Annotated in this window: 53 protein-coding genes and 1 riboswitch; of the genes, 21 read left to right on the top strand and 32 right to left on the bottom strand. The window is 68.6% G+C overall.

The window, feature by feature from the left end; all coding sequences use genetic code 11:
* The 10 genes from L324_RS21720 to L324_RS21675 all read right to left on the bottom strand — a co-directional run.
* A partial coding sequence (locus L324_RS21720; RefSeq protein ID WP_037311531.1) for a lipoyl synthase occupies window positions 1–932 on the bottom strand: 932 nt, incomplete at its 3' end.
* Window positions 929–2197 (bottom strand): serine hydroxymethyltransferase, encoded by a 1269-nt coding sequence (glyA, locus tag L324_RS21715; protein WP_037311528.1) that lies wholly within the window; start codon window positions 2195–2197, stop codon window positions 929–931. The genes glyA and L324_RS21720, both read right to left, overlap by 4 nt.
* A 1-nt stretch (window position 2198) precedes the next feature.
* On the bottom strand, window positions 2199–2576 hold the full coding sequence (gene gcvH / locus L324_RS21710; RefSeq protein ID WP_037311525.1) for a glycine cleavage system protein GcvH: 378 nt from the start codon (window positions 2574–2576) through the stop codon (window positions 2199–2201).
* 17 nt (window positions 2577–2593) lie between these two features.
* A complete protein-coding gene (gcvT, locus tag L324_RS21705; RefSeq protein WP_037311522.1) occupies window positions 2594–3685 on the bottom strand; it encodes a glycine cleavage system aminomethyltransferase GcvT in 1092 nt (363 codons plus the stop codon).
* 8 nt (window positions 3686–3693) lie between these two features.
* Complete coding sequence (gcvP, locus tag L324_RS21700) at window positions 3694–6528, bottom strand: aminomethyl-transferring glycine dehydrogenase (RefSeq protein WP_037311519.1); 2835 nt, start codon at window positions 6526–6528, stop codon at window positions 3694–3696.
* 141 nt (window positions 6529–6669) lie between these two features.
* Window positions 6670–6763: riboswitch (glycine riboswitch) on the bottom strand.
* Window positions 6764–6887: 124 nt separating this feature from the next.
* On the bottom strand, window positions 6888–7250 hold the full coding sequence (locus tag L324_RS21695; RefSeq protein ID WP_235783604.1) for a four-helix bundle copper-binding protein: 363 nt from the start codon (window positions 7248–7250) through the stop codon (window positions 6888–6890).
* Between the two features lie 406 nt (window positions 7251–7656).
* The gene (locus L324_RS21690) at window positions 7657–8424 is read right to left on the bottom strand and encodes a 3-oxoacyl-ACP reductase (RefSeq protein WP_037311513.1); all 768 of its coding nucleotides are present in this window, start codon (window positions 8422–8424) and stop codon (window positions 7657–7659) included.
* Window positions 8424–9788 carry an aldehyde dehydrogenase family protein gene (locus tag L324_RS21685; protein WP_037311510.1) on the bottom strand — a complete coding sequence of 455 codons (1365 nt, stop codon included), beginning with the start codon at window positions 9786–9788 and terminating at the stop codon, window positions 8424–8426. Before L324_RS21685 ends, L324_RS21690 begins: the two co-directional genes overlap by 1 nt.
* Window positions 9785–10498 (bottom strand): gamma-glutamyl-gamma-aminobutyrate hydrolase family protein, encoded by a 714-nt coding sequence (locus L324_RS21680; protein WP_037311507.1) that lies wholly within the window; start codon window positions 10496–10498, stop codon window positions 9785–9787. Before L324_RS21680 ends, L324_RS21685 begins: the two co-directional genes overlap by 4 nt.
* A complete protein-coding gene (locus tag L324_RS21675) occupies window positions 10479–11843 on the bottom strand; it encodes a glutamine synthetase family protein (protein ID WP_081736420.1) in 1365 nt (454 codons plus the stop codon). The genes L324_RS21680 and L324_RS21675 overlap by 20 nt, the downstream gene beginning before the upstream one ends.
* 228 nt (window positions 11844–12071) lie before the next feature.
* On the opposite strand from L324_RS21675, the gene L324_RS21670 reads away from it, so the two are divergent.
* A complete protein-coding gene (locus L324_RS21670; RefSeq protein ID WP_037311504.1) occupies window positions 12072–12596 on the top strand; it encodes a YflT domain-containing protein in 525 nt (174 codons plus the stop codon).
* Window positions 12597–12777: 181 nt separating this feature from the next.
* Here L324_RS21670 and L324_RS21665 read toward each other — a convergent pair whose 3' ends face one another.
* Window positions 12778–14043, bottom strand: coding sequence for a DUF1700 domain-containing protein (locus L324_RS21665; RefSeq protein ID WP_037311500.1), 1266 nt, complete (start codon window positions 14041–14043; stop codon window positions 12778–12780).
* Window positions 14040–14363 carry a PadR family transcriptional regulator gene (locus L324_RS21660; RefSeq protein ID WP_037311497.1) on the bottom strand — a complete coding sequence of 108 codons (324 nt, stop codon included), beginning with the start codon at window positions 14361–14363 and terminating at the stop codon, window positions 14040–14042. Before L324_RS21660 ends, L324_RS21665 begins: the two co-directional genes overlap by 4 nt.
* 164 nt (window positions 14364–14527) lie before the next feature.
* Here L324_RS21660 and L324_RS21655 point away from each other — a divergent pair, with 164 nt between their 5' ends.
* Genes L324_RS21655 through L324_RS21640 form a run of 4 tightly spaced genes read left to right on the top strand, consistent with a single transcriptional unit; the run spans window position 14528 to window position 16867 of the window.
* Window positions 14528–14905 carry a GntR family transcriptional regulator gene (locus L324_RS21655; protein ID WP_037311493.1) on the top strand — a complete coding sequence of 126 codons (378 nt, stop codon included), beginning with the start codon at window positions 14528–14530 and terminating at the stop codon, window positions 14903–14905.
* Window positions 14902–15789, top strand: coding sequence for an ABC transporter ATP-binding protein (locus tag L324_RS21650; protein ID WP_037311489.1), 888 nt, complete (start codon window positions 14902–14904; stop codon window positions 15787–15789). Before L324_RS21655 ends, L324_RS21650 begins: the two co-directional genes overlap by 4 nt.
* Window positions 15786–16475, top strand: coding sequence for a hypothetical protein (locus tag L324_RS21645; protein ID WP_037311486.1), 690 nt, complete (start codon window positions 15786–15788; stop codon window positions 16473–16475). The genes L324_RS21650 and L324_RS21645 overlap by 4 nt, the downstream gene beginning before the upstream one ends.
* Before the next feature lie 38 nt (window positions 16476–16513).
* Window positions 16514–16867 carry a DoxX family protein gene (locus L324_RS21640; protein ID WP_037311483.1) on the top strand — a complete coding sequence of 118 codons (354 nt, stop codon included), beginning with the start codon at window positions 16514–16516 and terminating at the stop codon, window positions 16865–16867.
* Here L324_RS21640 and L324_RS21635 read toward each other — a convergent pair.
* The 13 genes from L324_RS21635 to rsmD all read right to left on the bottom strand — a co-directional run bounded on the left by L324_RS21635 (window position 16864) and on the right by rsmD (window position 26359).
* Complete coding sequence (locus tag L324_RS21635; protein ID WP_037311480.1) at window positions 16864–18048, bottom strand: MAB_1171c family putative transporter; 1185 nt, start codon at window positions 18046–18048, stop codon at window positions 16864–16866. The two genes, L324_RS21640 and L324_RS21635, sit on opposite strands and share 4 nt — an antisense overlap.
* The gene (locus tag L324_RS21630; RefSeq protein WP_037311476.1) at window positions 18045–18608 is read right to left on the bottom strand and encodes a hypothetical protein; all 564 of its coding nucleotides are present in this window, start codon (window positions 18606–18608) and stop codon (window positions 18045–18047) included. Before L324_RS21630 ends, L324_RS21635 begins: the two co-directional genes overlap by 4 nt.
* On the bottom strand, window positions 18609–19049 hold the full coding sequence (locus L324_RS21625; protein WP_037311474.1) for a helix-turn-helix domain-containing protein: 441 nt from the start codon (window positions 19047–19049) through the stop codon (window positions 18609–18611).
* 68 nt (window positions 19050–19117) lie between these two features.
* Complete coding sequence (gene mutM, locus L324_RS21620; RefSeq protein ID WP_037311471.1) at window positions 19118–19978, bottom strand: bifunctional DNA-formamidopyrimidine glycosylase/DNA-(apurinic or apyrimidinic site) lyase; 861 nt, start codon at window positions 19976–19978, stop codon at window positions 19118–19120.
* Between the two features lie 86 nt (window positions 19979–20064).
* Window positions 20065–20811 carry a ribonuclease III gene (gene rnc / locus L324_RS21615; protein ID WP_161780873.1) on the bottom strand — a complete coding sequence of 249 codons (747 nt, stop codon included), beginning with the start codon at window positions 20809–20811 and terminating at the stop codon, window positions 20065–20067.
* 15 nt (window positions 20812–20826) lie between these two features.
* Complete coding sequence (gene rpmF, locus L324_RS21610) at window positions 20827–21009, bottom strand: 50S ribosomal protein L32 (protein ID WP_005160412.1); 183 nt, start codon at window positions 21007–21009, stop codon at window positions 20827–20829.
* 72 nt (window positions 21010–21081) lie between these two features.
* Window positions 21082–21699, bottom strand: coding sequence for a YceD family protein (locus L324_RS21605; RefSeq protein ID WP_037311465.1), 618 nt, complete (start codon window positions 21697–21699; stop codon window positions 21082–21084).
* Window positions 21700–22232: 533 nt separating this feature from the next.
* Window positions 22233–22958 (bottom strand): DivIVA domain-containing protein, encoded by a 726-nt coding sequence (locus L324_RS21600; protein ID WP_037311462.1) that lies wholly within the window; start codon window positions 22956–22958, stop codon window positions 22233–22235.
* Between the two features lie 120 nt (window positions 22959–23078).
* Window positions 23079–23873, bottom strand: a complete 795-nt coding sequence (locus L324_RS21595) for a hypothetical protein (RefSeq protein WP_037311459.1) — start codon at window positions 23871–23873, stop codon at window positions 23079–23081.
* Window positions 23873–24397: an RNA polymerase sigma factor gene (locus L324_RS21590; RefSeq protein WP_037311454.1), complete on the bottom strand. Its 525-nt coding sequence runs from the start codon at window positions 24395–24397 to the stop codon at window positions 23873–23875. Before L324_RS21590 ends, L324_RS21595 begins: the two co-directional genes overlap by 1 nt.
* Before the next feature lie 67 nt (window positions 24398–24464).
* Window positions 24465–25169: a ribonuclease domain-containing protein gene (locus L324_RS21585; protein ID WP_037311451.1), complete on the bottom strand. Its 705-nt coding sequence runs from the start codon at window positions 25167–25169 to the stop codon at window positions 24465–24467.
* 99 nt (window positions 25170–25268) lie between these two features.
* A complete protein-coding gene (coaD, locus tag L324_RS21580) occupies window positions 25269–25751 on the bottom strand; it encodes a pantetheine-phosphate adenylyltransferase (RefSeq protein WP_037311447.1) in 483 nt (160 codons plus the stop codon).
* Between the two features lie 53 nt (window positions 25752–25804).
* Window positions 25805–26359, bottom strand: coding sequence for a 16S rRNA (guanine(966)-N(2))-methyltransferase RsmD (rsmD, locus tag L324_RS21575; protein WP_037311444.1), 555 nt, complete (start codon window positions 26357–26359; stop codon window positions 25805–25807).
* Window positions 26360–26481: 122 nt separating this feature from the next.
* On the opposite strand from rsmD, the gene L324_RS21570 reads away from it, so the two are divergent.
* Window positions 26482–28596 carry a HelD family protein gene (locus L324_RS21570; RefSeq protein WP_037311441.1) on the top strand — a complete coding sequence of 705 codons (2115 nt, stop codon included), beginning with the start codon at window positions 26482–26484 and terminating at the stop codon, window positions 28594–28596.
* Window positions 28597–28860: 264 nt separating this feature from the next.
* Here L324_RS21570 and L324_RS21565 read toward each other — a convergent pair whose 3' ends face one another.
* On the bottom strand, window positions 28861–32676 hold the full coding sequence (locus L324_RS21565; RefSeq protein ID WP_438938462.1) for an nSTAND1 domain-containing NTPase: 3816 nt from the start codon (window positions 32674–32676) through the stop codon (window positions 28861–28863).
* A 189-nt stretch (window positions 32677–32865) separates the two neighbouring features.
* Here L324_RS21565 and L324_RS21560 point away from each other — a divergent pair, with 189 nt between their 5' ends.
* The 12 genes from L324_RS21560 (at window position 32866) to L324_RS21505 (ending at window position 44428) form a co-directional block, all read left to right on the top strand.
* Complete coding sequence (locus tag L324_RS21560; RefSeq protein WP_173426386.1) at window positions 32866–33861, top strand: LLM class flavin-dependent oxidoreductase; 996 nt, start codon at window positions 32866–32868, stop codon at window positions 33859–33861.
* A gap of 611 nt (window positions 33862–34472) precedes the next feature.
* Window positions 34473–35267: an MlaE family ABC transporter permease gene (locus L324_RS21555; protein ID WP_037311541.1), complete on the top strand. Its 795-nt coding sequence runs from the start codon at window positions 34473–34475 to the stop codon at window positions 35265–35267.
* On the top strand, window positions 35267–36121 hold the full coding sequence (locus tag L324_RS21550) for an MlaE family ABC transporter permease (protein WP_037311434.1): 855 nt from the start codon (window positions 35267–35269) through the stop codon (window positions 36119–36121). The genes L324_RS21555 and L324_RS21550 overlap by 1 nt, the downstream gene beginning before the upstream one ends.
* Window positions 36118–37377, top strand: coding sequence for an MCE family protein (locus L324_RS21545; RefSeq protein ID WP_037311431.1), 1260 nt, complete (start codon window positions 36118–36120; stop codon window positions 37375–37377). The genes L324_RS21550 and L324_RS21545 overlap by 4 nt, the downstream gene beginning before the upstream one ends.
* Window positions 37374–38381, top strand: coding sequence for an MCE family protein (locus tag L324_RS21540; RefSeq protein WP_037311428.1), 1008 nt, complete (start codon window positions 37374–37376; stop codon window positions 38379–38381). Before L324_RS21545 ends, L324_RS21540 begins: the two co-directional genes overlap by 4 nt.
* Window positions 38378–39367 (top strand): MCE family protein, encoded by a 990-nt coding sequence (locus L324_RS21535; RefSeq protein ID WP_037311538.1) that lies wholly within the window; start codon window positions 38378–38380, stop codon window positions 39365–39367. Before L324_RS21540 ends, L324_RS21535 begins: the two co-directional genes overlap by 4 nt.
* On the top strand, window positions 39364–40356 hold the full coding sequence (locus L324_RS21530; RefSeq protein WP_037311425.1) for an MCE family protein: 993 nt from the start codon (window positions 39364–39366) through the stop codon (window positions 40354–40356). The genes L324_RS21535 and L324_RS21530 overlap by 4 nt, the downstream gene beginning before the upstream one ends.
* Window positions 40356–41411 carry an MCE family protein gene (locus L324_RS21525; RefSeq protein ID WP_037311422.1) on the top strand — a complete coding sequence of 352 codons (1056 nt, stop codon included), beginning with the start codon at window positions 40356–40358 and terminating at the stop codon, window positions 41409–41411. The genes L324_RS21530 and L324_RS21525 overlap by 1 nt, the downstream gene beginning before the upstream one ends.
* A complete protein-coding gene (locus L324_RS21520; protein ID WP_037311419.1) occupies window positions 41411–42604 on the top strand; it encodes an MCE family protein in 1194 nt (397 codons plus the stop codon). Before L324_RS21525 ends, L324_RS21520 begins: the two co-directional genes overlap by 1 nt.
* Complete coding sequence (locus L324_RS21515; RefSeq protein ID WP_037311416.1) at window positions 42589–43092, top strand: Rv1363c family protein; 504 nt, start codon at window positions 42589–42591, stop codon at window positions 43090–43092. Before L324_RS21520 ends, L324_RS21515 begins: the two co-directional genes overlap by 16 nt.
* Window positions 43089–43709 carry a hypothetical protein gene (locus L324_RS21510; RefSeq protein WP_037311413.1) on the top strand — a complete coding sequence of 207 codons (621 nt, stop codon included), beginning with the start codon at window positions 43089–43091 and terminating at the stop codon, window positions 43707–43709. The genes L324_RS21515 and L324_RS21510 overlap by 4 nt, the downstream gene beginning before the upstream one ends.
* Before the next feature lie 62 nt (window positions 43710–43771).
* Window positions 43772–44428 carry a hypothetical protein gene (locus tag L324_RS21505; protein WP_037311409.1) on the top strand — a complete coding sequence of 219 codons (657 nt, stop codon included), beginning with the start codon at window positions 43772–43774 and terminating at the stop codon, window positions 44426–44428.
* A 72-nt stretch (window positions 44429–44500) separates the two neighbouring features.
* Here L324_RS21505 and L324_RS21500 read toward each other — a convergent pair whose 3' ends face one another.
* A complete protein-coding gene (locus L324_RS21500; RefSeq protein WP_037311405.1) occupies window positions 44501–45421 on the bottom strand; it encodes an RCC1 domain-containing protein in 921 nt (306 codons plus the stop codon).
* Between the two features lie 368 nt (window positions 45422–45789).
* Here L324_RS21500 and L324_RS21495 point away from each other — a divergent pair, with 368 nt between their 5' ends.
* The gene (locus tag L324_RS21495) at window positions 45790–46395 is read left to right on the top strand and encodes a DUF6801 domain-containing protein (protein ID WP_235783603.1); all 606 of its coding nucleotides are present in this window, start codon (window positions 45790–45792) and stop codon (window positions 46393–46395) included.
* A 70-nt stretch (window positions 46396–46465) separates the two neighbouring features.
* Window positions 46466–47842, top strand: a complete 1377-nt coding sequence (locus L324_RS21490) for a DUF6801 domain-containing protein (RefSeq protein ID WP_037311397.1) — start codon at window positions 46466–46468, stop codon at window positions 47840–47842.
* Between the two features lie 96 nt (window positions 47843–47938).
* On the opposite strand, the gene L324_RS21485 is transcribed toward L324_RS21490, so the two are convergent.
* The 5 genes from L324_RS21485 to L324_RS21465 all read right to left on the bottom strand — a co-directional run bounded on the left by L324_RS21485 (window position 47939) and on the right by L324_RS21465 (window position 55941).
* On the bottom strand, window positions 47939–49222 hold the full coding sequence (locus tag L324_RS21485; RefSeq protein WP_037311394.1) for a PucR family transcriptional regulator: 1284 nt from the start codon (window positions 49220–49222) through the stop codon (window positions 47939–47941).
* 231 nt (window positions 49223–49453) lie between these two features.
* Window positions 49454–50248 carry an arginase family protein gene (locus L324_RS21480; protein ID WP_037311390.1) on the bottom strand — a complete coding sequence of 265 codons (795 nt, stop codon included), beginning with the start codon at window positions 50246–50248 and terminating at the stop codon, window positions 49454–49456.
* Window positions 50249–50348: 100 nt separating this feature from the next.
* Complete coding sequence (locus L324_RS21475; RefSeq protein ID WP_037311535.1) at window positions 50349–53726, bottom strand: pyruvate carboxylase; 3378 nt, start codon at window positions 53724–53726, stop codon at window positions 50349–50351.
* A gap of 88 nt (window positions 53727–53814) precedes the next feature.
* Window positions 53815–54714, bottom strand: a complete 900-nt coding sequence (locus tag L324_RS21470; RefSeq protein WP_037311386.1) for a S8 family peptidase — start codon at window positions 54712–54714, stop codon at window positions 53815–53817.
* A 69-nt stretch (window positions 54715–54783) separates the two neighbouring features.
* Entirely contained in the window at window positions 54784–55941 is a 1158-nt protein-coding gene (locus tag L324_RS21465) for an erythromycin esterase family protein (protein WP_037311382.1), read from the bottom strand.
* Between the two features lie 31 nt (window positions 55942–55972).
* Here L324_RS21465 and L324_RS21460 point away from each other — a divergent pair, with 31 nt between their 5' ends.
* Complete coding sequence (locus L324_RS21460) at window positions 55973–56578, top strand: TetR/AcrR family transcriptional regulator (protein ID WP_037311378.1); 606 nt, start codon at window positions 55973–55975, stop codon at window positions 56576–56578.
* Window positions 56579–56688 lie beyond the last annotated feature (110 nt).

The raw sequence follows: 56688 nt of genomic DNA, 5'->3' as shown, positions 1-56688 counted from the left end.
GAGCTGGCTTCCTGAGCGGCTGGTCCTTCGGCGGCGAGGTGCGCCAGGTTCTCCGACAGCGCTTCGCCGCGATGGGCCTTGGTCTGCGCGAACAACCGCCCCGCCCGGTACGACGACCGCACCAGCGGCCCCGCCATCACACCCGCGAAACCCATCGCCTCGGCCGCGTTGGAGTGCTCGACGAACTCCTCCGGCTTCACCCACCGATCCACCGGATGATGCCGCGGCGACGGACGCAAATACTGGGTGATCGTCAAGATCTCGCAGCCCGCGTCGACCAGATCCTTCATCGCCGGACCGACCTCGTCGGGAGTCTCACCCATGCCGAGGATCAGGTTCGACTTCGTCACCAGACCAGCCTCACGAGCCTTCGTGATGACCTCCAGCGACCGCGCGTACCGGAAACCCGGCCGGATCCGCTTGAAGATCCGCGGCACCGTCTCCACGTTGTGCGCCAGCACCTCCGGCCGCGACCCGAACACCTCGGCCAGCTGGTCGGGATCGGCGTTGAAGTCCGGGATCAACAACTCCACACCCGTACCGGGGTTCAACGCGTGAATCTGACGCACGGTCTCCGCATACAGCCACGCACCGCCATCTTCGAGATCATCACGGGCGACACCGGTCACCGTCGAGTACCGCANNGCGGGCTTGCCCGTGTCGATCTGACAGAAGTCACACCGCCGCGTGCACTGATCCCCACCGATCAGGAACGTCGCCTCACGGTCCTCCCAGCACTCGTAGATATTGGGACAGCCCGCTTCCTCGCAGACGGTGTGGAGGCCTTCACGCTTGACCAGGCCCTTGAGTTCGGTGAACTCCGGGCCCATCCGCGCCCGGGTCTTGATCCACGACGGCTTCTTCTCGATCGGGGTCTGCGCGTTGCGGACTTCGAGCCGGAGAAGTTTGCGCCCCTCGGGGACCGCGCTCATCGGTTGAGGTCCGCGTACAGCGGGTGCTTCTTGGCCAGGAGTTCGACACGGGCGGAGAGCGACTGGCGCAGATCCTCGTCGAAGTCGGGACGCAGCGCCTCGGCGATGATGTCGCCGACCTCGGCGAAGTCCTCGGCACCGAAGCCGCGGGTCGCGAGCGCCGGGGTGCCGATCCGCAGGCCCGAGGTGACCATCGGCGGGCGCGGGTCGAACGGGACGGCGTTGCGGTTGACCGTGATGCCGACCGAATGCAGCCGGTCCTCGGCCTGCTGACCGTCCAAAGTGGAGTTGACCAGGTCGACGAGCACCAGGTGCACGTCGGTGCCGCCGGTCAGCACGCGGACACCGGCCTCGGCGCAGTCCGTGCGCGAAAGGCGGTCGGCCAGGATCTTCGCGCCTTCGAGGACGCGCTGCTGACGCTCGCGGAACTCCTCGCTCGCGGCGACCTTCAACGCGACGGCCTTGGCGGCGATGACGTGCTCCAGCGGGCCACCCTGCTGACCGGGGAACACCGCCGAGTTGATCTTCTTGGCGAGTTCCTGACGGCACAGGATGATGCCGCCGCGCGGGCCGCCGAGGGTCTTGTGCGTGGTCGTGGTGACGATGTCCGCGTACGGCACCGGGCTCGGGTGCAGCCCGGCCGCGACGAGACCGGCGAAGTGCGCCATGTCGACCATGACCTTCGCGCCGACCTCGTCGGCGATGCGGCGGAACTCGGCGAAGTCGAGCTGACGCGGGTACGCCGACCAGCCGGCGATGATCAGCTTCGGCTTGTGCTCCTTGGCGAGGCGCTCGATCTCCTCGACGTCGACGATCCCCGTCTCCTTGTCGACGTGGTAGGCGACGACGTTGTAGAGCTTGCCGGAGAAGTTGATCTTCATCCCGTGGGTCAGGTGACCGCCGTGGGCGAGGTCGAGCCCGAGGATGGTGTCGCCGGGGTTGAGCACCGCGACCATGGCGGCGGCGTTGGCCTGCGCGCCCGAATGCGGCTGGACGTTGGCGTGCTCGGCGCCGAACAGGGCCTTCGCGCGGTCGATCGCCAGCTGCTCGATGACGTCGACGTGCTCGCAACCGCCATAGTAGCGGCGGCCGGGGTAGCCCTCGGCGTACTTGTTGGTCAGCACCGAACCCTGCGCCTCGAGCACGCCCACCGGGGCGAAGTTCTCCGACGCGATCATTTCCAGGGTCGACTGCTGACGGTCGAGTTCGGCGGCGACGGCCGCGGCGACCTCGGGGTCCACTTCGGACAGGCTTGCGTTGAACATCTCAGCTCTCCTGGGTGAGCACGGCGTAGGCCTGGGCGTCGAGCAGTGCGGGCACGTCGCCGGACAGACGCACCTTCAGGAGCCATCCTTCGGCGTACGGGTCCGAGTTGATGACCTCGGGGGTGTCCGTTGTGGCCTCGTTCACCTCGACGACCTCGCCGTCCACGGGTGCGTACAGCTCGCTGACGGATTTGGTCGACTCGACCTCGCCGAACACCTCGCCGCCGGTGACCGTGTCACCGACCGAGGGCAGCTGGACGAACACGATGTCACCGAGCGACTCGGCGGCGAAGGCGGTGATGCCCACGGTGGCGACGCCGTCCTCGACGCGCAGCCACTCGTGTTCCTTCGTGTACTTCAGGTCCTGGGGGATGCTCATGGTGGTTCAAGGGCCTTTCAGGCGCGGGAGTAGAAGGGCAGGGCGACGACCTCGACGGGTTCGATACGACCCCGGATGTCGACGGAGAGCTCGGTGCCGGGTTCGCTGTACTCCCGGTCCACATAGGCCATGGCGATCGGGTAACCCAGGGTCGGCGACAGGGCACCGCTGGTGACCTCGCCGATCTCGGTCTCGCCGGACAGGACCGTGTAGCCGTGACGCGGCGCGCGACGGCCGGCCCCCTTGAGCCCGACGCGCACGCGCGGAACGTCCTTCTTGGACAGTTCCTCGAGGGCCGCCTTACCGACGAAGTCGCCGGGCTTCTCGAACTTGACGACGCGGCCGAGACCGGCCTCGAACGGGCTCAGCTGGAGGCTGAGTTCGTTGCCGTACAACGGCATTCCGGCTTCCAGACGCAGCGTGTCGCGGCAGGCGAGCCCGGCGGGGAGCAGACCGTGCGGCTCACCCGCGTCGGTCAGGATGCGCCAGACGGCGGGGGCCTCACCGGCCGGGACGTACAGCTCGAAGCCGTCCTCGCCGGTGTAGCCGGTGCGGGCGAGCAGGACGTCGTGACCCTTCACGACAGCCGGGACACTCGCGTAGTACTTGAGCGCGCCCAGGTCGGCGTCGGTGACCGCGCCGAGGATCTCGACGGCCTTCGGGCCCTGGACGGCGATCAGCGCGACGTCCTCGGACTTGTTCTCGACGACCGCGTCGAAGCCGGAGACCCGCTCGGCCAGCGCCGCCGCGACCACGTCGGCGTTGCCCGCGTTGGCCACGACCAGGAACTTCTCGTCGGCGAGCCGGTAGACGACCAGGTCGTCCAGCACACCGCCACTGGCGTCGCAGATCATCGTGTAGCGCGCCCGGCCCGGCTTGACGCCGGACAGGTTGCCGACCAGCGCGTAGTCGAGGGTCTCGGCCGCCTGCGGTCCGGTCACCTCGATCTCGGCCATATGGGACAGGTCGAACAGGCCCGCGGCCTCGCGGACCGCCTTGTGCTCCGCCAGTTCGCTGGAATAGCGGATCGGCATCGACCAGCCCGCGAAGTCGGTGAACAGCGCACCCAGTCCTTTGTGGACTCCGTGCAGGGACGTCTCTTTCGACATCAAGTGCCTCAGTTCTCGTAGGCGTTGAGCGGCGGGCAGGAGCAGACGAGGTTACGGTCCCCGCGCGCGCCGTCGATGCGACGCACCGGGGGCCAGTACTTGGCCTTGCGGTTCACCCCGGCGGGGTACACCGCCAGTTCGCGGTCGTAGGGCAGGTCCCAGTCGCCGACCAGGGTCTCCGCGGTGTGCGGGGCGTTGCGCAGCGGGCTGTTGTCCGCGGACCAGCGGCCCTGCGCGACGGCGTCGATCTCCGCGCGGATGGCGATCATCGCGTCGCAGAAGCGGTCGATCTCGCCGAGGTCCTCGGACTCGGTCGGCTCGACCATCAGCGTGCCCGCGACCGGGAACGACATGGTCGGGGCGTGGAAGCCGTAGTCGATCAGGCGCTTCGCGACGTCGTCGACGCTGACGCCGGTCTCCTTGGTGAGCCCGCGCAGGTCGAGGATGCACTCGTGCGCGACCAGGCCGTCCTGGCCGGTGTAGAGCACCGGGTAGTGCTGGTTGAGGCGCTTGGCCACGTAGTTCGCGGCGAGGACCGCGACCTGGGTCGCGGCGGTGAGCCCGCCGGCACCCATCATGCGGACGTACGCCCAGGAGATCGGCAGGATCGACGCCGAGCCGAACGGGGCGGCGCTGATCGGGCCGACCCCGGTCTCCGGACCCGCCTTCTCCAGCAGCGGGTGGTTCGGCAGGTACGGCGCGAGATGCGCGCGCACCGCGACCGGGCCGACACCGGGGCCGCCGCCACCGTGCGGGATGCAGAAGGTCTTGTGCAGGTTCAGATGCGAGACGTCGCCGCCGAACTCACCCGGCTTCGCCAGCCCCAGCAGGGCGTTGAGGTTCGCGCCGTCGACGTAGACCTGGCCGCCCGCGTCGTGGACGATCTTGGCCAGCTCGTCGATGCCGTGCTCGTACACGCCGTGGGTGGACGGGTAGGTGACCATGATCGCGGACAGCGTGTCGCGGTGGGCGTCCACCTTGGCGCGCAGGTCGTCGAGGTCGACGTTGCCCTCGTCGGTGCACTTGACCACGACGACGCGCATTCCGGCCATGACCGCGGAGGCGGCGTTCGTGCCGTGCGCGGACGACGGGATCAGGCAGACCTCACGCTCGGCCTGGCCGTTCGCGTGGTGGTACGCGCGGATCGCGAGCAGACCGGCGAGTTCGCCCTGGCTGCCCGCGTTCGGCTGCAGCGACACCTTGTCGTAGCCGGTGACCTCGGCCAGCCAGCCCGCGAGCTGCTCGATCAGCACGTGGTAGCCCTCGGCCTGGTCCGCGGGCGCGAACGGGTGGATACCCGCGAACTCGCGCCAGCTGATCGGCTCCATCTCGGTGGTGGCGTTGAGCTTCATCGTGCAGGAGCCGAGCGGGATCATGCCGCGGTCGAGCGCGTAGTCGAGGTCGGACAGGCTGCGCAGGTAGCGCAGCATCGCGGTCTCGGAGCGGTGCGAGTGGAACACCTCGTGGGTGAGGTACTCGCTCTCGCGGTCGAGACCGGCGGGCAACGCTCCGGCGGCCGCGGTGCCGGCGGCGTCGATACCGAAGGCGTTGAGCACCTTGGCGATGATCGCGGGCGTGGTGACCTCGTCGACGGCGATGCGCACGTGGTCGGCGTCGACCGGGCCGAGGTTGATCCCGTTCTCACGCGCGACGGCGACGACCGCTTCGGCCTGGCCGGGCATGCGGGCGAGGACCGTGTCGAAGAAGCCCTCGTGGACGACCTCGACACCACCCTCGCGGAGGGCGTCCGCCAGACCGGCGGCGAGTTCGTGGACGCGCGTCGCGATGCGCTTGAGGCCGTCGGGACCGTGGTAGACCGCGTACATCGCGGCGAGCACGGCGGGCAGGACCTGCGCGGTGCAGATGTTCGAGGTCGCCTTCTCGCGGCGGATGTGCTGCTCACGGGTCTGCAGGGCGAGGCGGTACGCGGGGTTGCCGTCGGCGTCGACCGAGACCCCGACGAGACGGCCTGGCAGCGAACGCTCGAGCCCGGCGCGGACGGCCATGTACCCGGCGTGCGGGCCGCCGTAACCGAGCGGGACGCCGAAGCGCTGGGTGGACCCGGCGGCGATGTCGGCGCCGAACTCACCCGGCGCGGTGATCAGCGTGAGGGCGAGCAGGTCGGCGGCGACGGTGTACAGCGCGCCGGCGGCCTTCGCGGTCTCGGAGATGGCGGAGTAGAAGCCCGCGCCACGCAGCACACCGGAGGCACCCGGGTACTGGACGACGACACCGAAGAACTCTTCGGGAAGGCCGGTGAGCAGGTCGCGGACCTCGACCTCGACACCCATCGCCTCGGCGCGGGTGCGGACGACCGCGATGGTCTGCGGCAGGCACTCGGCGTCGAGGACGACCTTGTTCGACTTCGCCTTCGACACGCGGCGCATCAGCATGACGGCCTCGGCGACGGCGGTGGACTCGTCGAGCAGCGAGGCGTTCGCGGTGGCGAGACCGGCCAGCTCGGAGACCATGGTCTGGAAGTTGAGGAGGGCTTCGAGACGGCCCTGCGAGATCTCCGGCTGATACGGCGTGTACGCCGTGTACCAGGCCGGGTTCTCCAGCACGTTGCGGCGGATGACCGCCGGGGTGACCGTGTCGTGGAAGCCGAGGCCGATCATCTGCGTCATCGGCTTGTTGAGCGCGGCGAGCGCGCGGAGTTCGGCGATGGCGTCCTCTTCGGACGCGGCCGGGGGAAGTTCGAGGTCGCGGGTGACCCGGATCGCGGACGGCACGGCGGCCTGCACCAGGGCATCGAGACTGCCGTAGCCGACCTCGGCGAGCATCTTGGCCTGCTCGGACTCCGAGGGGCCGATGTGCCGGTCGTCGAAGGACGTACTGGTCAAGGGAGCTCCTTGGGTCAGGCGCCGGATAGACCGGTGCGCTGGGAACTCCCCCTCTGTCATGGCACCTGAGAGTTTCACCGCACGGTAATGCGGCTTTCACCTTGGGTGAGACGCACTTGCGCGCCTGCTTTCCAGAGTGGCCTCGCGGAAGCGGTAGTGGATACCTGAGAGATTCCGGGGAGTTTGCTCCTTCGGTGCCCCACCACGTTCGTGAGGGCTCTCCCGCTCCAGCTCAACGGCCCTGTCTGTAGTTGTGCGCACACCGTACCTGGCGTGTTCGGCGCACGTCTACTTCAGGCCGGGCACGTCACTTGTGCCGTTCGCCCGGACACCCGCCGTGCCCGGGCGGGTCCCGGCGATCAGGCGTTCTCCATCATCATCTCGGCGGTGATGGTGCCGCACAGCTCGGCGCAGCGCATCATCATGTCGGCGGCGTCGGCGAGTTCGGCGTCGCCGGTCTTGGCGCACTCCTGGGCGCACAGGCGCATCATCTGGGAGGCCAGGCCGCACATCTTCGCGCACATGCGCATCATCTCGAGGTCGGCGACCATGGCCGAACAGCGCATCATCATGTCGGCGCACATCCGGGACATGTCCCCGCAGGTCACCATCATCATCCCGACCTTGGCGCCGCCGACCTCCATGCAGCGCGTCATCGTCTCCTCGCACCTGACGTGACACTCGTTGCACAGGTCGATGCAGTCGCGCATGGCGGTGCTCATCTGCCGGGTCATCCTTGGCCTCCGCTGTTCCAGGGCTCGGGAGCCGGGCGGCTCCGCGATCTCAGACCTACAGCGCAGGTCAGCGGCCCGCCATCCCGGCCACCGGGACGAGTGACGCATGGACGCGGGGTTCGCGCCCGGTCGCATAGCTTGATCAACACGGGATCAGGACATGCCCCGGAACCCGGCGCACCCCCGAGTGTGGAGGATTTGGGACATTCACCGTCCCAAATCCTCCACACTCGAACCTCGCAGGCACCAGTGATGGCACATCCGGACCATCAAGAGCAGCGCCGATCAGCAACTCTGCGACTTTGCCGGGACCCTGACCTTGAGAGTAGGGAAGGAGGCCTTCACGGACCGTCGCGGTTCGGGCGGTGACGCATTCAGAGGACTAAACGCGGGATCACAGCGGGGTGACGTAGGCGCCCGAGATGCCGCCGTCCACCAGGAACTGGGACGCCGTGATGAACGAGGCGTCGTCGCTGGCCAGGAACGCGACCGCCGCCGCGATCTCCTCCGGTTCGGCGAACCGCCCGACCGGCACGTGCACCAGCCGTCGCGCGGCCCGCTCGGGGTCCTTCGCGAAGAGCTCCTTCAGCAGCGGCGTGTTCACCGGCCCCGGGCACAGCGCGTTGACCCGGATGTTCTCCCGCGCGAACTGCACGCCCAGCTCACGGCTCATCGCCAGCACCCCGCCCTTGGACGCGGTGTAGGAGATCTGCGACGTCGCCGCGCCCATCACCGCGACAAACGACGCCGTGTTGATGATCGACCCCTTGCCCTGCCGTTGCATATGCGGCAGCACGGCCTTGCAGCACAGGTACACCGAAGTCAGGTTGACCTTCTGCACCTTCTCCCACGCGTCGATGCCGGTGGTCAGGATCGAGTCGTCCTCGGGCGGGGAGATGCCGGCGTTGTTGAACGCCACGTCGACCGAACCGAAGGTGTCCACAGTGGTCTGGAACAGGGCCTCGACCTGGTCTGCGTCGGTGACGTCGGCCTGCACGAACAGGCCGCCGACCTCGTCGGCCGCCGCCTTGCCCTGCTCCGCCGAGATGTCGCCGATGACGACCTTCGCTCCCTCGCTCGCCAGCCTGCGGGCGGTGGCGAGACCGATGCCGCTGCTACCACCGGTGATGACCGCGACGCGGCCCTCGAAACGCTGAACCATCATTCCTCCGTGCTGATGAAAACATTCTTGGTCTCGGTGAAGGCGTCGAGCGCGTCCGGGCCGAGTTCCCGGCCGAGCCCGGACTGCTTGAAGCCGCCGAACGGTGTCCAGTACCGGACGGACGAATGCGAGTTGACCGAAAGGTTTCCGGCCTCGACGCCGCGCGCGACGCGGAAAGCCCGGCCGACGTCGCGGGTCCAGATCGAGCCGGACAGGCCGTACTCGGTGTGGTTGGCCATGGTGACCGCGTCCGCCTCCTCCTCGAACGGGACGACCGCCACGACGGGCCCGAAGATCTCGTCCGAGGCCAGCGGATGCCGCAGGTCCGGCGGGGTGACGACGGTCGGCGGGAACCAGTAGCCCGGCCCCAGCGGAGCGCTTCCCCGGAAGGCCACCGGTGCGGAATCGTCCACATAGGACGACACCTTCGCGTGGTGCCCGGCCGAGATCAGCGGCCCCATCTCGGTCATCTCCAGCCGCGGATCCCCGACGACCACGCCGTTCACGGCGGGCTCCAGCAGCTCCATGAACTTCTCGTACACACTGGCCTGCACGAGGATCAGCGACCGCGCGCAGCAGTCCTGCCCGGCGTTGTCGAACACCCCGTACGGCGCCGTGGCCGCGGCCTTCTCCAGGTCGGCGTCGGCGAACACGATGTTCGCGTTCTTGCCGCCCAGCTCCAGCGTCACCCGCTTCACCTGGGCGGCGCAGCCCGCCATGATCTGCTTGCCGACCTCGGTGGAGCCGGTGAAGACGACCTTGCGTACCGCGGGATGGTCCACGAAACGCTGTCCCACCACCGATCCCTTGCCGGGGAGCACCTGGAAGACGTCCTCGGGGATCCCCGCCTCGCGGGCGAGTTCACCGAGCCGGATCGCGGTCAGCGGGGTGAGCTCCGCCGGTTTGAGCACGACGGTGTTCCCGGCGGCGAGGGCCGGCGCGAAACCCCAGCCCGCGATGGGCATCGGGAAGTTCCACGGCACGATCACGCCGACCACGCCGAGCGGCTCGTGGAACGTCATGTTCACGCCACCGGGAACCGGGATCTGCTTGCCGCTCAACCGTTCCGGCGACGCCGAGTAGTAGGTCAGCACGTCGCGGACGTTCCCCGCCTCCCAGCGGGCGTTGCCGATCGTGTGACCCGCGTTGGCGACTTCCAACTTGGCGAGGTTCTCGATGTCGGCGTCGACGGCGTCGGCGAACCGGCGCAGCAGCCGTGCCCGGTCGCCGGGGGCCACCGCACGCCAGGCGGGGTACGCCGCGTGGGCGCGGGCGATCGCCGCGTCGGTCTCCTCGGCCGAGGTCAGCCCGACCGACCTCACCACCTCTTCGGTGGCGGGGTTGATGACCTCGAAGGTGGTCACTTCGTCTCCTTCGCCGCTGCTATGAGGGCCTCGAAAAGCCTGATGTCCCCGGGGTTCTGTTCCGGATGCCACTGGACGCCGAGCACGAATCCGTCGCCGGGCAGTTCCGCCGCCTCGATGGTGCCGTCGGCGGCCCAGCCGACCGGGACCAGCCCGTCGCCGAGCCTGTCGATGGCCTGGTGGTGATAACACGGCACCTTGGTCTCGGCGCCGAGGATCGACGCGGCCCGGCTGCCCTCGGCAAGGGTCACCGTAATGGTGCCGAAGGTCCCCGGCGCGGGCTGGTGATCCTTACTGTCCAAAGTGTCCGGAAGATGCTGGGTGAGCGTCCCGCCCAAGGCGACGCTGAGCACCTGGAGCCCGCGGCAGACGCCGAGCACCGGCTTGCGGGCGGCCAAGGCGGACCGCAGCAGACCGAACTCGAAGGTGTCCCGGTTCGGCCTCGTGTACGTCGTCGCGTGCTGGTCCTGGCCGTAACGCGCCGGATCGACGTCGGCGCCGCCGACCAGCACGAGACCGTCCACAGCGGACACCAGCCGCTCGTGCGCGTCGCTCACCGGCGGCAGCAGGACGGGGATCCCGCCGGCCGCGACGATCCCGTCGACGTAGACGCGGTGCAGCAGCGCGGCCTCGGTCTCCCACACCAGGAACTTCGCGGGTTCCAGATAGGAGGTGAGGCCGATGACGGGCTCAGAGCCGTTCGAAGCCACGGATCCTCTCCCAGTCGGTGACGGCGGCGTCATAGGCGGTGAGTTCGACCTTCGCCGCGTTCAGATAGTGGTCGACGACCTCGTCCCCGAACGCGGTCCTGGCGAGCGTGCTCCGGTCCAGCAGCTCCGCGGCCTCCCGCAGGGTCGTCGGCACGGTCGGCTTGTCGGAACCATAGGCGTTGCCATGGAACTCCGGCTCCAACTCCAGTTCGTTCTCGATACCGTGCAGGCCGGCCGCGATCAGGGCGGCCACCGCGAGGTACGGGTTCACGTCGCCGCCCGGTACCCGGTTCTCGGTCCGCAGCGACTCCCCGTGCCCGACGACGCGGAGCGCGCACGTGCGGTTGTCGGTACCCCAGGCGACGGCCGTCGGCGCGAAACTGCCCGGGACGAAACGCTTGTAGGAGTTGATGTTCGGTGCGAGGAAGTAGGTCAGCTCACGCAGTCCGGCGAGCTGACCGGCGAGGAAGTGCTCCATCAGCGGGGAGAACCCGCCGGGGCCGTCCCCGGCGAGCACGGCCTCGCCCTCGGCCGAGCGCAGACTGATGTGGATATGGCAGGAGTTGCCCTCGCGTTCGTTGTACTTCGCCATGAAGGTGAGGCTCTTGCCCTCCTGCGCGGCGATCTCCTTGGACCCGGTCTTGTAGATGCTGTGGTTGTCGCAGGTGGTCAGCGCGTCGGCGTAGCGGAAGGCGATCTCGTGCTGGCCGGGGTTGCACTCGCCCTTGGCCGACTCGACGTAGAGCCCCGCGCCGCCCATGTCGTTGCGGATCCGGCGCAGCAGCGGCTCGATCCGCGCGGTGCCGAGCATCGAGTAGTCGACGTTGTACTGGTTGGCCGGGCGGAGCCCCTGGTACCGCTTGTCCCACGCCGACTCGAAGGTGTCGTCGAAGACGATGAACTCCAGTTCGGTGCCGACGTAGGCGCCGAGACCGAGCGCGGCCAGCCGGTCGAGTTGGCCGCGCAGGATCTGGCGGGGCGACGGGGCGACCGCGCCACCCTGCACCCGTTCTAGGTCGGCGAGGACGAGCGCGGTGCCCTCCTGCCACGGGAGCAGGCGCAGCGTGTCGAAGTCCGGGCGCATGACGAAGTCGCCGTAACCGGTCTCCCACGACGACATCGCGTAGCCGTCGACGGTGTTCATGTCGACGTCGACCGCGAGGAGGTAATTGCACGCTTCGGTGGCGTGCGCGACGACCTCGTTGAGGAAGTATTCGGCGGCGCAGCGTTTGCCCTGCAGCCTGCCCTGCATGTCGGTGATCGCCACCAGCACCGTGTCGACGGCGCCGTCCTCGACCAGTTCCCGGAGCCGATCCAGCGTGAGCATGCCGCGCCTGTTCGCCATCAGCCTCACCTAAAGGTTCGAAGCGGTACCTTTGCGGCTTCTTCCTACCGGGTCAACCCGGTCAGGTCAACTCGGGCAATGGTCTAGTTGGTTATCCATTGCGGACTGTAGTTGATCCCTGGGCGGATTGTCTGTGATGCCCGGCTGAGAAGATGCTGTGAATCCCGCCGTATCGGGAGGAGATCCGCACATCCGGAACGTTGTACGGATCAAGAGAGGTGAGAAGGAATGACACAGGCATTCACGCAGCAGACCACGTTCACCGAGCCCCAGGGACGGGCTCAGCTCCCGACGCTGCCCAGCGGGTGGCCGATCGGCTCGTACGAGTCGTACTCCGAAGCGCAGCGTGCCGTCGACCACCTCGCGGGAACGGACTTCCCGATCACCGACGTCACCATCGTCGGTGTCGAACCGATTCTGGTCGAGCGGGTCGCCGGGCGGATGAGCTGGAGCAAGATCCTGACCAGCTCGGCGCTGTCGGGCGCGATGTTCGGTATGGTCCTCGGCCTCGTGCTGAGCCTGCTGAACCCGGCCGCCGGACTGGTGCCGATCATCGTCGGCCTGGTCGGCGGTATCGGGTTCAACCTGCTGTTCGGCGCATTGGGGTACGCGTCGTCGAAGAACAAGCGCGGATTCTTCTCGCAGAGCCAGCTGGTCGCCCGGCGCTACGACGTCCTGGCCCAGCCGCGCAACGCCGAGAAGGGCCGCGCCCTGCTGGCCGACCTGGCCGCCAGGAGCGCGTTCACCCACTGACCCTCGCGTTCCACCCCGCCGCGTCCCGAACCACCGCATTCAGTCCTCTGGATGCGGTGGTTCGCTTTCCGCACCACCGAATTTCGTCCTCTGGATGCGGTAGTGCGCGTCACCAACCACCGCATCCAGAGGAAGAAATGCGGGTGGAGGCGCCCCCGACGGTCGCCTCCACCCGGGCCACCTAGCGTGTCGGCTGGGTGGAGTTCGACGGCGCAGCGGGGGAGGACGGCGGCGCAGCCGGGGACGAGGGCGGAGCGGACGAGGGCGGAGCGGGCGGCACCGGCGCACCCTTCGGGATCGCCGCGCTGAACGGGACGTCGGTCCTCTCCTGACAGTAACCGCGGGAACCGTTGTAGCCGTTGAGGTTCCCCTGCTCGTCCTGCACTCCCCGCTCGACCCGCGGACGCGGATAGCGGTTGTCGTCGCCGACCTTCCGCTTCTCCCCCGTGCTCCTCTCGCAGGCGTACCGCGTCGTGCTGAGCGGGCGGCCGTCCTCGTCGTAGAGATAGATCTCGGTCAACGGCTTGCCCTCGCCGTCGAACGCGTAGATGTTCTCCACGTCGTGGCTGCCGTACATCAACTGCGGGTTGCCGTAGCCGTCGTTGTAGTTCGGCGTGTAGCCGCTGTTGTAGGAACCACCGCCGTAGGAGCGTTTCGCGATCAGATCGACCGCCGCGCCCGCCCCGCCGAGCATGCTGCCGATGACGAACGCCGAGACCGGCACGGCCAGCCACAGCAGCCGCCGGTCCCCCTTCACCTTCGGCCCCGCCCACACCACCGCGGCCGCCGCGACGAGCAGCAACGGCAGCAACAGCACCGCCTCGGCGTCGCGCAGCACCAGCAGCAGGCCGAAGACGACCAGCACCGCCGCGCACAGCACCCACCAGGCCGGCTTGAGCGAGCGAAGGAAGGCCAGCCCCTTACCGTCCTTAGTGGACCGGAAAGACGTCCCGATCTCGCGGAGCTTGACGACCTCGGGCAGTTCCGCGACCGGGCCGACCCCCTTCCGGACCACGTAGGCGACGCTGATCGCGAACACGGGCGCCACGAAAAGCAGGCCCAGCAACGGTTCCACCCGCACCCACACCGCGGCCGCGAAGCCGAAGAGCGCGAAACCACCCACCGAGAAGACCAGGCCCCAGAACGCGAAGCGCGCTCCGCCGATCCCGGCTTTCGCCCTCAGCACAGCGGTTTCGCCACCCGCGTCGACCGGACGCGGCGGATAGCCGCCGGACGCCCGCAGTTCGGCGGCGTAGCTCTCGGGGCTGCCGAGTCGCTCGATCAGCGCGTCGACCTTGGCCGACTCCCCCAGTTCCGCCTCCATCTCGGCGAGATGAGGACGGACGTCTTCGAGGATCTCCTCGACTTCGCTCTCGGGCAGGTCGGCGAGCGCGCTCCTGACCCTCGCCAGATACACCCGCACGGCGGTCGGATTCTGCGTGCTCATGCTGCCTCTCCCAACAGGCTGGTCATTGTCGAAGCGAAAGTCCGCCAGGTCTGCGCCGATTCCTCGAGGCGACGGCGACCCGGCTCGTTGAGGCTGTAGTACTTGCGATGCGGGCCTTCTTCACTCGGCACCACGTACGACGTCAGCAGGCCTGCCTTGTACAGCCGCCGAAGCGTCCCGTACACCGAGGCGTCGCCCACTTCCTGCAACCCCGCGACCCGGAGTCTTCGGAGCACGTCGTAGCCGTAGCCGTCCTCTCCGCGAAGCACCGCGAGAACGGCGAGGTCCAGCACGCCTTTAAGTAGCTGACTGATCTCCACAGTCGCGTCCCTCCCAGTCTTACGCAAGAGAAGGTACCACGCATTGCACAGTAGTGCGCACGGCGGAGGCGACTTGCGTCCGACGGGGGGTTCATGGGTTACTTAGTCCAGTAATGAACCATCGCACCTGACGTGGGTGCACGAAGACTGGGGACGGAGGTGTCGTGCTCGACGAAGGAACGCCCCTGTTCGTGCAGATCGCCGAACAGATCGCCGACGACATCGCCGAGGGAAGCCTGGCCGAGGGGGAACGCGTGCCGTCAACCAACGAACTCGCCGCCTTCTACCGGATCAATCCGGCGACGGCGGCCAAGGGAATCAACGTGCTCGCCGACGACGGCCTGCTCGAAAAGCGGCGCGGCATCGGGATGTTCGTCGCCGCCGGAGCGCGGGAGAAGCTGCTCACCGACCGGCGGAAACGGTTCGCCGAGCAGTACCTCGACCCGATGCTCGTCGAAGCGAGGCGCCTCGGCATCGACGACGAAGCCCTGATCTCGCTCATTCGCGGGAACGGACACCAGAACGGAGGACCGGCCGCATGACGCCGACCATTTCGACCACCGGCCTGACCCGGCGCTACGGCGACCACCTCGCGCTCGGCGACGTGACGGTCGACATCGAAGAAGGCAAGATCACCGGCCTGCTGGGCCGCAACGGCGCGGGCAAGAGCACCTTCCTGCGCATCATCACCGCGCAGGAGTTCGCCAGCGCGGGCACCGTCCGCGTGTTCGGGGAAAGCCCGGTGGAGAACGAGCGGGTGCTCCAGCGCCTGGTGCTCGTCCGCGAGGACCAGCAGTTCCCGGACTTCAAGGTGCGCCACGCCCTCGCGGCGGCGTCGTGGTTCTACCCGAACTGGGACGCCGAACTGGCCGACACCCTGCTCCGCGACTTCGACCTGCCGACGAAGCGGCCGATCAAGAAGCTCTCGCGGGGGATGCGCTCGGCGCTGTCGATCACCATCGGGCTGGCGGCACGCGCGGAACTCACGCTGCTCGACGAGCCGTACGCCGGCCTCGACGCCGTCGCGCGGCAGCTGTTCTACGACCGCTTGCTCGACGACTACTCGGCTCATCCGCGCACGGTGCTGCTCTCCACGCACCTGATCGACGAGGTGGCCGATCTGCTGGAGCACGTCGTGATGATCGACAAGGGCCGCGTGGTCCTCGACGCGCCCGCCGACGACCTGCGCGGCGCGGCCGCCACGGTCAGCGGACCGGCCACGGCGGTGGAGACCTTCGTCGCCGGACGGCGGGTACTGCACCGCCGCAAGATCGGTTCGCGGGCTTCGGTCACCATCGCCGACGCGGTCGACGCCGCGGCGAAGGCGCGGGCCCAGGCCCTGCACCTGAAGCTGGAACCGTTGTCCCTGCAGCAATTGATGGTGCACACCTCCAACGGACAGACCGCAGAGGAGGCGTCCGCATGAACACCCTGATCAAGGTCGCGCGTTACCACCTGGTGGACCGGATCCAGTTCGTGGTCCTTCCGATCGGTGTCACGTTCTTCGCGTTCTTCGTCAACCTCGCCATTTTCTCACTGCTGCCCGAAACCCCCGAAGAGAACTACTCGGGTGGCCTGGCGACGATGTACGTGTTCATGCTCGTCTGCGGCGCCTTGAGCATGACGAAATCGCTGCCGTTCGGGCTGGCGCTGGGTGTGTCGAGGCGGTCGTACTACCTGGGCACCGTCCTGCTGATCACCGGGTTGTCCGCGCTGTACTCGGTGGGGATCGCCGTGTTCCAGGCGATCGAGGAGGGCACCGGCGGCTGGGGGCTCGGCCTCCACTACTTCCGGGTCCCCTGGCTGCTCGACGGCTCCTGGTATCTGACGCTGCTCACGTCGTTCGTGTTGCTGGCGCTGATGTTCGTCTACGGCATGTGGTACGGCCTGATCTACCGCCGCGCGGCGGTCGTGGGCGTCGTCCTGTTCTCCGCCGCGCAGGTACTGGTGGCGCTGGGCGGGGTGCTGGTGCTCAGCTGGACCGATTCCTGGTCGAAGCTCGGCGCGTTCTTCAGCACGCTGACCGTGGGCGGGATGACCGGGGTGCTCGCGCTGCTGGTCTGCGTCGCGGGGGCCGGCGGTTTCGCCACCATGCGACGCGTCACCGTCTGACCCGGCCGGAAAACCCTTCCACACCAAGGAGTTCTGCTATGGCCGTGGCTCAGGTGGTGCTGTCGGCGCTGCTCGCCGCGATCTTCGCCGTACTGGGGGTGGCGAAGGTCCTGCGTCAGCCGTCGTTGGTCGCCCGGACCGGGAGACTCGGTTTCGGGGTCCGGGCGGTACAGGGGATCGGCGCGCTGGAGGTCGCCGGGGCGGCCGGACTGGTGGCCGGGCTGTTCTGGCCGCCACTCGGGATCGCCGCGGCGATCGGCCTGGTGGCCTTGCTGATCGGGGCGGCCGTCGCGCATCTACGGGCCGGTGATGGCGGCAAGGACGTCGTCCCGCCGCTCTGGCTCGCGCTGATCGCGGCGGCCACCGCCGTCATCACGATCGTTTCACCTTAAGCGGCAAGGGTTTCGCGTGCTCTGTCCCGGATGCGTCCGACCACGGTCGACCGCCGCCAGGCATGCGTGACTTCCACCAGCCATGCCGCTTCGGTGGCGATGTCGGGCTCGTCGAGGTAGGTCGCCGGAACGTCGTCGGGGGCGAACCGGCGGCCTGCCTCGGAGGCGACGAGCGCGGCGGCCAACGCGGCCGCCTCGATCGTCGCCGGGACACGGGCTTCGGGGATCTTCGCCCGGCGAGCCTCGGCTTCCGCGACCGGCGGCACGTCCGGATCGAAGTACGGGCGCAGCGCGAGATGGCCGTCCCGGATCTCGATCACCCTGCGGTACAAGGCGAATTCGACCCCGCCCGGCATACCGGGGCCCGGGTCCAGCGCGATTCCCGGGACGGCTTCCCGCATCGCCGTCCACAACGGCTCGATCCGGCGGTAGGTCCGGTATGTGCCGAGCAGGCGGAACGGGGTCGCCAGCGCCGGGCCCCACACGCTGAGCGTCGCGCCCGCCCCGGCGAGGCCGACGCTCAGCGCCGCCAAGATCGACGACAGCGTGTCCTCGCCGGCGTCGACCGCGCCGGTGGTGGCGAGGATGTAGATGTCGTCGACGTCCCAGAAGGTCCAGCCCAGCGCGGCGACCCCGCCGCCGACGAGCAGCCACAACCCGGTGCGGAGCGGGCCGGGGTCGGCGTGACGCGCGAAGCGGGCGAAGACGACCGAGAAGGTCAGCAGGCTGATCAGCCCGTAGACGAGGAAGAGGACGTTGTACGCGACGAACCAGCCGAGCCTGCCCGGGCCGGCGGCGGTGTGCTCGCCGACGCGGTAACTGCCGGACAGGAAGAAGAGCGCGATCTCGGCGGCCACCACCGTCCAGGAAAGCATCGCGTGCCAGCCGATCCGCTTGCCCTCCCCCAGTTTCAGCGAATGCGCGAACGCGACCGCGAACGCCATCGCGCCGATCTTGAGCAGATCGGCGGCCAGATTGAGGAGACTGCCGATGGGTTCCTCGATGCCGACGGCGTTCTCCATGGCCGGGGTGAGCAGCATGATGCCGCCCGCGATGCACATCCCGAAGCCGCTGAGGAACCACATCCGCCGCAACGGCTGGGTGTGGCGGGCCTGGATCAGCTTGTAACCGAAGCCCGCGAAGGCCACCACGCAGCAGAAGTACGCGATGGTCTCGGTCATGGCAGGCGTCGCTTCCGGCTGCCGAAGAGGTTGTCGACCCTGGCCATCCCACCGGCGAGGTCGCTGCCGGTCTCGTCGGTGTGGGCCGCGCCGCGCACCGCCGTCCTGGCGACGCGCTGCGCGAGGAGACTGGCGAGCAACTCGGCCTCCTGCTCCTCGACGGCGCTGTAGCCCGTGCGGCCGAGGACGCGGCGGACGAGTTCGGGCGACAGGTTCGGCATGAGGGCCTTGCTGGCCGCCGCGTCGAGCGCGATGCCGTCGGCGCCCGCGTCCGAGCCGACATGGCCGCACAGCAGGTGGCCGACCTCGTGCAGAAGGATATGCCGCCGGTGCAGGGCGGTGGTGTTGGTCGGGTACAGGATGTAGTCCGCGCGTTCGGTGCTCATCAGTAGCCCGCACGGGCCGCTGGACGGGACGTTGACCTGCATCAACTCGATCGGGCGGCCGCGTTCGGCGGCCAGTTCGGCGATGAAGGCACCGGCGTCGAAGGGTTCGGGAAGACTGACGCCGTCGGCGAGACTCCGGCAGCGGCGCCACAACTCCTTACGGTGGCGGTCCACTCACGCCTCCCTCTTCGTGCCGCCCCGTCCGGATTCCCTGCGGGCGATCGCGTCGATCATGTCGCTGATGGTGTCGAGTCCGTCGGGGGAAAGTGTTACCGCCCGCAGCGCGACGTCGCGGACACCGGCGTCGCGGAGGGCTCCGAGGAGCGCGAGTTCCTCGGCGATCTTGGCACTCTGCTCGTCGTCGAAGAAGTACGCGGGCGAGACGCCGAAGAACTGGGCGAGCGCTTCGAGATGGCGTTTCGTGGGATTGTCGCGGCGACCGGTGCGCAACTGCCACAGGTAGGTCGTCGAGAAGCTCTCGCCGGTGGCCTCTCGGCAGGCCTTGGCGACTTCTTCGTGACTGTACGGCTCTCGATCGGGTCTCAGCACGATCTGGAACAGCTTGTCGATCTTTTCGGCGAGCGTCGTCTTGCCGGGCTCGGTCGCGGCCACCATCCCACTCCCTACATGTCGTGCCCGTTCATGCTAGTTGACCCGATACCCGCATTCATACACGACAGTTTTCACCTCACGCGCGGTCGCGGCTGGCAGCGCGGGCACGAAAAGGACGAACGGTTCATGAAGGGATCGCGCCGGATCGCGGTCCCGCAGCGGCCACAGGGCAAGCCTTCTTGGCCGTAGGCGTCGAGGGAACGGTCGAAATACCCGGATTGGCCGTTGATGTTGACGTAAAGCGCGTCGAACGACGTCCCGCCGGCGACGAGTGCGGCGGCCATTACCTCGCTGGCGGCGGTGAGGACGGCGCGGCCCTGCGCCGCGGTGAGCCTGTCGGTCGGGCGGGCCCAGTGGAGTTTGGACCGCCAGAGTGCTTCGTCCGCGTAGATGTTGCCGATACCGGAGACGAGGGTCTGGTCGAGCAGGGCGCGTTTGATCTCGGTCCGCCTCGACCGCAGGGCACGGACGGCCTGGTCGAGGTCGAACCGCGGGTCCATCGGGTCGCGGGCGATATGCGCGATGGTGCTCGGCAGCGCTGTTCCGTCGACTTCGGTGAGTTCCGCGAGTGCGAGTCCGCCGAAGGTCCGCTGGTCGACGAAGCGCAACTCCGGGCCGTCGTCGGCGAAGCGGAACCGCACGCGAAGGTGCTTCTCGTCAGGCGCGTCTTGAGGTTGGACGAGCATCTGGCCGCTCATGCCCAGATGGGCGAGCATGGCCTGGCCGTCCGACAGCTCCAGCCACAGATACTTGCCGCGACGGCGTGCCGCGGTGATCTTGGTACCGGAAAGCCGTCCGGTGAAGTCCTCGGCGCCGAGTTCGTGGCGACGGATCGCGCGGGCGTGCAGGACTTCGACCTCGGTGATCGTCCGGCCGGAGACATGCGTTTCCAGCCCGGCGCGGACCACCTCGACCTCAGGGAGTTCGGGCATGGTCCCGATTCTCCCATTGACCCTCGTGAGTGGTAATCGCGGTCAGAACCGTCATTACCACTCACGAGGGGCAGTGGTGAGGAGACTCAGGTGGTCTTCGGCGGCTGCTCGACGTCGAGTTCGGCCGAAAGCTGGCGCCAGGCTGTCTCGGCGGCCTTCTGTTCGGCTTCCTTCTTGGTCGTCCCCGAGCCGTAGCCGAGTTCACGCCCGCCGACGAGCACGGTGGCGCTGAACTCCTTACGGTGGTCGGGACCGGTGTCCTCGACCTTGTACTCGGGTACACCGAGCCCTGCCGACGCGGTCAGCTCCTGGAGACTGGTCTTCCAGTCCAGACCGGCACCGCGCAGCGGCGCTTCGGCGAGCAGGCCGTCGAACAGGTGGTGCACGAGCTGACGCGCGATGTCGATGCCGTGCTGCTGGTACGCGGCGCCGATGACGGCTTCGAGACCGTCGGCGAGGATGCTCGCCTTGTCCCGGCCGCCGGTGAGCTCTTCGCCCTTGCCCAGCAACAGGTGCTTGCCCAGCCCGCCTTCACCGAGGCCGCGCGCGACCCGGGCCAGTGCGTGCATGTTGACCACGCTGGCACGGAGCTTCGCGAGCTGCCCCTCGGCCAAGTCGGGATGGGTGTTGTAGAGATGGTCGGTGACGACCATCCCCAGCACCGCGTCGCCGAGGAACTCCAGACGCTCGTTCGGCGGTAACCCACCGTTCTCATAGGCATAAGAACGGTGGGTCAGCGACAGCTTCAGCAGCTCGGGTTCGATGGTGATCCCGAGCGCTTCGAGCAATGGTGCGGGGTCGGCGGGCGGTCCACCGGCCGACTTGCCCCCCATGTCGTCAGCCGCCGATCAGGCGGGCTCGACGACCTGGCGACCGTTGTGCTGGCCGCAGGCCGGGCACGCGATGTGCTGGAGCTTCGGCTGCTTGCAGGCGCGGTTGGAGCAGGGCACCAGCTGAACCGGAGCCGCCTTCCACTGGCTGCGGCGCGCGCGGGTGTTGGATCGCGACATCTTCCGCTTCGGGACGGCCACGAGTAGATCTCCTTCAGACGGTCTGCCCGCGGTCGCGAGCGAACTTGCTTCTCCGGAACGAGCTGGTGCTCGTCAGGCTTGCTTTCCGGGGCCATCGGCCTGGTCATCGCCCGTTTCGTCCTCGAAACGATCGACCAGCGCGGCCCACCGAGGGTCTATCTTCTCATGCCCGTGACCGGGCTCGAGATCGGCCCACTTGACGCCGCATTCGATGCACAGACCCCGGCAGTCCTCGGTGCACAGCGGGGCCAGCGGCAGCGCGAGCACGACCGCGTCGCGGACCGTCGGCTCGAGATCGATCCGGTCGTCCACCAGGCGGGGGATCTCGTCCTCGTCGGTGGTCTCCTCGGTCGCGGAGCCGGGGTAGGCGAAGAGCTCGGTCAGGTCGACCTCGATGTCCTCGGTGATCGGGTCGAGGCATCGCGCGCAGTGGCCCGTCGCGACGGCGGACGCCGTACCGCTGACGAGGACGCCCTCCACGACGGACTCGAGCATCAGGTCGAGTTCCAGGCTGGAGCCGGCGTCGATGGTGATGACGTCGGGCACACCGAGCGCGGTGGCGACGGGGATGGTGCGGTGGACGGCCTTGCTCAGGCCGGCGTGACGGCCGAGTTCACGGGTGTCGAGCACCCATGGGTTCCGGTCGTCCAATTGCGCAGGCCTGGCCTGCGGCGACTTGTTCTCAGACATCGGTGACCAGGGTACGCAGGTGCCGCCACCGGTTTACGGGCACGGTCCGTGAAGCCCCGGCGCGCATGGGACGCGGTGGGGCTCGTGAGTGGTAATGACGGTTCTAACCATCATTACCACTCACGAGACCTGAACGGCTTGATGCCAGTGCCTTGGCCCCGCACGCGGGGCGTAAAGGTCCCCTTGCCTACCCTCAAGGTAGCGAAGGATGCCTTCACTACTTGGCGACCTACGTGGGACTCCCCACAAGACCGGGGCCTGTCCGCAAAGGACAGTTTCGGCGACCCGGCGTCCGGTTGATGCCTAAATGCACGTTCCTGAACGGGGTCGTGAGTGGCAAAGAGCGTTCTAACGCTCTTTGCCACTCACGACCACCTCGCGAAACCGCACAAACGACCCAAGTCGGACACTTGTCTTCAGAAGGGTGCCTTTCGGAGCCGTGGCCCGGCTTCTGCCAGCCAGTCCGGACGCTCGCCGGGGCACGGCATCTCTGCCTCACCCCTCAATAACCGACACGGCCGCGCACGACGCTGTCAGGATTGGTAGTCGTACAGGGAGGTCCGGCTGTTGCCCGGCAGGTTGACCGGGGACCGCAGGTGGTTGCGGCCGGAATCGACCGTCCGCAGCGTGGTGGCCAGCAGTTCGGAGAACTCGGCGAGCTTGCCGTCGACGTAGGCGTCGCAGTCGCTCCGCTGCTTGTCGGCCTCGACATGCGCCTCGTCGACGATGCGCGCCGCCTCGCCGTGCGCGGCCTGGACGACCTCGGTCTGCGAGACGAGCCGGGCCTGCTCGGCGCGGCCGTCCTCGATGGCGCGCTCGTAGGCGTCGCGGCCTGCCTGGATCATCCGCTCCGACTCGGCCCGCGAACGGTCGGTGAGGTTCTGGAACTCGGCCTGCCCGGCGGCGACCATGCGCTCGGCCTCGTTGTGCGCGTCGCCCATCATCTGTTCGGCGCGGGCGCGGGCGTCGGCGAGGATGCGCTCGGCTTCGGCCTGTGCTTCGGCGACCGTGCGGTCCGCCTCGGTGTTCGCCGTGGAGATCGTCTCCGCCGCCTCGGTACGGGCGGTCTGGATCAGCTGGTCACGTTTGTCGAGGACGTCCTGGGCGTCGTCCACCTCGCCCGGCAGGGCGTCGCGGATGTCGTCGAGCAGTTCGAGGGTGTCCCCCCGCGGTACGACGCAACTGGAGGTCATCGGCACGCCGCGGGCTTCCTCCACGATGGTGACGAGCTCGTCGAGCGCCTCGAAAACCCGGTACACGGCCCACTCCCTACCTACAGCGATCCCCACATTCCCTGAGATCAGTTTGCCCTCATCGCCGCCGTAAGGGGTGAAAGCGCGCGGTACCGGGCGTGTCCCGCCCGGTACCGCGCGCCATGATCACCGAAGGGTCAGCTCCGGATCCAGGACGAGCCTCAGCAACTGCTGGTCGTTCAGCGACGGCCCGCGGGGGCCGCTCAGTGCCCCGAGGTCCGTCACGGTGACCGCGGTGCCGTCGGGCAGGAACGCGATCGCGTCGCGGCCGCTGACCGATTCGACGGTCGTCCCCTTCAGATCCGCCCCGGGATTGCCCTTCTCCATGATCACGACCCGCGTCCCGCCCGACTGGGGCAGCACCTCGCACCGCAGGGGCGTCCCGTCCGGCAACGTGACCGCGGGGCCTCCGGGGCAGGCTGCCCGGTCGGAATAGCCCTTCTTGGTGGAGACCACCCCGGTGAGCGTCACGTTGAACCCCCGTTCCACGTTCGAGGCGTCCCGATAACGCACGCTCGCGGTCATCTGGTCCCACTCGGCCGGGTAGTAGTCCTGTTCGAACTTGCCGAACTTGAACTCGGTCGCGCCGGGCAGCAGAGTCATGACCGTCTTCTGCAGATGTTCGAGGTTCCGGGCCTTCTGCGCGGTGAGATCCACCAAGGGCGTGTTCTCGTCCGGCCTCACCTGAGGCGGGAGCGCCGAGGACGTGGGAGCGGCAGGCGACACCTTCACCGGCCCGTCCCCCGGTGCCACGAACACCACCGCCGCCGCGATCACCGCGAGTGTCGCGACCCCGGTCGCGACGACCCCCCGCCGGTTCCGCAGCTTCTTCGCCGCGGTCCCGGCGACCTCGTCCGGATCGAAACCGAGCGGTGGCTCGGCCAGTTTGATCCCGCGCAGCCTGTTTTCGAGTTCGTCCATCACGCGCTCCTCCCGGAGACAGCCTCGTCGTGCTGTCTCTTCAGTGCCGCGCGCAGGACGTCGAGTCCCCGCGCGGCCTGGCTCCTGACCGTCCCTTCCGAACAGCGCAGCGCGACGGCGACCTCCGCGACCGGGAGATCGGCGCAGTAGCGCAGCACGACGGCGGCGCGCTGTTTCGGTGGAACCTCAGCGAGGGCGCGAAGCAGCGAATCCGAGATCCCGGCATCGGCACTGCCGGCCGGGGCCACCGACTCTTCGGGGACGACGCCGTCGCGGTTCTCTCTGCTCCGCCATGGTCGTCGCCGCTCGTCGAGCCAGCAGCGCATCAGGATCTGCCTCGTGTAGTTGTCGACGGGCCCTTTCCGGCGGACCTTCGGCCAGACCCGGTAGAGCTTGATGAGCGCGACTTGGACCAGGTCCTCCGCGAGATGCCAGTCGCCGCAGAGCAAGTACGCCGTCCGTCTCAGCGGTAGCGCCTTTTCCCTGGCGAACTCCCTGAAGCTCGCATCGTCCCCAGACCGCATCGTGCCTCCTCGTCGGTGTTCCGGTGTATCTCACGGACGAGGAGGCACGAAATGTTGCACGGGCGGGTCAGCCGGCGAGATTCACCAGCTTGAAGGTCGCGTAGCGGTCCGGCGTGTAGATGATCTCGCCGCCCTTGCCGGAGATCACGCGGTCGCTGGTGCCGACCGGGAACAGCTGGTAGTAGCCGGCGGCGCACGACGGCAGCACGGCTTCGCGGTTCTCGTAGACCGTGCCGGTCGCGCCGCCGCGGACCTTGTCCACGACGGACTTCGCCGCGGCGGAGAGCGTCGAGTAACCGACCTTCGCCAGCTTCGAGGTGTCACCGCAGGTCGGCGTCGGCGAAGGCGTGCCGTCGACGTCGATCACGGAGAACGTCGCGTAGTGGTCGCCCGTGTAGAAGAACTCGCCGCCGCTCCCGGTGACGATGCGGCGCGCGCCGCGGTCGGGCGAGCCCGGGGTCGGGACGGTGTACTCGTGGTAGTAGCCCGAAGCGCACTTCGGGAGGATGTTCTCCCGGTTCGAGAAGACCGTTCCGTCCTTGTCCGGGTACGGGAACGGGCCGCCCTTCTTGATGAGGTTGTACGTCGTCGTGGCCTCGGCGGGCAGCGAAGAGAGTGCCGAGTGCTTGAATCCGGTGAGATCCCCACAAGGGTTCTGCTGGACGGAAACGGGCGAGTTCGCGGCCGTGGCCTGCGCGGCACCGATCCCGCCGAAGAAGGTGACTAGCAGAACGAGCAGCGCGGCGGCGATCCGCGATCGTTTGTTGGTCATTTTCGGACCGTAACCCGATCGTGTGTTCACCAGAAGGCGTGAAGGTGAACTCTCCCTCGCCGCTCACCACAAGCCGACCAACGGCTTCGGCCGTTCGGGTCAACCTCGTTCGGAGTACTTCTCCATGAGCCGTTTGAACACTATCGGCGGGACCAGATGCTCGATGTCGCCACCGAGCGCGGCGACCTCCTTGACGAGCGAACTGGAGACGAAGCCGTACGCCGGGTTGTTCGCCATCAGCAGCGTCTCGAGCCCGGTCAGCTCGCGGTTCATCTGTGCCATCTGGAGTTCGTAGTCGAAGTCGCTGACCGAGCGGAGCCCCTTCGCGACGGCGACGATGTCGTTCTCGCGGCAGTAGTCGACCAGGAGCCCCTGCCAGGAGTCGACGCGCACGTTCGGCAGCTTCGCGGTGATCTCGCGCAGCATGTCCATCCGTTCCTCGACGGTGAACAGGCCCTTCTTGCTCTTGTTCACCCCCACCGCGACGACGACCTCGTCGAACAGCTTGGCCGCCCGTTCGATGATGTCGAGATGTCCATTGGTGGCCGGGTCGTAGGACCCGGAACAGACCGCACGCCGCATGCGCGGACGCTACCAAGGAGAGGGGACCCCCGCGCGTTCATCCGTGCGCCGTCTCACACCTGATATTCCGCCCAGTACAGCGCGGTGTCGCCGTAGCGCTTGGTCCGCATCGGCTCGAAACCCGCCGCCCAGTCCGGTTCGCCGTCCCGCGCGGCCCGTTCGATCACCACCAGGGCCCCGTCCGCGACCCAGCGGTTCGCCGCGAGCGCGGCCATGACCTCCCCCAGCCGGGTGGAATCCACAGCGTACGGCGGGTCCGCGAGGACGATGTCGAACGTTTCCGGCGCCGGAGCGGCGACGACGGCCTCGACGGCGCCCGCCCGGACCGTGCCGCCCAGCCCCAGCGCGGCGACGTTCCCCTTGAGCACTTCGGCCGCGCGCCTGTCCGACTCGACGAACAGCGCGCCCGCCGCCCCGCGCGACAGCGCCTCCAGGCCGAGCGCGCCCGAACCGGCGTAAAGGTCGAGGACCTGGGCGCCCTGCAGTTCGCCGGCGACCTCCAACGCGTTGAACAGCGCTTCGCGCACGCGTTCCGAGGTGGGCCTCGTGCCCTTCGGAGGGACCTTCAACCGCCTGCCGCCCGCGGTCCCCGCCACGATCCTGGTCATTGGAGCATCGTGCCTCAACGACATCCACCGTGACGTAGGACGGGACTTGGTGATGCCGCCGCTCACCTCGCGTAGAGTCGTCCTTCGCCCTCGGAGGCGATAGAAGCGTTTAGGAGCGTTGCGTGTCCGAACCTCGGGTCAGACGGGCCGAGATCGCCATCGAGCAAGCCCATGTGGACAGGGTCTACACCCGGCTCGCCGAACTGCGAGCCCAGGCAGAGGCCATGCGTACCAAGGGCTATGAGATCGGCCATGGCGCGGGGCGTGAAGCGATCTTCGAACAGGCGTCGATGCTGTTCGAACGCGACATGATGGTCTACCACGCCAACCAGACCCTCCAGACCCTCGACGCGGAGTACGAGGGCCTGGTGTTCGGCAGGCTCGACCACCTCGACAACGACCACATCTACGTCGGCCGTCTCGGCATCCGCGACGCCGAGTTCGACAACCTCGTCACCGACTGGCGCGCGCCCGCGGCGGCGGCGTTCTACCAGGCGACCGCCGAAGAACCGATGGACGTCGTCCGGCGCCGGGTGATCCGGTGCTCCGGGCAGAACGTGCTCGATGTAGACGACGACGTCCTGATCGCCGACGCCGTCCCCGAGAACATGCAGATCGTCGGCGAGGGCGCGCTGATGGCGGCCCTCGGGCGGTCGCGCGGCGAGAAGATGCGGGACATCGTCGCGACCATCCAGAAGGAGCAGGACGAGGTCATCCGGGCGCCGTGGCGCGGGGTCACCGAGATCACCGGCGGCCCCGGCACCGGCAAGACCGCGGTCGCGCTGCACCGCGCGGCGTACCTGCTCTACCGCCACCGCCGCCAGCTCGGTGGCGCGGGCGTGCTGGTGATCGGCCCGTCCGGGGTGTTCACCAGCTACATCTCGCGGGTGCTGCCGTCGATGGGTGAGACGAACGTCGAACTGCGCGCGCTCGGCGAGGTCCTCGACGGCCTCGAAGCGACCCGTCAGGACGCGGCGCCGCTGGCGGCGATCAAGGGATCGCTGCGGATGCGCAAGATCCTCCTGCGGGCGCTGCGGGACACGCCGGAAGACGCGCCCGAGGACATGAAGATCGTCTACCGCGGCGAGGTGCTGCGGCTGAACGCGCGCGAGCTCGACAAGGTGCGCCGCAAGGTCCACACCGCGGGCGGGCCGCCGAACCGGTCGCGGATCCGCGCCGCCGAGCTGCTGCTCGACGCGCTCGCCGCGAAGGCGGAGCAGCACGCGAAGGACGACGGCCGTCAGATCGACAAGGCCGAGCTGATCACCGAACTCGGCGAGCGCATCGAGTTCCACCGGTTCCTGGTGGTCTGGTGGCCGATCCTGTACCCGGCGCAGATCCTGCGCTGGCTCGGCACCGAGAAGCGGCTCGCCGCCGCGGCGAAGGGCCTGCTCAACCGCGCCGAGATCACCATGCTCGCCGCCGACTTCGCCGACCGCTCGCGCGGCTGGACCATCGCGGACGTCGCGCTCCTCGACGAGCTGCGCGTCCTGATCGGGCAGCCGCCCAAGAGCCGCCGCGGCAGGCAGAGCATCGAGGTCAACCCGGAGCGCGGCGGCGCCCCGACCCGGCCGGAGCACTACGACGAGTACTCGCACGTGGTCGTCGACGAGTCGCAGGACCTTTCGCCGATGCAGTGGCGGATGGTCGGGCGGCGCGGCAAGTACGCGAGCTGGACCGTGGTCGGCGACCCGGTGCAGAGTTCGTGGCCGGATCCGGCCGAGGCGGCCATGGCGCGGGACCAGGCCTTCGGGCTCAAGACCACGCGGCGCCGGTTCACCCTCCGCACCAACTACCGGAACTCGGCGGAGATCTTCGACCTGGCCGCGAAGGTCGTCGCCGGGCACGCCGAGGCCGACGAGCTCCCGCGCGCGGTGCGGCAGACCGGCATCACGCCGGAGGTCCGGCCGGTCGAGGCCGCCGGGCTGGAGGCGGCGACGCAGGCCGCGGTGAAGGAGCTGATGGGGGCCGTCGAAGGCACCGTCGGCGTGATCACCGCCATGGACCGGGTGCCCGAGGTCGAGGGCTGGCTCGCCGAACTGTCGGACGAGCGGCTCAAGGTCGTCGGCAGCCTCGACTCCAAGGGCCTCGAGTACGACGCCGTCGTCCTGGTGGAGCCGAACGACCTCATCACGGAATCGACCACCGGCCGCCGGGTGCTGTACGTGGCCCTGACCCGGGCGACCCAGCAGCTGACGGTCCTGGCCTCGAACCCCGACTGGATCCCGGCCGCCTGACTCTCGCGTTTCGTCCTCTGGATGCGGTAGTTGCGTGTGCAAGTACCGCATCCAGAGGACGAAATGCATGACGGGGCGGGAGCGAAAAAGCTGAAGGGCTCCTTCAGGGCACTGGTGAATGTCCTGAAGGAGCCCTTCAGACCCCCGGTGAGTGAACGATGTGGGGACGCATCGCACGTCCAGGGGTATTTCTACTGCCTCTTCGTTGTTCGGTGTCACGGCACTTTCACCGAACAACAACGCCGAACAACGAATCGGCGGTGGTCACGGGCACGGGGGCCGGTAATCGAGCCCCGGCAGGCGTTGTTCCCACTCCGCCTCCGTGATCCGCGGGGCCACGGTCGCGCAGACCCGCTCGGCGGCGCGTTCGGCGTTCGTCTCCCACAACCGCACGCTGCCGTCCGCGACGGAGGCCGCGAGCGTGTGCCCGTCAGGGGCGAACGCCACGGCGTTGACCCTGTCGACATCCTCGGCCAGCGTCGCCGATTCGCGGACCGTCCCGGGATCGGAGACATCCCATAGTCGCACGGTCCGGTCGTAGCTGCCGGTCGCGAAGGTCTTCCCGTCTCCGCTGAACGCCACCGAGATGACGATGTCGGTATGCCCGGGGACCACCGCGGACTCCCTCGCGGCCGCCGGATTCGACACGTCCCAGATCCGTGCGGTGCGGTCGGCGCCGCCGGTGGCGGCGAGTCGGCCATCCGGACTGAACGCGACGGAGAAGACGGTGTCGGTGTGTCCCTTCAGCACCGAAAGCTGCTTCGGTGCCTTCACCATGGAGACGTCCCACAGCCGCGCCGTGTGATCCCAGCCGCCGGTCAGCAGGGTGCGGCCGTCCGGGGAGAACGCGATCGAATGGACGTCGTCGGCGTGCCCGGTCAGCGTCGCGAGTTCGACGGGTTTCCGGATGTCGGCGACGTCCCACAACTTGACGGTGTGCTCCGCGCCCGCGGTGGCGAGGGTCCGGCCGTCCGGGCTGAACGCGACCGCGTCGATGTCCTCCGAGGGCCGGCTGAAGACACCGGCGTCGACCGGCTTGCGCGGATCGGTCACGTCGATCAGCCGCATCGTGTGATCCCACGAACCGATGGCGAGCGTCCGGCCGTCCGGACTGAACGCGAGACCGCAGGCGCCGCCGCCGAAGCCGGTGATCCTGCCCAGTTCGCGCGGGCTCCGCGGATCGGCGACGTCGTTCAGCCGCACCACCCCGTCCAGGCTCCCGGTGGCCATCGACTTCCCGTCGGCGCTGAAGACCGCCCGGCAGGCCGACCTCGAGGGACCGCTGACCACGGGGCCCGGCAGCTCCCACAGCCGCACCGTCTGGTCGTCGCTCGCGGTCACCAGCGTGCGGCCGTCCGGGAAGAACACCGACCAGACCACCGCCGCGGTGTGCCCGGCGAGCGGCAGTTCCTCACGCGGCTTCCGCGGATCGGTGATGTCCCACAGCCGCGCGTTGCGGTCGAAACCGGTCGAGGCCAGCCTGGTCCCGTCGGGGCTGAACGCCACGGACCGGACGATGGTCTTGTGCGACGCCATGGTCGTCAGCGGCGACGGCGTCATCGGGTCGGTGACGTCCCACAGGCGCACGCTCTGGTCGATGCTCGCGGTGGCGAGCGTCCGGCCGTCCGGGCTGAACGCCGCGGCGTGGACGCCGGCGGTGTGCCCGTTCGCCACGCCCAGCGGCCTGGTCTTGAGCGGATCGGCGACGTCCCACAGCCGCACGGTCTTGTCCGCGCCCGCCGAAACGAGCGTCCGTCCGTCGGGCGCGTAGGCGAGACCGTTGACGTTGCCGGTGTGCCCGGTGAGCGTGGCCACGAGCACCGGTTTCGCGAGATCGCGGACGTCGAACAGCCGGATCGTGCCGTCGCCGTCCGAGGTGGCGAGCACCGGCGCCTTCGGGCTGAACGCGACCGCGTTGACCCGGCTCGGATGCTCCCCGATCACCACACCCGGCCCGGGCTTCGCGGGATCGGCGACGTTCCACAGCCGTGCGGTCTTGTCCCAGCCCGCCGTCGCGACCGCGCCGCCGTCGGCGCTGAACGCCACCGAGTTGACGTTGGCAGTGTGCCCGGACAACGTGGCCAGTTCGCTCGGGTGATAGGGATCCTTGACGTCCCACAGCTTCGCCGTCTGGTCCCAGCTGCCGGTCACCATCACCCGGCCGTCGCCGCGCAGGGCGGCCGAGTTGACCCGGTTGGCGTGCCCGGGGACCCGGGTCGAATACGGCGACGCGACCATCCCGAGCACGCTGCTCCGGGTCTCCGTCCCCGGATCGACGCGGTACGCCGCCAGCGCGAGCTGCGCGGCCAGTGCCGGATTCGTCGCCCGCATCGCGGCGGCCTGCCCGGCGACCTTCTGCGCGAGCGCGCTGTTGCGCTGGCTGGTCGCGGTCTGCTCGGCGCGGACGGCATACACCATCGCGGCCGTCGCCAGCACCAGCAGCACGGCCAGGAGCGCGACCAGCTGACGCAGCCGCCGGGTGCGGCGCCGCGCGATGGCCTGCTCGCGCTTCTCGATGGCGACACTCGCGTCGAGGAACCGGCGTTCACGCTGCGAGAGCGCGCTGTCGTGCTCCCCCGCCCATTCCATGGCGATGGCGAGCCGCGCGCCGCGGTAGAGCCAGCCGTCGTCGCGGTCGACCGATTCCCACGCGTCGGTCGCCTCGGTGAGCTGGCGGTGTACCCGCAGGCCTTCGCGGTCTTCGGCGAGCCACTCGCGCAGCCGCGGCCAGCCGCGGATCAGCGCTTCGTGCGCGATCTCGATGCCGTTGTCGTCGAGGGTGACCAGCCGCGACGACGCCAGCCTGTCCAGTACGACGGCGACGTCCGGATCGTCGGCGTCGACCTCGTCGCGGGTGATGCGGCGTTTGGTGTCCTCGGTGCCCTCGCCGAGCGCGGTCATCCGCAGGAAGATCTGGTTCGCCAGCCGCTGCTGACGCTCGCTCAGCGCGGTGAAGGTGTGCTCGGAGGTCTGCGCGACCGAGCGTTCGATCCCGCCGGTGGATTCGTAGCCGGTGAGGGTGAGGGTGTTGCCGTGGCGGCGGCGCCAGGTCTCCAGCAGCGCGTGCGAGAGCAGCGGCAACACCCCGGGCTGCCCGGTCGCGTCGGCGACGAGGCGGGAGACCAGCGCGTTCTCGACGCGGTACCCGGCGTCGATGGCGGGCCGTGAGATGGCCTGCCGCAGCTCCTCGGTGCTCATCGGGCCGACGAGGATCTGCGCGTCCTGCATGGCCTCGACCAGCTCGGGATGCCGCGCGCAGTGCGTGTAGAAGTCGGTGCGGATGCCGAGGACGACCCTCGTCCGGCTCTCCGGTTCCGCCGTCGCGGTGACGAGCGCGGACAGGAAGGCCGCCCGCTCGTCGGCGTCCTGACAGAGGGTGAAGACCTCTTCGAACTGGTCGACGACCAGGACGACGTCGCCCTCGCGGTCGGCGACCAGCTGACGGGCGGCGAGGCCGAGGTTGCGCGGATGTCCGGTGAACTCGTCGAGCAGGCCGCCGGGCGCGAGCCCGAGCGCCGCGCCGAACTGGACCGCGCACTCCTGCAGCGGACGCGAGCCGGGGGTCATCAGCAACGTGACGGAATTCTCCCCGATGGCGGGCAACAGCCCGGCCCGGAGCAACGACGACTTACCCGAACCGGAGGCGCCCAGAACCGCCAGAAAGCGTTGTCCCGAAAGCCTCGTGACCAGTTTTTGGACAAGTCGTTCGCGACCGAAGAATCGGCTCGCGTCGGCGGGCCCGAATGCGGTCAGGCCGATATAAGGGGGCGATTCCCCATTGGCCGGGGCAACCGGTGAATCGTTGACTCCGGGGCGCGTCCGCTCGGTCACGTCGTGCCATCGGGCCTCCCACTCGGCCTCGGGTCCGTCGCACGCCCGGACATAGGCCAAGGTCACCGCCAAGCTGGGCATCTTCTTCCCGCCGGCGGCTTCGGACAGGGTGCCCGCGGAGTAGTGGGCACGCCTGCCCAGCTCGCGGTACGTGGGATTTCCGGCTTTCTCCCGCAATCGCCGGAGATCGGCGGCGAACTCCAGCAACGGATCGTCCCCGGGGTCCAAAGGTCGCTCCGGACGCGGCACCCTCAATCCTTTCTTTTCAGTGGTTTTCCCACGGTCCCATTTAAGGGGCAACCGTACCGTGGAAACGGACGAAGTTCGCGAGGTACCGGGTCCATCGTGTCCGTTAATTTCGATCGCTTGACCGGCAACTGTGAGGAGCGCCGCCCCGGACCGGGAAGGGATAGGGTGACGGCCGCGTTGTACCGGTGCGTGACCTCCTTGCCTGACATCCCGCTGTCCGTGCTCGACCTCTCGCCCGTCGTGGCCGGGGGCGGCGTTGGCGACTCGCTGCGCAACACCCTCGACCTCGCCCGCCGCACCGAGGCACTGGGCTATCACCGCTACTGGCTCGCCGAGCACCACAACATGCCCGGGATCGCCAGCTCCGCGACCGCCGTGATGATCGGCCAGGTCGCCGCCGCCACCGAACGCATCCGGGTGGGCTCCGGCGGGGTCATGCTGCCGAACCACGCGCCGCTGGTGGTGGCCGAGCAGTTCGGCACCCTGGAGGCGTTCCACCCCGGCCGGATCGACCTCGGCATCGGCCGCGCCCCCGGCACCGACCAGCGGACCGCGCTGGCGCTGCGGGGACCCGGCGGGCTCACCGCGGAGAACTTCCCGCAGCAGTTCGCGGAACTGCTGGCCTACTTCGAGCACTCCGACCAGCGCGCCGTCAACGCCGTGACCGCCGAGGGCAACAAGCCGCCGGTGTGGCTGCTCGGGTCGAGCGGCTTCAGCGCGCGGATGGCGGGCGAACTGGGCCTGCCGTTCTCGTTCGCGCACCACTTCAGCGCCGAGAACACGCTTCCCGCCGTGGCGCTCTACCGCGACTCGTTCAAACCGTCGGACGTCCTGGACGAGCCGTACGTGATGCTCGGCGTGTCCGTGATAGCCGCCGAGACCGACGAACGGGCCCAGTACCTGGCCGGGCCCAGCAGCCTGACCTTCCTCAGCCTGCGCAAGGGGCGTCCCATCCCGCTGCCGACGCCGGAAGAGGCCGCGGCCTATCCGTACACCGACATCGAGCGCGTGTTCATCGAGGACCGGGCTTCGAGCAGCGTCATCGGTTCGCCCGAGACCGTCCACAAGGGACTGGAGACGCTGCTGGCCGACACGGACGCGAACGAGCTGATGATCACGACCATGGTGCACGACCAGGCGGACCGGGTGCGGTCCTACGAACTGGTCGCCAACCTGGCGCGCTGACCGCCTGGGCCTTGTGCCGCCTCGGTGAGTCTCCGTGGGGTGGCCGGCACAGCGGGTCGTGAGCGGTAAGTGTCGTTCTAACGACACTCAACACTCACGACCCCACTCCCTCGGAACCTCAGATGAAAAAGGGTGCAATGAAGGACGCCCCAGCCTGGAGCCCCAGGGAGTTCGGTCGTGAGTCCTTCACGGATCGTGGTCAGGGGTTCAGCAGGGGGTGAAGGGCGCTTTCCCCGCATCTCATGCGAGGAAAGCGCCCTTCACCGCGTCTAATGAGAGGAAAGGCCCCTTCAGCTCCGCGCGACCACCCCGCGTGACACCGCCGGGCGCGCCCCGAACGGACCAGTCGACGCCGAACACGAAAGAACGGACAAGATCCCGGTCCGCCTTTGTCATAAAGGGACAAGAATTCACCGGTTACCAGGACGTGATGTCTTGATCACACCGAAGTTCTTGTCACCAAGCAGGCGCGTGATTAGCGTACCGACCAGTAGGAAACCGCACGGTAACACCCCGTTGACCCTATTCAACGATTCCGTTCCGCCATTCGGAGCAAAGGAATTGCGCAACCTGGGGTGTATTCGCCGTGCCCGGAAAACTGGAGGGTCGGCGTGGGCGTCCGGACTAACGCACCCTCATTTCCCGGCGCGGGTGCGCTCCGGGAGACCGGCAGGCTCTACTCACTCGGCCTCGACGTCGTCCGCCTGACTTTCCGGCGGCCGTTCCAGGCCCGCGAGCTGATCCAGCAGTTCTGGTTCATCGCGAGTGTCTCGATCCTGCCGACGGCGCTGGTCGCGATCCCGTTCGGCGCGGTGATCGCGCTGCACATCGGGTCGCTGACCGCGCAGATCGGCGCGCAGTCCTTCACCGGCGCGGCCAGTGTGCTCGCGATCATCCAGCAGGCCAGCCCGATCGTGACAGCGCTGCTGATCGCGGGTGCCGGCGGATCGGCGATGTGCGCGGACCTCGGCTCCCGCACGATCCGCGAGGAGATAGACGCGATGGAGGTGCTCGGGGTCTCCCCGATCCAGCGCCTGATCGTGCCGAGGGTGCTCGCCGCGATGGGGGTCGCCGCATTCCTCAATGGAATGGTCAGCGTGGTCGGCGTCCTCGGCGGTTATTTTTTCAACGTCATCATGCAGAATGGGACACCGGGTGCGTATCTGGCCAGTTTCTCCGCGCTCGCGCAACTGCCGGACCTCTGGATCAGCGAGATCAAGGCGGTCATCTTCGGTTTCGTCGCGGCGATCGTCGCGTCCTATCGCGGGCTCAATCCGAAAGGCGGCCCGAAAGGCGTCGGTGACGCGGTGAACCAATCCGTGGTGATCACGTTCCTCCTCTTGTTCCTGTTGAACCTGGTGCTGACGACGCTTTACCTGCAGCTCGTCCCGGCGAAGGGCAGCTGATGGTCACGACCACTTCACCGACACGGACGGCACGGGTCCGCGAAGCCGTGGACCGCCGGTTCGGCTTCCTGGACACGCTCGGCGACCAGATCCTCTTCTTCCTCAAGGCGCTCGCCTGGGTCCCCCGCGCGCTCCACCGCTACCTCCGCGAGATCACCCGCTTGCTGGCCGAAGTCAGCTTCGGCAGCGGCGCGCTCGCGGTCATCGGCGGCACGATCGGCGTGATGATCGGGATGACCGTGTTCACCGGCACGGTCGTCGGGCTCCAGGGTTACTCGGCGCTCAACCAGGTCGGCACGTCGGCGTTCGCCGGATTCGTGTCCGCGTACTTCAACACGCGCGAGATCGCCCCGCTCGTCGCGGGACTGGCGCTGTCCGCCACCGTCGGCTGCGGCTTCACCGCGCAGCTGGGCGCGATGCGGATCTCCGAGGAGATCGACGCGCTCGAGGTGATGGGCATCCCCAGCGTCCCGTACCTGGTGACCACCCGGATCATCGCGGGCTTCCTCGCGGTCATCCCGTTGTACGCGATCGGCCTGCTGACCTCCTATCTCGCGTCGCGCCAGATCACCGTCTGGTTCTACGGCCAGTCCGCGGGCACCTACGACCACTACTTCCTGCTGTTCCTGCCACCCGGCGACGTGCTCTGGTCGTTCGGCAAGGTGCTGGTGTTCAGCGTCGTGATCGTGCTCGCCCACTGCTACTACGGTTTCCGCGCGAGCGGCGGCCCGGCGGGGGTCGGGGTCGCCGTCGGACGCGGGGTGCGGACGGCGATCGTGGCGGTCAGCGTGCTGGACTTCTTCCTCAGCCTCGCGATCTGGGGCGCGACCACGACGGTGCAGGTGGCTGGATGAGCCGGCGCGGGCTGCGCAAGGCCGGGGTCAGGACAGCGGGGGTGCTGTTCCTCGTGGTGATGTCCGCGCTCGTGCTGCTGTCGATCAAGATCTACCGCAAGGATTTCGTCGAATCCGTGCCGGTGACACTGCAGGCGGACCGGGTCGGCAACCAGTTGCGCACGGGCGGGCAGGTCAAGGCGCGTGGTGTGGTGGTCGGCGAGATCCGCGGTGTCCGCGCGACGCCCGGCGGCGCGGAGATCGACCTGGCGATGGAGCCCGGCAAGGTCTCCCAGCTGCCGAAGAACGTGTCCGCGCTGCTCGTGCCGAAGACGCTGTTCGGCGAGCGGTACGTGCAACTGTCCATTCCGGACGGTTCGGCGGCGGCGCCGCTGGCCTCGGGCGACGTGATCACCCAGGACCGGTCGGCCAACGCGATCGAACTGGAACGCGTCTTCGACAACCTGTTGCCGCTGCTCAAGGCGGTGCAGCCGCAGAAGCTCGCCACCACCTTGACCACGGTCTCCACCGCGCTGGAGGGCCGCGGCGACCAGATCGGCGACACCCTGGCCACCGCGGCCGCGTATCTGAAGGACTTCAACCCGAACCTCCCGGCGCTGAACGACAACATCCGTGACCTCGCGACGGTTTCGCGGCTGTACGGCGACATCGCGCCGGATCTGCTGGACGCGCTCAGCGCGTCGGCGGTCACCCTCGACACCCTGCACGAGAAACGTGCCGAGCTGGCGACCGTGTACCAGCAGGTGACGTCGTCCTCCCAGCACGTCACGACGTTCCTCGCGAACAACCGCGCCAACATCATCGCGCTCGCGGCCGACAGCCGGGCGCCGCTCGAGGTCGCCGCGAAGTACTCGCCGAGTTTCGCCTGCACGCTGGACGCGCTGGCCAAGCTGAAACCACAGATGGACAAGGTGCTGGGGGCGGGCACCGACGAACCCGGCCTGCATGTGGAGATCACCGTCACCCAGCCCCGCGGCAAGTACGTGCCGGGCAAGGACGATCCGGTCTACAACGCCACCGGTGAGCCGCGTTGCTACCCGACGAACGGGCTGATGAACCCCGGGATCGAAGTGAGCGGCAACGGCGCGAAACCGGTCGCGGACGGCGATCTCGGCCCGGCGAACTCGCCACAGGAACGGGAACTGATCTCCACACTGGTGGCCCCGTCGATCGGCGTCCCGGCCGCGCAGGTCCCCGCCTGGGGCAGCGTGCTCGTCGGCCCGCTCTACCGGGGTACGGAGGTGACCCTGCGATGAGGAACTTCGTGAGCCCGCTGATCAAGGGGCTGATCTTCGTCGTCGTCACGACACTGGCGACGGTGCTGCTGGCGGTGTCCATCACCAACACCGGCCTCGGCGACACCAGGACCTACAGCGCCAAGTTCCTCGACGCGACGTCGCTGAACGTCGGCGACGACGTCCGGATCTCCGGCGTGCGGGTCGGCCAGATCGAGGAACTGGAGATCGCCGACCACAGCCTGGCCAGGGTCAGGTTCACCCTCGACTCCCAGCGGCGGCTGCCCGCCGACGTGACCGCGGTGATCAAGTACCGCAACATGGTGGGCCAGCGCTACATCGCGCTCGAACGCGGCAAGGGCGCCGCCGGGGTGCTGGAGCCCGGGGCGGAGATCCCGCTGGAGCGCACCACTCCCGCGCTGGACCTCACGGAACTCTTCAACGGGTTCAAGCCGCTGTTCCAGGCCCTGTCCCCCAAGGACGTCAACCAGCTTTCCGGCGAGATCGTCCAGGTGCTGCAGGGCGAGGGCGGCACGGTGGAAAGCCTGTTGGCGCACACGGGTTCGCTGACCACCACGCTCGCGGGCCGCGACAAGGTGATCGGCGACGTGATCACGAACCTGGACACGGTGCTGAAGACCATCAACGGCAAGGGCGACGCACTGTCCACTTTGGTCTCCACCCTGCGGGAACTGGTCTCCGGCCTGGCCGGTGACCGCGCCGAGATCGGCGAGGCGGTCTCCGGGCTCGCGGGCCTCACCACCGCCACGGCCGGACTGCTGGAACAGGGCAGGAAGCCGCTCAAGGACAGCATCCACGGGCTCGGCCTGCTGTCCGGCCAGCTGACGACCGAAAGCGGGAAGGCCCAGGTCGAGGAGTTCCTCACCGTTCTCCCGGGGAAGCTGAACGAAATGGGGCGGATCAGCTCCTATGGATCGTGGATGAACTTCTACCTGTGCTCGGCCGTCCTCCGGAGCGACCCTCCCCGCGGGGTCCCGGCGACGGCGGAGAGGTGCACGTCGTGAAACCCTTCAAGGAGCGGAACCCGATCGTCATCGGTCTCGTCGGCAGCGCCGTCGCGGCCGGGTTGCTGGTCGCGACGCTCAACTACGAGAACCTGCCGATCATCGGCTCCGGGACCACCTACCAGGCCGAATTCTCCGAAGCGGCCGGGTTGCAGGCCGACGACGAGGTCCGCATCGCCGGGATCAAGGTCGGCGAGGTGAGCGACGTCGCGCTGGCCGAAGACCATGTGGTGGTCAGCTTCCGGGTCAAGGACGCGTGGGTCGGCGACCGGACCGCCGCCGAGATCAAGATCAAGACCCTGCTGGGCCGGAAGTTCCTCGCGCTGCGCCCGACCGGCGAGGCCGTGCAGAACCCGAAGCAGGTCATCCCCCGCACCCGCACCGTGACGCCCTACGACGTCACGGAGGCGTTCAACGGGCTGGCCGACACCGCGGGCGCGATCGACACCGACCAGCTCGCGGAAAGCTTCACCACGCTCAGCGACACGTTCAAGAACTCTCCGGAGCACATCCGGAAGGCACTCGACGGGCTGACGTCGCTGTCGAAGACCGTGTCCTCCAGGGACAACGAACTCGCCAGCCTGCTCACCAACGCGCACGGGCTCACGACGACGCTCGCGAACTCGAACGAAGACTTCGCCAAGCTCCTCGCGGACGGCAACCTCCTGCTGACCGAACTGGACAACCGGCGGCAGGCGATCCACGACCTGCTCACCGGCTCGCAGGAACTCGCCAAGCAGCTTTCCGGGCTGGTGCGGGACAACAAGGACCAGCTCAGCGGTGTCCTCGGTCAGCTCGGAGAGGTGACCGACATCCTTCAGCGGCAGAACGACAACCTCGCCAAGAGCCTCGACCTCGCCGCGCCGTACTTCCGCGTGGTGAACAACACCGTCGGCAACGGGCGCTGGGTGGACAGCTACCTGTGCGGGCTCATCCCGGAGAACCGGGATCCCTGCACCCCGCCGATCCCCGGAGGTCGTCGATGACCAGCAGGTTCGTCACCCTGGCGCTGGTACTCGCGCTGGCCGTCGTCGGCGGTCTCTGGTGGATCTTCTCCGGCGCCGGCCTCGACCGCGTCACGGTGTACTTCTCGCGCGCGGTCGGTGTCTACAGTGGATCGGACGTACGGGTGCTCGGCGTCCGGGTCGGCCAGGTCGAATCGGTGAACCCGCGCGGGGAACAGGTCGAGGTCGTGCTGACCGTCGACGGTGCGACGCCGATCGCGGCCGACACGAACGTCCTGGTCGTCGCACCGAGCGTGGTGGCCGACCGGTACGTCCAGTTCACCAAGCTCACCCGCGCCGGGAACCGGCTGGACGACGGCGCGGTGATCCCGGTCGAGCGCACCGGGACGCCGGTGGAGCTCGACCAGCTCTACTCCAGCCTCGACACCCTCGCCAAGGCGCTCGGCCCCCAGGGCGCGAACGCCGACGGCGCGCTCTCGGAGCTGCTGCGCACCGGCGCGAAGAACCTGCAGGGCAACGGCAAGCCGTTCAACGAGTCCGTGCGCAACTTCGCCGAACTCGCCAGGACCCTGTCCGGGAACTCGGAGAACCTGTTCGCCACCGTCGACGAACTGCAGCGGTTCACCACGATGCTGGCGACCAACGACCGGAACGTCAGCGAGATCAACCGGCAGCTCGCCTCGGTGACCGGCACGCTGGCGAGCAACAAGAACGAACTCTCCCGCGCGCTCAACGGCCTCGGCGGCGCGCTGGCGGAGATCCAGCAGTTCATCCGGGACAACCGGGCGCTGATCAAGTCCAATGTGGACAAGCTCGCGGTGACGACCGGGACACTGGTCGACAAGCGCGCCGCGCTGGCGGAGACCCTCGACACGATCCCGCTGGCGGTGACGAACGTGCTCGAAGCCGTCGATCCGAAGACCGGGAAGCTGCAGGGACGCGGCAACCTGCTCGACTACGCGCCGCTCCCGCTGCCGGTCGCCGGCGACACCTACACCGGGGGGCGCTGATGACCGCGAAACGGGCGACCGCCGTGCTCGCCGCGTGCTGTGTCGCGCTCACCGGCTGTTCCACCGAGTTCAAGGGCGTCTACGACCTGCCGCTTCCGGGCGGCGCGGACATCGGCGACCATCCGTACCGGGTGACCGTGCAGTTCGCCGACGTACTCGACCTGGTCCCGCAGGCCGCGGTGAAGGTCGGCGACGTCCCGGTCGGCCGGGTGGAGACGATCCGGCTCGGCGACGACGGCTGGACGGCCGAAACCGTCCTGGCGGTCAACGGCGACGTCCACCTGCCCGCCAACGCCCTCGCCCGGCTGCGGCAGTCCAGTCTGCTCGGCGAGAAGTTCATCGAACTCGCGCCGAGTGCGGCGAAGCCGGAGGGCAGGCTCGGCGACGGCGCGGTGATCCCCGTCGCGAGCACGAACCGCAATCCGGAGTTCGAGGAGGTCTTCGGCGCGCTTTCCCTGCTGCTCAACGGCGGCGGGATCGGCCAGCTGCAGACCATCAACCGCGAACTGTCGAAGGTGATGGACGGCAACGAGGAGGAGATCCGCTCGTTCCTGTCCACTGTGGAGCAGCTGGTGTCCAACCTGGACTCGCACCGCTCCGAAATCACCTCGGCGCTCGACGGGCTCAACCGGCTGTCGGCGACGCTGGCCAACCGGAAGAAGCAGGTCGAAGGCGCGCTCACCGACCTCACCCCCGGCCTCAAGAGCCTGTCGGAGCAGCGCACCCAGCTGGTCTCGATGCTCCAGGCACTGGACCGGCTTTCCGGGGTCGGCGTCGACGTGATCAAGAAGAGCCGGGACGACCTCGTCGCCGACCTGACCGCGCTCGCGCCGATCCTCAAACGGCTGGCCGACGCCGGGGAGAGCCTGCCGCGGTCGCTGGAGATCCTGCCGACGTTCCCGTTCACCGACGCCGTCCTCGACGGGATCAAAGGCGACTACCTGAACGTCTACGCGACCCTCATCCCCGGTCCGGGCGTCGAACTCCCGCCCCCGGGCGAAGGTGTCCCGCCGGGACTCCCGACCCTGCCGCTACCGTCGTCCGGAGGTAGCTGATGCTCACCACCCGTGTCCGGATCCAGGTGCTCGCGTTCGTCATCATCGCGCTGGCCACGACGGCGTTCGTCGGCGCCAACTACGCGGGACTCGACCGGCTCTTCGGGGCCACCGGGTACACCGTGAAACTCGCGCTGACCGACGGCGGGGGCCTGTTCACCAACGGCGAGGTGACCTACCGCGGTGTCGCCGTCGGCCGGGTCGGGGAACTGCGGCTCACCGACGGCGGGATGGAGGCGGATCTGCTGATCGACGACGACGCGCCACCGATCCCGGCGAACTCCCGGGCGGTCGTGGCGAACCGGTCGGCGGTCGGCGAACAGTTCGTCGACCTGCAGCCGCGCACCGGCGACGGGCCGTTCCTCGCCGACGGTTCGGTCATCCCGCGGGAGGCGACGAGCGTCCCGCTCCCGGTGCAGCATCTGCTGACCGATCTGGACTCGCTGACCGCGTCCGTGCCGACCGAGGATCTGCGGATCGTGGTCGACGAACTCGACAACGCCCTGCGTGGTTCCGGTGCGAACCTCCAGGTGCTGCTCGACACCACCACCGACTTCACCAAGCAGGCGGCGAACCACCTGCCGCAGACGGAGAAACTGCTCACGGACGGCTCCACCGTGCTGAAGACACAGGTGGACTCGTCGCAGGCCTGGCGGCAGTTCAGCGACAACGCCAAGCAGTTCGCCGAACAACTGTCACGTTCGGACGGTGACCTCCGCAGGCTGATCGCGACCGCGCCGGACGCGGCGACCCAGCTCTCCGGCCTGCTGCGGGACAACGAACCGGGACTGCCGATCCTGCTGGCGAACCTGCTCACCACGTCACACGTGTTCTCCGCGCGCACCGACGGCCTCCGGCAGCTGCTGATCAACACCCCGAAGGCCGTCTCCGCGGTCGACGCGGCGATCGACGGCGAATCCGGGAAGATCGGCCTGGCACTGACCTTCTTCGATCCGATGCCGTGCACCAAGGGCTACGAAGGCACGAAGATCCGCAGCAGCAAAGAACTCTCACCGCTGCCGTTCAACACCGGCGCCGCGTGCACGCTCGAAAAGGGCGACCCGAGTTCGGTCCGCGGCTCGCAGAACGCGCCGAAGGGCGGCGTCCCGCCCGCCGCCGTTCCCGGCGGGTTCGGTGCCGACGGCCAGCCGACGTCCACCAGCCTCGAGGAGATGTTGTGGCTGCGCAACTGAAGATCGCGATCGCCGTGTTCACCGCGGCCTGCGCGTTCGCCGGCTGGGCCGGGTACACCTGGTTCACCGCGACGAGCTCCGAGGCCGTGACCTATGGGAACTCACGCGACGAGGCACTGAGGTCCGGACGTGAACTCGTCGCCCGGCTGACCAGCCTCGACCACCACCGCATCGACCAGGGCATCGCCGACTGGCTCGCCGCGTCGACCGGCCCGCTGCGCGATCAGCTGGGCAAGACCGACGACGCGACGAAGCAGGCGCTGACCAAGGACGCGACGGTGTCGACCGGCAAGGTGCTCGACGCGGCGATCAGTGAACTGGACGACCACGCGGGAACGGCCAAGATGCTGGCCTCGGTCGAGATCACCCTGGCCCGGGAAGGCGCCGCGCCGACGACCAAGCGCAACCGGTTCGCCGCCGGGCTGACCAGGACCGCCGAAGGCTGGCGGCTCAGCGCGCTCGACCAGCTCCCGGTGGGTGCGCGATGACCGCCACGGCCGACACCGACGCCCATGCCGAACCCGGGACCGAGCCGGAGGTCACGGCCGAACCCGAACCCACCGCCGACGAGACCACCGAAGAGACCACCGGGAAGCCGTCCCGGCGGCCGAAGCCGTCGCTGATCCTGCTGGTCGCGGCGGCGGTACTGGTGGCGGCGGGAGTGTGGTTCACGCTGGAGGCGAGGTCGATCTCGGCGGCGCCGTCGGCGGCCAACACCGCGCTCACCGACGTCGGCGCGACAGCCGAGGTGAACTCCGCGGTGACGGTGGCGCTCAACAAGATCTTCTCCTATTCCTATGACCGGACCGAGAGCACCGAAAAGGCGGCCGCTTCGGTGCTGAGAGGCAATGCGCTGGAGTCCTATAACCAGCTGTTCGCCCAAGTCAGGGAAAAGGCTCCAGCGCAGAAACTGGTCCTCACCACCCGCGTCTCCTCATCCGCCGTCCAGGAACTCGGCGACGGTAAAGCCCGGCTGCTGGTATTCCTCGATCAGGCGGCGACGCGGGCCGACAACAATTCTTCGACGACGGCCGCCGCACAGCTTTCGATCACCGCCGAACGCGAAGGCGAGAGCTGGGTCATCACCGACCTCATTCCCCGGTGACAAACCGGTCGTTCCTCATTTAGTCCGCGGTACAAAACAGGAGAGAAAACGAGGAGAAACCCATGTTCGGTCGAACGCGCCCGAAAACCGCCCGCCGCCGTCTCGGTACCGTTGTCGCACTCACGTCCGCACTCGCGATGGCGGGCAGCCTCGCCGCCACCCCCGCCCTCGCGGACGACCCGGTGGAGATCCCGGTGTCCTACACCGTCACCGGGAAGACCACGGTGAAGAAGACCGGCGGCACCCTCGACCTCGGCCCCGGCCAGCTCGACGGCGCCCTCGTCATCGACGGTGACAACGTCGGTATCCGGGGCAATCTGTCCCTGCCGCCCTCGACCGCGAACATCTCGCTGGTCTCGGGTGTCTTCAAGATCAAGGCCAGGGTACGGATCGAGCCGACCGGCCCGGTCACCGGCACGCTGGCCAACGGCGACCTGACCACCCACTCGCAGGCGAACATGCTGATCGACAACATCGTGGTCGGCCTGTTCTGGCCGGTCATTCCGCTGCCGACGGTGCCGAACGCCTGCAAGACGGTCACCCCGCTGGACCTGACCCTGGTGTCGAAGAACGTCGACCTGTTCGCGCCGACCATCCCGTCGTCGGGGACCTTCACCATCCCGGCGTTCAAGGACTGCTTCATCAACGACCTCGCGCTCGGGTCGCTGATCTCCGGTCCGGACAACACGATCAACCTGAGCATGAAGTCCAACCTCTGACACTGCCCGGTCTCGTGAGTGGTAATGACGGTTCTAACCGTCATTACCACTCACGAGGCCGACCTCGCCGCCTCAGCAGAAGTACGGCGCGTTCGGGTCCACCAGAGCGACGCCGGTGCTGTCACCCGCGGAAACCGCGTAGACCGGGGTGCAGACGCCGGAGAACTTCCAGAAGTCCGTCGGCGGTTCCGTGCTGGTGTCCCGGCTTTCCTGCTTCACGTTGGAGCCCCAGGCGAAGACGCTTCCGTCGGACTTCAGCGCGACGTTGTGGTTGAAGCCGGCGTCGATGGCGACGACGCCGGACTGCGCTTCCGGCGGAACCGTCGCCTGGCCGTAGAAGTTGTCACCCCACGCGATGACGCCGCCGTTCTTCAGCGCGATGCTGTGCCGGAACCCGGCGGAGATCGCCGAAACCCCGGAAGTGGCCGCCGCGGGCACCGTGATCTGGCCCTTTCCGTTACTTCCCCAGGCGATCACGCCGCCGTTCTTGAGCGCGAGCCCGTGGTCGCCGCCCGCCGAGATCGCGGAGACGCCGGACGAAACCGTCGAGGGGACTGCGGTGCGCGAACCCCAGCTCAGCACGCTGCCGTTGGTTTTGAGCGCCAGGTTGAAGTAAGCGCTGGTGGAGATCGCGGTGACACCCGAGGTCGCGGCGGCCGGGACGACGTTCTGGCCGTAGAAACCGTTGCCCCAGGCGATCACGCCGCCGTTCTTGAGCGCCAGTTCATGCGCCCAGCCCGCGGCGATGGCCGAAACCCCGGAAGTGGCCGCGGCCGGGACGTCGGCCTGCTGGTAGCTGTTGTTGCCCCAGGCGATCACACCCCCGTCCTTGAGGGCCAGATGGGTGAGCGCGCCCGCGGAGACCGCGCTGGCGCCGAGTGCCGAAACGGGCACCCCGCCCTGCCCCTGCCCGTAGTCGTTGCTTCCCCACGGCCGCGGTTCGCCGGCGGGCGCGGCGTGGGCGGTACCGGAAAGGGAAACCGTGGCGATCATTACGGCAATCGCGGTGGCGGTCACGCTCCGCGTCGTGGATCGTCGATTGACAGAAGCCATGCGGGAAATGTTAACCCGGTTCCGCCGATCGGCGGCTTCTTTGTCATCCCCCGACAAACTTCATAATCGCATTCAGCGCCCATTGACAAGAAAGAACGGGTTTCTCACCCACCCGGAAACATGTCGACATGAATACTTGTTACGTACATAACTCGCGGGTAACATCGGTTTACCCCACCACCCGAGATAACCCGCTCAAGTCGAGCATATTTGATCAGAAAAATCCGCCGAAAGGCGCATGGGGAAAGCCGTCCGAGACGTAAACTGGATCAAAGGAGATGACAGGTATGTCCCGCAGACTTGGAAAGTTGTCAGCAGGCGTCGCCACCACCGGAATCGTGATGGGCGCGGTCGCCGTGCTCACCGCCGGAACGGCCGCGGCCGCGACCAACTACGCCACCGGCACCGTCGCTTACATGTGCAACTTCCCCGGCATCGGCCAGCAGCAGCTGGACGTGAAGGCCAGCTTCGTCGGGCCGGACTCGGTCGCCTCCGGCGGCACCGCCACCCCGTCGAGCGTCGGTGGCACGGCGACGATCAACGCGACCATCAACGCGCTGCTCAACGCCGCCAACTACGACGGTGTCCGCGGCAAGGCCAACATGCCGATCACCGCGACCAACGCCACCCCGACGTCGGCGACGGTGTCCAACCTGGACGTTCCGACCCAGATCAACCCGTACGTGCCCGGCCCCCGGACCTTCAACATCGTCCAGGACGCCGGCACCAGCGTTCCGACGCTGACCGCGGGCGCTCCCGGGTCGGGCGTGATCTCCCTCGGCACCACGATCAACGCGCCGCTGGACTTCCACAAGAAGGACGGCAGCTGGACCGCGTGGAACTTCAACTGCACCGTGAAGAACACCAATCCGGCACAGAACCGGGCGTTCAGCCCGGCGATCCCGATCACCTGATGAACCATCCGTGCGGGGCGGGGACGCCCGCCCCGCACGGTCTCCACCGCAGGACTCGAGAGGACACCGTATGACGCAGCAGGTTCGCCGGGCACTCGGGAGGCTTCCCGTTCTGGCGGGGGTGATCCTGCTGGCCGGGGTCAGCGGCACGCTGTCCTCTTCGGCGGCGACCGATCCGGCCACCCCGTCGCCGGCGCCGTCGCAGGGCGCCACGGCCGCGCACCTGAGTCTCGCGAACACCTGCGTCTTCCCCGATCCGGCAGGCCGCCGACCGGTCACAGTGGACACCAAGGCCACCTTGCCGAAGGTCGTCCAAACCGGAAAACCGGTGCAGGTCAAGGACTTTTCGCTGACCTTCACCGTCGGCGAAGGAGCACTCGGCGCCGCCACCGAGGTCGCGGGTGGCGCGACCGTCGAGCTCACGGCCGCGAACGGGGACAAGAAGACCCCGATCCCCGTGACGATGACGATCCCGGCGACCAAGGTGCCCGCCACCGGCGAACTGAAGCTGGTCGCGACGGGCAAGGTCCCCGACATCCAGCTGAAGGTGCCGGGCGAACTGCGGCTGAGCACCGGCGTGCCCTCGCTCGCGCTGACCGCCGCCGAAACCCCGCTCGCGCCGATCACCTGCACCCAGGACCCGGATCAGGACACACTGCTCGGCAGTGTCGCCTTGCTGCCGCTCGGGAAGCCCAAGCCGCAGTCCGGCAAGCCGGGTGAGCAGAAGAAGCCCGGCGCCGAGGCCAAGGCCGCGGAGAGCCCCGAAGACGGCGATCTGTTCCCGATCGCGCTGCAGCCGTTCGAACTGCAGGGCACCTCGACGGTCAGCAAACTCGGCGCGTTCGCCCGGCTGAAGCCGGCGTTCATGGTCAACGCGGTGTGGCATGTGGACCTGGAGAACACGGAGGGACCGGGCAAGATCACCGGCACCGTCATCATGCCGCCGAGCCGGATGACGTTCCTCGGGTTCGGTTTCGTCCCGGTCAGCGCGACCATGGAGCTGTTGCCGGAGGACTACGCGACCGGCAACCACATCATCGACGTCGACGGCGTGTCGATCCCGGAGCCGGAGGGCAGCTCGACCGTCCTCACCCCGCTCAAGGTCTACGGGAAGTTGAGCGAGGTCACCGTCAACGGCGTCAGCCTCGATGTCGGCGACCGCTGCTTCACCGCCGAGCCGATCAGGATCAACCTCCGCGGCGAGAAGTACGGGATGTTCACCGGCGGCGTCGTGCGCACCGATCCGAAGTGGCCGGACCCCGCCTACCGGGAGTTCACCCTGCCCCCGCTCTCCGGCTGTGGCGTCAAGGAAGACCTCGACTCGCTGCTGAGCGGGATGGCGTCCGGGCCGGGGAACCAGGCGTGTGTCGGGATCAACCAGGTCGGCCTCCCCTGGGACGCCGAACGCAAGTGCGCAGGCGTGGATCCGCCGGTGGCGCGCCGCTGAATGTCCTCGGCGGAGGGTCGTGACCTCGCAAGTAGTCGACTACTTGCGAGGCTGCGCCGCGTCGAGCGCCTTCAGGAGGCGCGGTCGACCGTGCGACTAAGACCCGCTCGGCGTCCACTGTGGACTCTTGCGGGGTGACGGCAGCACCTCCGGCAGCGTGTACCCCTCGGGTGTCGCGGAAGGACTGACACCCGCCCGCAGCGCGAGTTCCATCTCGAACCGGGCTCCCGGGTCACGCAGATGCTCGCCGAACGTGGCCTGCAACTGCCGCATGCGGTACCGCACGGTCTGCGGGTGGACCTGCAGCCGCTCGGCGATGTCGACGACGTTGCCCTGACTGTCCAGCCAGGCGCGGAGCGTTTCGAGGAGCCGCTCCTGCTGCTTCCCGGTCATCCCGGCGAGCGGGGCGAACAGGCGGTCGCGCAGCTGGCAGGTCAGCGCGGTGTCGCCGTTCACGAGCAGGGTGGCGAGGTGTTCTTCGGCGCGGATCACGCGGCGGGCCTCGATGATCCCGCGTTCGGAGAGGCGGAGGGCGTCGCGCGCCCAGCGGAGGGAATCGGCGACGGAATCCAGCTGACGGCACGGGCCGATCGACAGCCGGTAGTCCGGGAGCGCGGCCTGCAGGGTGGCCAGGCGGGCACCGGAGATCTCGCCGGGAACGAGCAGACGCGGCTCGGCGCAGTCGAGTTCGGCCAAGACGTCCGAATCCACCGCGTTGTGCCGCCGGGGTCTGACCGTGGCGTTGAGCGGGTGCAGCACGACCGGTGTCGCGCGTTCGGGCACCGTCCAGCCGGTCAGCTGGGCGAGTTCCGCGATCGCCTTCGACGGCGCGGGCGGGGTTTCCAGCACCAGGTGCAGCAGTTTCCGGCGCCAGGTGTCCAAGGCTCCCGCGGTGCGCGCCTTCGCTTCGAGGTAGCCGTCCAGCGCGACCGACGCGAGTTCGTCCATGAACGCGAGCATCGCGTCGGCCAGTTGCGACATCACCGCGGACGAGAGCCCGCTGCGGCGGCCGACGCGCATGATGCGCCGCCACGAGACGCGGGCGCCGACCCGGTACGCCGACTGGAGGGTGTCGAGACTGCGACCCTCCCGCATCTCGTTCTGGCCCAGGCGGTGATGGACCTCGTGGGACTGTTCTTTCGAGACGCTGGGATCCGCGATCTGGGCGACGAACAACGTGATCGCGTATTCGACGCCCGCGCGGATCGACTTGCCGTAGGGCCCGTCGAGCGGGCGGGCGTACGCGGGAATGGTCGCCCGGATCTCGTCGACGATCTCGTTGGCGAGACTGCCCAGTTCCGGTCGCAAAATGTCGGCCAGCTTGCGCGGCAGTGCTGCGGGGGGCTGCGCAGCGTGTTCGATCCCGCGCTCCACCGACATCGCAGCTCCTTTGCTCCGCCCAGCGTCCTGACATCCCACGATCGTCGTGAGGTGACAACGAACACATCGCGGAGCCGCTCGCGAATGTGTCACCTTCCGCAGAAGAAACCGTTTTCTTGTCATCATCGTGACAAAATCACGGGTCATCCCTGAATTTTGATGACAAATGCCCGGCAATCGCCTCGCGCGGTACGTACGAACGGCCGAAGGGGATGCGACGGTGACGGAGCGTCACTGCTTTCCGGTGAGCAATTCCCCGAGTACTTCGAGCACGGGCTCCAGCCCGCGGACCCTCGTGCCCACGCATTCGGTGATCCCCGCGCCGACGACCTCGAAGCCGTTCAGCCCGCGAAGCATCGCCACCAGACGCTCGATCGTCAAGCCGCCGGGCTCCGGACAGTTCAGCCCGTCGAACTCGCCGGGATCGAGGACGTCGAGGTCGAGGTGGACGTAGATCTTGTCCGATCCGGACAGTCCGGCCGCGACGTCGGCGGTTTCGACGACCAGCCCGCGTTCGACCGCGGCGCGCTCGGCCTCGTCGAAGACCCTGGCCCCGGCGAGGACCACGCGGCCGGGTTCGACCGGCGGGTTCGCGGCGAAATCCGGGTCGCCCTCGCCGAGCAGCGACCGCAGCACCATGCCGTGGAAGGCCCCGGAGGGCGACGTCTCCGCGGTGTTGAGATCCGGGTGCGCGTCGAACCAGGCGACGCCGAGACCGGGGCCGAACCGGTAACGCGCGACCCCGATCGGCACGAGTTCGACACCGCAGTCCCCGCCGATGGTGAGCACCGGCCCGCCCGGGGCCTCCAGCGCGGCGAGCTGGGCGGCGCGGTTCGGGCCGGTGAGCACCTCGCGGTTGGCGATCCCGTCGGCCACGGGCGAGGTCTCGCGGTTTTGCAGGATGTAGTGCACCGGCACGCCCAGCACGTGACCGGCCAGTTCGGCGAGCGCGACGCAGCCTTCGGGCAACTCCGGCGCGCGCTCGGTCAGCGCGCCCTGAAACTGGGGTACGGCGTTGATCAGCACTCGGTCCAGGCTAGCGGCTGAAGGGCCCTTTCCCCGCATAAGACGCGACGAAAGGGCCCTTCACCGCGTGACATGCGGTGAAGGGCCCTTTCAGCTCACGTCACTCCAGGACCAGCAGCAGGTCCCCGCCTTCCACTTGCTGGACGGCGTTGATCGCGCGCCGGGACACCTTGCCGCCCACGGACGCGGTGATCGACGCCTCCATCTTCATCGCCTCGATGGTCGCGACCGTCGCCCCGGCCTCGACCTCGTCGCCCTCGGACACCTGCAGCGTGACCACGCCGGCGAACGGCGCGGCGATCTGCCGGGCGTCGGACTTGTCGGCCTTCTCCGTCGCCGGGATGTCGGACGCGATCGAGGTGTCGCGGACCTGGATCGGGCGCAGCTGGCCGTTGAGCGTGGACATCACCGTGCGCACGCCGCGCTCGTCGGCCTCGCCGATGGCCTCCAGCTCGATCAGCAGCCGGACACCCTGTTCCAGGTCGACCGAGTACTCCTCCCCCGGGCGCAGCCCGTAGAAGAAGTCCTTCGACGGCAGCACCGAGGTGTCGCCGTACTGCTCGCGGTGCGCCTCGAAGTCCTTCGTGGGCCCGGGGAACAGCAGCCGGTTGAGCGTGGCGCGCCGGTTCTCGGCCAGCCCCTTGCGGTCCTCTTCGGACAGTTCCTGCACCGGCTTCGGCTCCGCGCGGCCTTCGAGGGCCTTGGTGCGGAACGGCTCCGGCCAGCCGCCGGGCGGGTCGCCCAGCTCGCCGCGCAGGAAGCCGATCACCGAATCCGGGATGTCGAACTTGTTCGGCTCCGCCTCGAAGTCCGCCGGCGAGACACCGGCGCCGACGAGGTGCAGCGCGAGGTCACCGACCACTTTGGACGAAGGCGTGACCTTCACCAGGTGACCGAGGATCCGGTCCGCGGCCGCGTACATCGCCTCGATGTCCTCGAACCGCTCGCCGAGGCCGAGCGCGATCGCCTGCGTGCGCAGGTTCGACAGCTGCCCGCCCGGGATCTCGTGGTGGTACACGCGCCCGGTCGGCGAGGCGAGCCCTGCCTCGAACGGCGCGTAGATCTTGCGCACGCTCTCCCAGTACGGCTCCAGGTCGCCGATGGCCTGCAGATCCAGTCCGGTCGGCCGCTCCGAGTGGTCGGTGGCGGCGACGAGTGCCGACAGCGACGGCTGCGACGTCGTCCCCGCCATGGACGCGACGGCACCGTCCACGGCGTCCGCGCCCGCCTGGATCGCGGCGAGGTAGGTGGCCAGCTGGCCACCGGCCGTGTCATGCGTGTGGATATGCACCGGGAGGTCGAATTCCTTGCGCAGCGCGGAAACCAGCCGCGCCGCCGCCGGTGCCCGCAGCAGGCCCGCCATATCCTTGATGGCCAGGACGTGTGCCCCCGCGCCGACGATCTGCTCCGCCAACTTGAGGTAGTAGTCCAGGGTGTACAGCTTCTCGGCCGGATCCGACAGATCCGAGGTGTAGCAGAGCGCGACCTCGGCGACGGCGGATCCGGTCTCGCGGACGGCCTCGATCGCCGGGCGCATCTGCTCGACGTCGTTGAGCGCGTCGAAGATCCGGAAGATGTCGATGCCGGTCGCCGTCGCCTCCTCGACGAAGGCGTGGGTCACCTCGGTGGGATAAGGCGTGTAGCCGACGGTGTTGCGGCCGCGCAGCAGCATCTGCAGGCAGATGTTCGGCACTGCTTCCCGCAGCTTCGCCAGCCGCTCCCACGGGTCTTCGGCGAGGAACCGCAGCGCGACGTCGTAGGTCGCGCCGCCCCAGCACTCCAGCGAAAGCAGCTGCGGCGTGGTCCTGGCGACGACCGGCGCGACGGCCAGCAGGTCCTTGGTCCGCACACGGGTGGCGAGCAGCGACTGGTGCGCGTCGCGGAACGTGGTGTCGGTGACGCCGATGGTCGGCGACTCCCGCAGCCAGCGGGCGAAGCCCTCCGGGCCGAGTTCGGTGAGCTTCTGCTTCGAACCGGGCGCCGGTTCGAGGTCCTTCGGCAGCTTCGGCAGTTTGACCTGAGGGTCGAGGGTCCGCGGACGCTCCCCGTGCGGCTTGTTGACCGTCTTGTCGGCGAGGTAGGTCAGCAGCCTGGTCCCGCGGTCGGCCGAATGGCGCGCGGTGAGCAGATGCGGGCGCTCCTCGATGAACGACGTCGTGACGCGGCCTTCGCGGAAGTCCGGGTCGTCGAGGACGGCCTGCAGGAACGGGATGTTCGTGGCCACACCGCGGATCCGGAACTCCGCGACGGCGCGGCGGGCGCGGCCGACGGCGGTCTTGAAGTCGCGGCCGCGGCAGCTGAGCTTCACCAGCAGCGAGTCGAAGTGCGCGCTGATCTCGGTACCGGCGAACGCCGTCCCGCCGTCGAGGCGGATACCGGAACCGCCGGGCGAGCGGTACGCGCTGATCATCCCGGTGTCCGGGCGGAACCCGTTGGCGGGATCCTCGGTGGTGATGCGGCACTGCAGGGCGGCGCCGCGCAGGTACACCTTGTCCTGCGACAGCCCGAGGTCGTCGAGTGTCTCGCCGGAGGCGATGCGCAGCTGCGACTGGACGAGGTCGACGTCGGTGACCTCCTCGGTCACCGTGTGCTCGACCTGGATCCGCGGGTTCATCTCGATGAAGACGTGGTTGCCGTCCTTGTCGAGCAGGAACTCGACGGTGCCCGCGTTGCGGTAGCCGATCTGGCGCGCGAACTTCACCGCGTCGGCACAGATCCGATCGCGCAGCTCCGACGGCAGGTTCGGCGCCGGGGCCAGCTCGATGACCTTCTGGTGGCGCCGCTGGACCGAGCAGTCGCGCTCGTAGAGGTGGATCACGTTGCCCTCGCCGTCGGCGAGGATCTGGACCTCGATGTGGCGCGGCTCGACGACGGCCTTCTCGATGAACACCGTCGGGTCGCCGAAGGCCGACTCGGCCTCGCGCGCGGCGGCCTCGATGGACTCGCGCAGCTGCGCGGGGTCGCCGACGCGGCGCATCCCTCGCCCGCCACCGCCGGCGACGGCCTTCACGAAGACCGGGAAGCCGATCTCTTCGGCGGCGGCGACCAGCGCGTCGACGTCGGAGGAGGGTTCGGAGGAGCCCAGGACCGGCACCCCGGCCTCGCGGGCGGCCTTGACCGCGCGGGCCTTGTTGCCGGTCAGCTCGAGGATGTCGGCGCTCGGCCCGACGAAGGTGATGCCTTCTTCCTCGCACGCGCGCGCGAGGTCGGGGTTCTCGGAGAGGAAGCCGTAGCCGGGGTAAACGGCGTCCGCTCCCGCCTTCTTGGCGGCCGCCACGATCTCCTCGACCGACAGATAGGCCCGCACCGGATGACCGGGTTCGCCGATCTCGTAGGCCTCGTCGGCCTTCAGCCGGTGGAGCGAATTGCGGTCTTCGTGCGGGAACACAGCCACCGTGCCCGCGCCGAGCTCGAATCCGGCGCGGAACGCGCGGATGGCGATCTCACCCCGGTTGGCGACCAGTACCTTGCGGAACATGCCGGTCCTTCCCATCATCGGATCGGTAGGTGAGGCACGTTACCTGTTCGGTCCCGGAGGACGGGAGCCGTTGTCCAGGTGATGGACGTCATCCCCGCCTGAGTTGCGAATCCGGACTCTGCAGCAGCCGGTTCGCGGTGCCCTCGTGGACCCCGGTCAGCACGTCGGCCGCGGCGAGGTCCACGAGCGCCTTCGCGACGTCCGCCGCCGGGGCCGTGGGGTGCAGGGACCGGTACAGCGCGGCCACCCCGGCGACATGCGCGGCGGCCGACGACGTCCCGCTCAGCACCCTGCCGCCGCTGCCCCCGGCGTTGGGTCCCGGCACGTCCACGCCGGGGGCGAAGAGGTCGACGACCTCGCCGTAGTTCGACGTCGGCCCGACCTGGTCGCTCGCGTCGGTCGATCCGACGGTGAGCGCTTCGGTCACCCTGCCGGGCGAGAACTGTCCCGCGTCGGTGGCCTCGCCGCCCGCCGGGAGGGCGACCGGGACGACCGCCGCGAGCGCGCGGACGGCGGCGTCGAGCTGGTCGTTGGCGGCGCCGCCGATGCCGAGGACGGCGACGGCGGGCTGCTGCGCGTTCTGCGTCACCCAGTCGATCCCCGCGATGATCTTGTCCGTCGCGCCGCCGCCCTGGGCGTCGATCACCCGCACGGGGACGATCTGGGCGCCCTTCGCGACGCCGAAGGTCTTCGACGCGGCGACCCCGGCCAGGTAGGTGCCGTGGCCGTTGGTGTCGGAGGTGTCGGTGCCGCCGTTGAGGAAGTCCTTACCGGGCTTCACCCGGCCGCCGAAGTCCGGATGCGCCGCGTCGACGCCGCTGTCGATCACGTAGACCGTGACGTCCTTGGCGTCGGTCTCGTAGTGGTAGAGCTGGTCGAGACCGGTTCGCTGGTCGATCCGGTCCAGTCCCCAGTTCGGCGGGTTCTGCTGGACTTCCGTCGCGGAGGCGGGCTGCGCCAGGAACACCGCGAGGGCCAGCGCGGCCATGACCCGTACCAGTCGAATGATCATGCCTTGGCTCTACGCCTGTCCCCCGGACGTGGCAACCCCGGAGTGTCACCCGTTCGACTGGTCTTGCCGGATATGGCCACTGACCGTCGATTCCGGGAAGCAGACCAGCGCGTCGAAGGCGTCGACGACGTCGACGGGGTTGAACATATGCGCGTGGCGGATGCTCTGGGGTCCCGTGGTCCCGCGTCGCGCGCGGAGATCCACGAGGCCGGTGCCTTCGGCTTCGACGCTTCCCTCCGCCGGATCGTCCAAGTCCTGTTCGTACACGGTGAAACCGAGGCGTGCGGCCGGATCCGGCTTGAGCCCGGTGGTCTTGCCCTTGACCGCGGTGAGCGCCAGCGCGAAGTAGTCGTCGCCGTACTCGGCTGCCAGATGCGTTCCCGCCGAGGGCGCAGTGAGCCCGGGGAACGGCGAGAACGGCACACGCTGGAGGTGTCCGTTGTGGAGCATCACGACGATCTTCGTGTCGCCGTGGAGCCGCCGGATCAGGCGGACGGTTTCGGCCATGTACGCGTCGCGCGAACCGCTCTGCAGGGCGGGAGCGCCGCCCGTCATCATCGCGGCCACCTCGGCGAGGTAGGCGTCGAGGCGCAGCGCTCCTTCGACATGGTGCTCCACCACGGCCGTGTCCCCGTAGACGGGACGCAACGAGGCGAGGTGCGTCTTGAGCCGCGTGAGCGCCGCGGTCGCCTTGTCCCTGGTGGCGGCGTCGAGGGCGGCGTACTTGCCCGGCGCGTCCGCGCTGCTGACCGACGCGTAACCCTTCGTCGCCTCGATGGCGGCGTCGACGAGGTGCACGGCGTTCTCGTCCACAGTGGACAGATAGGCACGGACCGCGTCGAGCGACGGCACGGGCGAGCCCGCGGAACTCGGCAGGTCGAGACCGAAGTAGCGAACGTCACCGCGTTCGCGGAGCCACGTCAGCATTTCGTGCGCTTCGGGCGACTCGCCGAGCGAGAAGGTGAAGCCGTCGCGGCCGACGTCGGCGACGTCTCCGGAGGCTCCTCGCAGCCAGTCGTCGACGAGCTTTCCCTCGGCGAAGCCGGATTCGAAGGCGACCACGCGGAAGCCGTGCTCCTCGACGAGGTGTCGGAGCAAACGATTGCACAGGTCCCCGAACTCGTGGATGTGGTGGTTGTTCTCGCCGATGGCGACGATCTTCGCGTCCCCGACGAGTTCGGCGAGCTGTGCGACGTCTGACATACTGAGCACCCTAACGCAACAGGAGTCGCAATTGGCAACCTCCGGCACCCAGCGGCCCGGCGGGCGGACCGAGCGGACCCGCCAGGCCGTCCTGCACGCCACCCTCGACCTGCTGGCCGAACGCGGGTTCAGCGCACTGACCGTGGACGCGGTCGCCGAGCGATCCGGAGTGCACAAGACGACGGTGTACCGGCGCTGGTCGTCACCGGACGGTCTCGTCGCCGCCGCGCTGCAGATGGGCGCGGAGGACGACTGGAAGGCGCCCGACACCGGATCGCTCGAAGACGACCTGTACGAGATCGCGGCGGAGGTCGTGCACTACTTCACCGAACCGGCACTGAAGGAACTGCCGACGGCGTCGGTGCTGGCGGCGTTCCAGTCCCCGCAGGCGGCCGAGGCGCTGCACGGGTTCTATCAGGACCGGCACGAACGGATGGCACCGATCGTGGAGCGGGCCGTCGCGCGGGGCGAGGCCCCCGCCGGGACCGATGGGGCCGAGGTGGTGCGGGCGGTGTGCGGGCCGATGTTCTACCGGCTTTTCCTGTCGCGGGAAGGCGTGACGACCGCGGACGCCCGGGTCACGGCGCGGGCGGTGGCCGTCGCCGTCCGGGAGGGCGCTTTCGTGCGTCGCGTTTAGTCGACTAAACGCGTTCTCTCGCGAGGACGACTTCCGCATTTAGTCGGCTAAATGCATTGTTTCGCACCGTAGTGGACCTAGCCGATGAGCCACCCATCGGTGTTATGGAT

It is taken from the genome of Amycolatopsis orientalis DSM 40040 = KCTC 9412 (assembly GCF_000478275.1).
GTDB classification, from domain to species: domain Bacteria; phylum Actinomycetota; class Actinomycetes; order Mycobacteriales; family Pseudonocardiaceae; genus Amycolatopsis; species Amycolatopsis orientalis.
The sequence above is the reverse complement of the archived record's forward strand: the minus strand, read 5'-3'. Positions and strand labels throughout refer to the sequence as shown.

Bases quoted from the DNA above. Each gene is read 5' to 3' on its own strand.
- L324_RS21635 (WP_037311480.1), bottom strand. From the start codon at position 18,048: ATGACCGAGACCATCGCGTACTTCTGCTGCGTGGTGGCCTTCGCGGGC.
- L324_RS21640 (WP_037311483.1), top strand. From the start codon at position 16,514: ATGGCCGTGGCTCAGGTGGTGCTGTCGGCGCTGCTCGCCGCGATCTTC.
- L324_RS21690 (WP_037311513.1), bottom strand. From the start codon at position 8,424: ATGGTTCAGCGTTTCGAGGGCCGCGTCGCGGTCATCACCGGTGGTAGC.
- L324_RS21540 (WP_037311428.1), top strand. From the start codon at position 37,374: ATGAGGAACTTCGTGAGCCCGCTGATCAAGGGGCTGATCTTCGTCGTC.
- L324_RS21595 (WP_037311459.1), bottom strand. From the start codon at position 23,873: ATGGACGAACTCGAAAACAGGCTGCGCGGGATCAAACTGGCCGAGCCA.
- L324_RS21665 (WP_037311500.1), bottom strand. From the start codon at position 14,043: ATGAGCACGCAGAATCCGACCGCCGTGCGGGTGTATCTGGCGAGGGTC.
- L324_RS21510 (WP_037311413.1), top strand. From the start codon at position 43,089: ATGACCGCCACGGCCGACACCGACGCCCATGCCGAACCCGGGACCGAG.
- L324_RS21530 (WP_037311425.1), top strand. From the start codon at position 39,364: ATGACCAGCAGGTTCGTCACCCTGGCGCTGGTACTCGCGCTGGCCGTC.
- L324_RS21645 (WP_037311486.1), top strand. From the start codon at position 15,786: ATGAACACCCTGATCAAGGTCGCGCGTTACCACCTGGTGGACCGGATC.
- L324_RS21625 (WP_037311474.1), bottom strand. From the start codon at position 19,049: ATGGTGGCCGCGACCGAGCCCGGCAAGACGACGCTCGCCGAAAAGATC.
- coaD (WP_037311447.1), bottom strand. From the start codon at position 25,751: ATGCGGCGTGCGGTCTGTTCCGGGTCCTACGACCCGGCCACCAATGGA.
- L324_RS21470 (WP_037311386.1), bottom strand. From the start codon at position 54,714: ATGGCCGCGCTGGCCCTCGCGGTGTTCCTGGCGCAGCCCGCCTCCGCG.
- L324_RS21590 (WP_037311454.1), bottom strand. From the start codon at position 24,397: ATGCGGTCTGGGGACGATGCGAGCTTCAGGGAGTTCGCCAGGGAAAAG.
- L324_RS21585 (WP_037311451.1), bottom strand. From the start codon at position 25,169: ATGACCAACAAACGATCGCGGATCGCCGCCGCGCTGCTCGTTCTGCTA.
- glyA (WP_037311528.1), bottom strand. From the start codon at position 2,197: ATGTTCAACGCAAGCCTGTCCGAAGTGGACCCCGAGGTCGCCGCGGCC.
- L324_RS21475 (WP_037311535.1), bottom strand. From the start codon at position 53,726: ATGTTCCGCAAGGTACTGGTCGCCAACCGGGGTGAGATCGCCATCCGC.
- rnc (WP_161780873.1), bottom strand. From the start codon at position 20,811: ATGGGGGGCAAGTCGGCCGGTGGACCGCCCGCCGACCCCGCACCATTG.
- gcvT (WP_037311522.1), bottom strand. From the start codon at position 3,685: ATGTCGAAAGAGACGTCCCTGCACGGAGTCCACAAAGGACTGGGTGCG.
- L324_RS21485 (WP_037311394.1), bottom strand. From the start codon at position 49,222: ATGTCGGTGGAGCGCGGGATCGAACACGCTGCGCAGCCCCCCGCAGCA.
- gcvH (WP_037311525.1), bottom strand. From the start codon at position 2,576: ATGAGCATCCCCCAGGACCTGAAGTACACGAAGGAACACGAGTGGCTG.
- L324_RS21650 (WP_037311489.1), top strand. From the start codon at position 14,902: ATGACGCCGACCATTTCGACCACCGGCCTGACCCGGCGCTACGGCGAC.
- L324_RS21465 (WP_037311382.1), bottom strand. From the start codon at position 55,941: ATGTCAGACGTCGCACAGCTCGCCGAACTCGTCGGGGACGCGAAGATC.
- L324_RS21605 (WP_037311465.1), bottom strand. From the start codon at position 21,699: ATGTCTGAGAACAAGTCGCCGCAGGCCAGGCCTGCGCAATTGGACGAC.
- L324_RS21675 (WP_081736420.1), bottom strand. From the start codon at position 11,843: ATGGCGAACAGGCGCGGCATGCTCACGCTGGATCGGCTCCGGGAACTG.
- L324_RS21525 (WP_037311422.1), top strand. From the start codon at position 40,356: ATGACCGCGAAACGGGCGACCGCCGTGCTCGCCGCGTGCTGTGTCGCG.
- L324_RS21545 (WP_037311431.1), top strand. From the start codon at position 36,118: ATGAGCCGGCGCGGGCTGCGCAAGGCCGGGGTCAGGACAGCGGGGGTG.
- L324_RS21490 (WP_037311397.1), top strand. From the start codon at position 46,466: ATGACGCAGCAGGTTCGCCGGGCACTCGGGAGGCTTCCCGTTCTGGCG.
- L324_RS21550 (WP_037311434.1), top strand. From the start codon at position 35,267: ATGGTCACGACCACTTCACCGACACGGACGGCACGGGTCCGCGAAGCC.
- mutM (WP_037311471.1), bottom strand. From the start codon at position 19,978: ATGCCCGAACTCCCTGAGGTCGAGGTGGTCCGCGCCGGGCTGGAAACG.
- L324_RS21500 (WP_037311405.1), bottom strand. From the start codon at position 45,421: ATGATCGCCACGGTTTCCCTTTCCGGTACCGCCCACGCCGCGCCCGCC.
- L324_RS21505 (WP_037311409.1), top strand. From the start codon at position 43,772: ATGTTCGGTCGAACGCGCCCGAAAACCGCCCGCCGCCGTCTCGGTACC.
- rsmD (WP_037311444.1), bottom strand. From the start codon at position 26,359: ATGACCAGGATCGTGGCGGGGACCGCGGGCGGCAGGCGGTTGAAGGTC.
- L324_RS21670 (WP_037311504.1), top strand. From the start codon at position 12,072: ATGACACAGGCATTCACGCAGCAGACCACGTTCACCGAGCCCCAGGGA.
- L324_RS21695 (WP_235783604.1), bottom strand. From the start codon at position 7,250: ATGAGCACCGCCATGCGCGACTGCATCGACCTGTGCAACGAGTGTCAC.
- L324_RS21520 (WP_037311419.1), top strand. From the start codon at position 41,411: ATGCTCACCACCCGTGTCCGGATCCAGGTGCTCGCGTTCGTCATCATC.